Genomic DNA, 56,887 nt, shown 5'->3' with positions numbered 1-56,887 from the left:
GCCGTACGCGACGAGACCGGCCGTACCTACGTCGCCGGAACGGTGGCTCTCGACTCGCTGAAGCTGAGCGCGCTGCAGACCGCCGTGGCCATGGCCGTGGCCAGCGGCGCCAAGTCGCTGGAGGCCGCCGCGGTCGTCTCCGACGCCGACGCCGCCTCCGCCGAGGACCGGGCGGCGGTACGGGACCTGGGCGGCGCGGCGACGCCGGTGCTGCTCGCGGGCCCGGACGGCGAGCTGAAGGCCGCGGTCACCGCGGGCTGAAGTGCCCGCGCCCGCGCCCCGCGGGGCGGCCTTCGCGGCCGGCCGGGCGGGGCCGGGACGGCCGGGGCGCGGGCGTGCGTGACCGAGGGCCCGTGACATCAGGGACAATGGGCGCCATGAGCGCTCGTACCCAGTCTTCCGAAGCCCCCCATCGGGCCGGCTTCGCCTGCTTCGTCGGCCGTCCCAACGCGGGCAAGTCCACCCTCACGAACGCTCTCGTCGGCCAGAAGGTGGCGATCACCTCCATGCGGCCGCAGACGACCCGGCACACGGTGCGCGGCATCGTGCACCGTCCCGAGGCGCAGCTGATCCTGGTGGACACCCCCGGGCTGCACAAGCCGCGGACCCTGCTCGGCGAGCGGCTGAACGACATCGTGCGCACCACCTGGGCCGAGGTCGACGTGATCGGCTTCTGTCTGCCCGCCGACCAGAAGCTCGGCCCCGGCGACCGCTTCATCGCCAAGGAGCTCGCCGGGATCAAGAAGACCCCGAAGGTCGCCATCATCACCAAGACCGACCTCGTCGACTCCAAGACGCTGGCCGAGCAGCTCATCGCCGTCGACAAGCTCGGCAAGGAGCTCGGCATCGAGTGGGCCGAGATCGTGCCGGTCTCCGCGGTGGGCGACACCCAGGTGCAGCTGGTGGCGGACCTGCTGATTCCCCTGCTGCCGGAGAGCCCCCCGCTCTACCCGGAGGGCGACCTCACGGACGAGCCGGAGCAGGTCATGGTCGCGGAGCTGATCCGCGAGGCCGCACTCGAGGGCGTACGGGACGAGCTCCCGCACTCGATCGCGGTGGTCGTCGAGGAGATGCTGCCGCGCGAGGACCGTCCGGCGGACCGCCCGCTGCTGGACATCCACGCCAACGTCTACATCGAGCGTCCCAGCCAGAAGGGCATCATCATCGGCCCGAAGGGCAAGCGCCTGAAGGAGGTCGGCACGAAGTCCCGGAAGCACATCGAGGCGCTGCTCGGTACGCCGGTCTTCCTCGACCTTCACGTGAAGGTGGCGAAGGACTGGCAGCGCGACCCCAAGCAGCTGCGCAAGCTCGGCTTCTGACCGCGGGCCGGCGGTGGCGAGAGGATCCGCCGGACGGCCCCGTCAGGAACCCTCCTTGAGCACCAGCGAGATCAGCTGCCGCTGGGCGTCGGTCAGCCGGGGGTCGGAGCAGTAGACCGTGCGCCCGTCGACCGTGAGCTGGTAGCTGAACCCGTCGGGGACGCCGATGGGCGGAGTGTCACGGGCCTCGGACACCGCCTGTGCGGCGAGGGCATGCACGTCGCCGGCATCGGCCCGGTCCGAGGTGTCGACCTCGGCGAGGCGCTCGATCCCGGCGAAGCCTCCTGTACGCCTTACCTGGATACGCATGGTTCCCGTTGTAGTACGGAACGGGGCCGGGCGACAGTCGGGCCGCCCGGCCTCCGGTGAGCCGGGAGGTCAGTCCGACGTCTTCACGCCGACCTGTGACCAGGCCTTGAGCACGGCCTCGTGCTCCTCGCCCTCGCCGTAGCGGGCCGCTGCCGCGGCCACCGTCAGGCGGGCGAAGCTGCCGAAGTCGGCGTCCACCGTCAGCCTCCCGCCGGTCAGCACGTCGAACCAGATCTGTCCGGCCCGCTCCCAGGCGCGCCCGCCGAGGCGGTTGGCCAGCAGGTAGAAGGCGTGGTTGGGGATGCCGGAGTTGATGTGGACGCCGCCGTTGTCGCGACCGGTGCGGACGTAGCCCTCCATGGTCGCCGGCTGCGGGTCCTTGCCCAGCACGTCGTCGTCGTACGCGGTCCCCGGCGCCTTCATCGACCGAAGCGCGACGCCCTCGACGCGGGGCGCGAGCAGGCCGGCGCCGATCAGCCAGTCGGCCTCCTCCGCGTTCTGCCCGAGCGTGCGCTGCTTGACCAGGGACCCCAGTACGTCGGACACCGACTCGTTGAGGGCGCCGGGCTGGCCGAAGTAGCTGAGGTTGGCCGTGTACTGGGTCAGGCCGTGCGCCAGTTCGTGGGCGATGACGTCGACCGCGACGGTGAAGTCGAGGAAGATCTCGCCGTCACCGTCGCCGAAGACCATCTGTTCGCCGTTCCAGAAGGCGTTCCCGTACTTCTCGTCGTAATGGACGGACGCGTCCAGCGGCAGCCCGGCGCCGTCGATGGAGCTGCGTCCGTAGGCGGTGAGCAGTTCGAAGGTGGCGCCGAGGCCCGCGTACGCGCGGTTGACGGTGGCGTCCCTGACGGCCTCCTCACCCTCGCCGCGGGCCCGGACGCCGGGCAGGTCCCTGCCGCCCCGGGCGTCGTAGACGGTCCTGCGCGGCCCGTCGGAAGGGGCTGCGACCGCGCGCGGCGCGGCGCCCAGGACCGTGGTCAGCCGGCGGCCGGTGCGCTGCGCGGCGTCGGCCTGGAGGGTGCGCCGGGCCGGGCCGGACACGGCGGGGTCGTCGGCCCGGGCGAGCTTGTCGAGGATGTGCGGCGGCACGATGCCGCAGAAGACCGGGGTGGGAATGTCCATGAGCGGCAATGTGGCATTGCGTATGCGGCCTGTCGCGGAAAGTGAGATCGGTTAGCGAAATGGAGTGATAGGTCATATTTGACCGTTACTGGTCGGTCGTCCCGCATACTGGAACGGGCCCCATGCTCCCGCCGAGGCTCGGCTAGTCTGCTGTGCATCATGCGTTTCGGGCTGCTTCTCCTTAGCTGCCGCGGCGAGGGCCTGTAGTCGTAGGCCGACCCCCTCCCCGCGGAGTCTGGTGCTGCTTCGACTCAGTCGGCCCCCCTTCCTGCAGGATCCGAGGAGCCCTACGCCATGTCACAGTCGCAGTGGATCGGCCGTCCTACCCCGATCACCAGCACGACGCACACGCAGCAGCCCTCCGGGATGCCGATCCACAAGTACCGCGGGTACGAGTCCGTCGACATCCCCGACCGCACCTGGCCCGAGCAGCGGATCACCAAGGCGCCGCGCTGGCTGTCCACCGATCTGCGCGACGGCAACCAGGCGCTGATCGACCCCATGAGCCCGGCCCGCAAGCGTGAGATGTTCGACCTGCTGGTACGCATGGGCTACAAGGAGATCGAGGTCGGCTTCCCGTCCTCCGGCGAGACCGACTTCAACTTCGTGCGCTCCATCATCGAGGACGGCGCGATCCCCGACGACGTCACCATCTCGGTGCTGACGCAGGCCCGTGAGGACCTGATCGAGCGGACCGTCGAATCCCTGGTCGGCGCCGAGCGGGCCACGGTGCACCTGTACAACGCGACCGCGCCCACCTTCCGCCGCGTCGTCTTCCGCGGTTCCAAGGACGACATCAAGCAGATCGCCGTCGACGGCACCCGTCTGGTGATGGAGTACGCGGAGAAGCTGCTGGGCGACGAGACCGCCTTCGGCTACCAGTACAGCCCCGAGATCTTCACCGACACCGAACTGGACTTCGCCCTGGAGGTCTGCGAAGCGGTGTGCGACGTGTGGCAGCCCGGCCCCGGCCGCGAGATCATCCTCAACCTGCCCGCCACCGTGGAGCGGTCGACCCCCTCCACGCACGCCGACCGCTTCGAGTGGATGTCGCGCAATCTGACCCGCCGCGAGTACGTCTGCCTGTCGGTCCACCCGCACAACGACCGCGGCACCGCCGTCGCCGCCGCCGAGCTGGCCATCATGGCGGGCGCGGACCGTATCGAGGGCTGCCTGTTCGGCCAGGGCGAGCGGACCGGCAACGTCGACCTGGTCACCCTGGGCATGAACCTGTTCTCGCAGGGCGTCGACCCGCAGATCGACTTCTCGCAGATCGACGAGATCCGCCGCACCAGCGAGTACTGCAACCAGATGGAGATCCACCCGCGCCACCCGTACGCGGGCGACCTGGTCTACACCGCCTTCTCCGGCTCCCACCAGGACGCCATCAAGAAGGGCTTCGACGCGATGGAGGCCGACGCGGCCGCCGCCGGCAAGAGCGTCGACGACATCGAGTGGGCCGTCCCGTACCTGCCGATCGACCCGAAGGACGTCGGCCGCTCGTACGAGGCCGTGATCCGGGTCAACTCGCAGTCCGGCAAGGGCGGTATCGCCTACGTGCTGAAGAACGACCACAAGCTGGACCTGCCGCGCCGTATGCAGATCGAGTTCTCGAAGATCATCCAGGCGAAGACGGACACCGAGGGCGGCGAGGTCACCCCGGCCGCGATCTGGTCCGTCTTCCAGGACGAGTACCTGCCGAACCCCGACAATCCGTGGGGGCGCATCCAGATCCGCTCCGGCCAGACCACCACCGACAAGGACGGCGTGGACACCCTGACCGTCGAGGCGGTCGTGGACGGCGCGGAGACGGTGCTGAGCGGCACCGGTAACGGTCCGATCTCGGCGTTCTTCGCCGCTCTGAACGGCATCGGCGTCGACGTACGGCTGCTGGACTACCAGGAGCACACGATGAGCGAGGGCGCGTCCGCACAGGCCGCCTCCTACATCGAGTGCGCCATCGACGGTCAGGTGCTGTGGGGCATCGGCATCGACGCCAACACCACCCGCGCCTCCCTGAAGGCGGTCGTCTCGGCCGTCAACCGCGCGGCCCGCTAGTACTCCGGTCGAACGGTCCCGGTCGCCGGGCCTGCCCTGATCACGGGCGGGCCCGGCGATTTGCGTTGCTGTGCACGCAGTTGTGCCAGGGGGCGGAATCGGCCATGTCGATTCATGCTTCCTCCCGGGTGCTGACGCGACATCATCCGTGTGGCTAACATCACGTCAACGCGGCAGCGCTGCCGCAGCTTCATGGAGGTGCGACGTGCTGCCAGCCCGGAGAATGCTCGTCCGAAAACTGCGGGTATGCGGCATTCACACGTCCTGGACCACCGTGGGGGACGGCGAGTTCTTCTGCCCCGATTGCGGAGGCGACCGCAACTACCGCCGCCGCACCGGCCGCCGCCGCTTCACCGTCCTCGGAGTGCCCCTGCTGCCCCGCGGCCTCGCCGGCCCCGTCGTCGAATGCGCCGCCTGCCACAGCCACTTCGGCATGGACGTCCTCGACCATCCCACCACCGGGCGCTTCTCCGCGATGCTCAGGGACGCGGTCCACACCGTCGCCCTCGCCGTCCTCGCCTCCGGCGGCACCTCCTCCCGCACCGTCCGCGAGACCGCCGTGCAGGCGGTGCGCGCGGCGGGACTCGACGACTGCACGGAGGACCAGCTCACCTCACTGATCGAGGCCCTCGCCGCCGACACCGGCCGGTACGTCGCGGACGCCGGACCGTACGGCGCGGCGCTCGCCATCGAGCTCCACGAGGCGCTCGAGCCGCTCGCGCCCCACCTCGCCCCCGCCGGACGGGAGTCGATCCTGCTCCAGGGCGCGCGCATCGCCCTCGCGGACGGCCCCTACACCCCCGCCGAGCGCGAGGTCCTCACCACGGTCGGCGCGGCGCTCCAGTTCTGCGACGACGACACCGAGCAGCTCCTGGAGACGGCGGCGCACACCCCGTTCTGACCCTGCCGGAGCGCGCCCGTGCGGTGCGGCTGCCCGGGCCGTCGCGCGCCCGTGCCTCCCGAGCCGTATGCCCCAGGTTCGTGCTCCCGCCCTGCTCCCGCTGCCGTACTCCCCGGGGAGTACGGCACCCCCACGGCCCACCCTGGGCAGTAGCGCCCATCTCGCCCGCGCGTGCGACGAAACCGCCTCTGCCCGGCGGGAGTCTGGTGGTGCATCCAGCTACCGGACGCCCGTGACGAAGGGGAGACAACCATGGGGCCCGCCGCACCGACCGCGACCGCACCACCGCCCACAGGGCCGACCGCCCGCCGCAAGGCCCTGCCGTGGGCGGTCCTCGTCCTGTGGATCGCAGTCGTCGCGCTCGCCGTCCCCTTCGCAGGGAAGCTCGGCGACGCGCAGCGCGACAACATCGTCGACTACCTCCCCGCGAGCGCCGACTCCACCCAGGTCGCCAAGGTCGAACAGGCGCTGCCCGGCGGGGAGTCCACCGAGCTGGTCGTCGTCTACCACCGCGACGGCGGGCTCACCGCCGCGGACCGCGACCACGCGCGGCAGCAGGTGGAGGGGATCACCGGCGCCCACGAGTTCGACGGCGGCCCGCCGCAGGGCATCCCGTCGAAGGACGGCACGACCCTGATGTACCCGCTGTCGACCACCGCACCCGGCACCGACAACGACGCCCGCATCGCGCTCGTCGACGACGTGCGCGAACGGCTCGGCACCGACCCGATCGACGGTCTCGGCGCCGAACTCGGCGGTCCCGGCGCCCTGGCGACCGACATGGAGAAGGTCTTCGAGACCATCGACGGCACGCTCATGGCGGCGACCGTGCTCGTCGTCGCCGTGCTGCTCATCCTCACCTACCGCAGCCCGTTCCTGTGGCTCGTGCCGCTGACCGTCGTCGGCTTCGCGGCCGTCGCGTCCCAGGCCGTCGTCTACGGGCTCATCCGGGGCATCGACCTCACCGTCACCAGCCAGAGCGCCGCCATCATGACCGTCCTCGTCTTCGGCGCGGGCACCGACTACGCGCTGCTGCTCGTCGCCCGCTACCGGGAGGAACTGCGCCGCGTCGAGCAGCCCTACGACGCGATGGTCGCCGCCCTGCGCGGCTGCGGTCCCGCCGTCCTCGCCTCCTCGGGCACCGTCGCAGCCGGGCTGCTGTGCCTGCTCGCCGCCGACCTCAACAGCGCGAGCGGACTCGGTCCGGTCGGCGCGGTCGGTGTCGTGTGCTCCCTCGCCGCGATGCTCACCCTGCTGCCCGCGGTCCTCGTGCTCCTCGGCCGCCGGGTGTTCTGGCCGCTGGTGCCCGCCTACGGTTCGGAGCCGAAGCAACGCCGCTCGCTGTTCGCCGTGATGGGCAGCTCCGCCGGCCGCCGGCCGGGTACGGTCCTCGTGTCCGGGGCGCTGCTGCTCGGCGCGCTGGCGCTCGGCGTGTTCAACCTGCCGGGCAACCTCGCCCAGGAGGACACGTTCACCGAGCAGCCGGAGTCCGTGTCCGCGATGAAGGTCCTCGAGGAGGCGTACCCGGACCGGAGCAGCCAGCCGATCAGCATCGTCGCCCCCACCGACAGGGCGGATCAGGCGCTGGCGCAGGCCCGCCGTACCGAAGGCGTCGCCGCCGCGGAGGCCGGCCGTTCCGGCGGCGGCTGGACGGAGATCACCGTCTTCGCCAAGGACGCACCCGAGAGCGCGGGCGAGACCGCCACCATCGAGGCCCTGCGGGCGGGGCTCGACGGCAGCCACGTCGGCGGGCCGAGCGCCCAGCAGCTGGACCTGGCCGACACCAACGCCCGCGACCAGAAGGTCGTCATCCCGCTCGTCCTCGGTGCTGTCCTGCTGATCCTCGTGGTCCTGCTCCGCAGCCTCGTCGCGCCCCTGATCCTCACCGTGGCGGTCGTCGCCGTATGGGGGGCCGTCATGGGCCTCGGCGGACTGCTCTTCGAGCCGGTCTTCGGCTTCGACGGGCTCGACCCGAGCCTGCCGCTGCTGTCGTTCGTCTTCCTCGTCGCCCTCGGGGTCGACTACGGCATCTTCCTGATGCACCGGATGCGTGAGGAGTCCCTGTCGGGCGCCGAGCCCGAGACGGCGGCGCTCACCGCCCTCCGCACGACCGGCGGGGTGATCGCCTCCGCGGGCATAGTGCTCGCGGCGACGTTCACCGTGCTGATGAACCTCCCGCTGGTGCCGCTCTTCGAGATGGGCTTCCTGGTGGCGGTCGGCGTCCTGCTGGACACCTTCCTCGTCCGCACATATCTGGTGACGTCGGCGAGCCTGCTGCTGGGGCGGCGCGTGTGGTGGCCGGGGCCGCTGAGCCGGCCGAAGCCGGCGCCTGAGCCGGCGAAGCGGGCGGCGCGCGAGCCGCAGCCGGCGGGCGACAACCGGTAGCCCCGCGAGGCATGTTCCCCACCCCGTGACCGGGGCCCCGGCCCCGGTCACGGGGGTGGGGAAAACGCAACTCCTGAACCAGGATGGACCCGTGCCGCACCCACCCCGCCCCCGCCTCGGCGAGCGTGTGCTGAACGCCGTCAGCCGCGACCCCCTCACCGTCCCCGACCGCACTCGCAACGACGCCTTCATCGCCGCGGCCATCGGCGTCCTCGCCCTCGCGCTCGCGCTCCTCGTCGACGACGGCCGCAGGCCGGACGCCCTCGGCTGGGCGCTCCTCGTGGGGAGTGTCGTGCCGCTCGTGTGGCGGCGGTCGCATCCCGGCCTCGTGCTGGCCGCCGTACTGCTGTGCGTCGGGCCGTACCACGCGCTGGACAACACCCATGCCGCGCCGGTGCCCGCCTCCCTGGTCGCCCTCTACACCCTGGCCGTCACCGGGCGGCCGCTGTACACCTTCTTCGTCGGCTGCCTGGTCCTCGGCGTCAGCCTGTCCGTGATGTTCAACGTCGGCACGCACGAGGGTCTGGAGGCCCTGCGCACCTCGGGCTGGATCCTCGTCGTGCTCGTCCTGGGCGTCGACGTACGCACCTACCGCCACTACATCGCCTCCGTCGTGGGCCGGGCCGAACGGGCGGAGCGCACCCGCGAGGAGGAGGCCGCTCGCCGGGTCGCGGAGGAGCGGCTGCGGATCGCCCGCGATCTGCACGACCTGCTCGCGCACTCCATCACCCTCATCGGCGTGCAGACGTCCGTCGCCTCCCACGTCCTCAGCGTCGACCCGGACCGGCTGGACCGGGCCGCGATCGCCAAGGCGCTCGACGACATCGCAGAGACATGCCGGACCGCGCGCGGTGAACTGCGCACCACGCTGGAGGTCCTGCGCACCGACGGCCCCGACTGCGACGGCCCGCTGCCGGACCTGGCGGCGCTCCCGGACCTGGTGCGGACGGCGGGCGCCGAACTCACCCTGCGGACGGGTGAGTCGGCCATGCCGCCCGCCGTGGAGGCGGCCGCGTACCGGATCGTGCAGGAGTCGCTGACGAACGCGGTGCGGCACGGCGGACCGGGGGTACGTATCGCGGTGACCGTCGTCCGGGACCAGGACGCCCTGCGGGTCCACGTCACCGACGACGGGACGGCACAGCCTCCAGTGCCCGGCGCCGGCTTCGGCATCCTGGGGATGCGGGAGCGGGCCCGCAGCGTCGGCGGCACGCTGGCGGCCGGCCCGCGCGGCGAAGCAGCCGGTTTCGAGGTCGCCGCGATCCTGCCCATTCAGCCGACGGAGGCCACCGCATGAGCCCGACGAACCCGATCCGCGTCCTGCTCGCCGACGACCAGACACTGGTGCGAGCGGCCTTCGCGATGCTCATCGAGTCGGCCCGCGACATGGAGGTCGTCGCCCAGGCGGGCACGGGCGCGGAGGCGGTCGAACTGGCCCGCAGCGAACGGGCCGACCTCGTGGTCATGGACATCCGCATGCCCGAACTCGACGGCATCGAGGCCACCCGGCTGATCGCGGCGGACGACGACCTCGCCGGCGTCAAGGTGCTCGTCCTGACCACGTACGACACCGACGAGCACATCATGGAGGCGCTGCGCGCGGGCGCGTCGGGATTCCTGGTGAAGGACACCAGGCCGGCGGATCTGCTGGCGGCGATCCGGACGGTCGCGGCCGGCGAGTCGCTGCTCTCCCCGGGGCCGACGTCCCGCCTGATCGCCCGTGTCCTGAGCGCCCCGAGGGTCCCCGCGCCGAACGGTGCGGGCGGCCCGGACGTACTCACGGACCGCGAGCGCCAGGTCCTGACGCTGGTGGCCCGGGGGCTGAACAACACGGAGATCGCCGAGGCGCTGGGCCTGAGCCCGCTGACGGCCAAGACCCATGTCAGCCGCATCATGAGCAAACTGTCCGCGCGTGACCGGGCCCAACTGGTGATCGTGGCCTACGAGTCGGGGCTGGTGATCCCGGGCGGGGGATGAGTGGGCGGACCCGCTGGTTCAGGGCGCGATGCCGCCGACAGCCGGCACGCACCCGGCCCTGATCCTGCGACATCACGACGCGTGGCCGGAATCAGCGCCTTGTCGGCCCAGGGCCGTCCCCCAACAACGCGCATGACAAGTCGGAGCTCGCTCCGGCATCACCCGTCGCATTGAGGGGCCCCCACATGAACAAGCCTCTCGCCGGCGCGCTGCTCGCGTTCGCTCGTCGACGGATTCGCCTACCTTCTCAAGGAAGGTTCGTGGACCTGGAAGGACTCGGTCCGCTACACCCCGAGTTGCGACACCATCGGCGGCACCTCCGGATCGCCCGTGGTCGACACCGCCACCGGCAAGGTCGTCGCCGTCAACAACACCGGCAACGAGAGCGGCGGCCGCTGCACGGACAACAATCCCTGCGAGGTCGACGAGAACGGCGGCGTCACCGTCCGGGAAGGCATCAACTACGGGCAGCAGACCTACACCCTGGCCGCCTGCATAGGCCCCGGCAGCCGCATCGACCTGAACCGCCCCGGCTGCGCGGTGCCGAAGCCGTAGCGCCGCCCGGCGCCGAGCCGAGCCTGAGCGGCCGACCGGGAGGCGGGCCGGGCGCGCGGGAACGCGCGAGGGCCCGGCGGCGTGATGCCACCGGGCCCTGACATGTCGTGCCGTGTTACGCGCCGCTCGCCCTGAGCATGTCCTCACGCTCGACGATCTTCACGCGATCGCGTCCCTGAGGCTCGCCCAGCGCCTTCTCCGCGGCGTCGAGCCTGTACCAGCCCTCCCACGTCGTCCAGCGGACGTCGCGGGAGGCGAGGAAGGCCTCGACAGCCTCCGGCTCCGGCGACGCCGGGGTCTGGAGGCGGCCGTTCGCGTAGTCGTCCAGCAGGTTCGCGACCGTCTCGTTCGCGTCGCCCTTGGTGTGGCCGATGAGGCCGACCGGGCCGCGCCGGATCCAGCCCGTGACGTACGTCGAGTCCAGGTGCTCGCCGGACTCCTCGATCACCCGGCCGCCCTCGTCCGGGACCGTGCCCGAAGCCACGTCCCAGGGGAGCTTCGGCAGCTCGTCGGAGAGGTAGCCCACGGCCCGGTAGACCGCCGTGACGTCCCAGTCCTTGAACTCGCCCGTGCCCTTCACGTTCCCCGTGCCGTCGAGCGCGGTGCGTTCGGTGCGCAGGCCCACGACCTTGCCGTCCTCGCCGAGGATCTCGGCGGGCGACTCGAAGAAGTGCAGGAACAGCTTGTGCGGCCGGTCGCCGGTGTCGCGGATCGCCCAGTTCTCCAGGGTCTTCGCGACCATGTCGGCCTGCTTGTTGCCGCGGCGGGTCTCGATCGAGCCGGCGTCGTAGTCGATGTCCTCGGGGTCGACGATGACCTCGATGTTGGGGGAGTGGTCCAGCTCACGGAGCTCCATCGGGCTGAACTTGGCCTGTGCCGGGCCGCGCCGTCCGAAGACATGGACCTCGAGCGCCTTGTTGGCCTTGAGGCCCTCGTAGACGTTCGGCGGGATCTCGGTCGGCAGCAGCTCGTCCGCCGTCTTCGCCAGGATGCGCGCCACGTCGAGCGCGACGTTGCCGACACCGAGCACGGCGACCTTCTCGGCCTCCAGCGACCAGGTGCGCGGCCAGTCCGGGTGCCCGTCGTACCAGGACACGAAGTCGGCGGCGCCGTAGGAGCCCTCAAGCTCGACGCCGGGTATGTCGAGCGCCCGGTCGGCGGTCGCGCCGGTGGAGAAGATCACCGCGTCGTAGTAGGTGCGGAGGTCGTCGAGGCTCAGGTCGTTGCCGTAGTCGACGTTGCCGAAGAGGCGGATCTGCGGCTTGTCGAGCACCTGGTGCAGGGCCGTGATGATGCCCTTGATCCGTGGGTGGTCGGGGGCGACGCCGTAACGGATCAGGCCGAAAGGCGCGGGCATACGCTCGAAGAGGTCGATGGACACGCCGGGGTCGGCGGCAGCCACCTCGGACTTCAGCAGCGCATCGGCGGCGTAGATCCCGGCGGGGCCGGCTCCGACGATGGCTACCCGCAGGGGGCGGGGCATGACAGGTTCCCTTCGAGCGGCGACAACTGGCTCGTCGGTAACCCTAAACAAAGGCAAGCCTAAGTCAGTACTCGGCCCGTACCTATGACCTCATAAGGCGAGCTTATGTCTACTCAAAGGTGTCCTTGATGCCGGGGTGGCGGGTGGCGTCGGCGGACCGCCGGCCGTGCTCGTCCGTCGCCACAGCGGGAGGAATACCCTGCAATCGGCGATATCACGTCGTTCCGTCGCGCCGAATCCAACAGGGGGCGGCCCGCCGCCTGTTCGAATGGGCCGGTGTATCCGCCGAATGCGAACATGCGCCCGGCCGGCTCCTCCGGGGTGCGCTTCCCCCGCTTTCCGCCGCACTTCGGGTCACGGCCCGGCGAATTCCCGTGTGCGCTTGCCGTGGGGCTTTGGCCATGGATCAACACCCGTGCCGAGCGGCCCAGTTGTAGCGGACACACTCTTGATCAGAGTACTCGCGGAGCGTCACCTTCGTAATGCGATTCGTGAAGCCCACCATGGAAGGGAAATCATGTCGGGCAGCGACTCGAGACGAAAAGGGCGCGGCGCCACCCGGTGGCGTGCGGGGCAGAGGCGGAGGATGCCGTGAACACATTGCGCGTGGCTCTGAAACGGTCCGGGACCACACTCCCCTCGTCACGCACCTCATGGCGTACGGCGCACGTTCCCGGTGAACGGGACGTTCCTGGGCCGCTCGCGGACCGCAGCGGCACGCTCCGCCCGGTCGGCGCCGCGCTGCCCAGGGGCGGGGGCCATACGCCATGACCCTGCCCATCGGTACGTACCTCGTCGACACCAGGACCGGCCGCGTGGGCCGGTTCATGGGCGAGGCGGGCCCGTGGCTGAGCCTCAGGCCGGTCGGCGGCGGCCGCGAGTGGGAGTGTTCACCGGAGCATGTGCGCCCCGCGACGGCCGCCGAACGGATCAGCGCGACGACGGCGTACGTGAACGCCCGCAGCCGCGGCGAGGTGACCTGAGAGGGCCACTGCCCGGCGGGACCCGAGGGCGCCGCGGCGGGGTGGCCCGGGGCCGGGCGGTCGCCGGCTGTCACGGAGGCGGCGGCCGCCGGCCCGGGATCAGTAGTAGCCCTTCTCGCCGTCCAGCAGCTCGCGGATCGTGTCGAGATGACCGGCGTGGCGTGCCGTCTCCTCCACCATGTGGATCAGCATCCAGCGGAGCGACGCGGCGGCGGAGTGGAAGTCCGGATGCCGGCCTGTCTCGTCGAAGTCGTGGGCCGCGATGATCTCGTCGGAGATCGCGCACTGCTGGGTGTACTCGTCCAGCAGCTGCGCGAGGGGGACGCCCTCGACCCGCATGTCGGCGTCCTCGGGGTCCTTCGAGAACTGGGGGCCATCGGCCGGGCGGCCGAGGAACAGGACCTCGAACCAGGTCTGCTCGGTCCACCGCAGATGGGAGACGATGCCTGCCACGGTCATGAGCGGAGAGGCCGGGAGGACCGCCCGGTGGGCGTCCTCCTCCGAGAGGCCCTCGCACTTGTAGTGGATGATCGCGCGCTGCATCTGGAACCAGCCGGTCAGCTGCGTCCGCTCGTCCGCGCTGAAAGGGGGCCGGGTACGGGAAGTCGCCATGGCCGTGGACGCTAGCGCGGCGGCGCGGCCCGCCGCACCGGCATTTCGGCCGCCACGGCGCGGGAAGCGCGTCCCGGATCGGTGAACCGGTGACCGGGCCACGCCGCCGGTACGGGAGAATGGGGGCATGAGCCTGTTCCGTGATGACGGTGTCGTCCTGCGCACCCAGAAGCTGGGTGAGGCCGACCGCATCATCACCCTGCTCACGCGCGGTCACGGCCGGGTACGCGCGGTCGCCCGCGGGGTGCGGCGTACCAAGTCCAAGTTCGGAGCGAGGCTCGAGCCGTTCTCCCACGTCGACGTGCAGTTCTTCGCCCGCGGCAGCGAGCTGGTGGGGCGCGGGCTGCCGCTGTGCACCCAGTCGGAGACCATCGCCCCCTACGGCGGCGGCATCGTCACCGACTACGCCCGGTACACCGCCGGCACCGCCATGCTGGAGACCGCCGAACGCTTCACCGACCACGAGGGCGAGCCGGCGGTCCAGCAGTATCTGCTGCTGGTCGGCGGACTGCGCAGCCTCTCCCGGGGGGAGCACGCGCCGCACCTGGTACTCGACGCGTTCCTGCTGCGCTCACTCGCCGTCAATGGCTACGCGCCCAGCTTCGACGACTGCGCGCGCTGCGGCCTGCCGGGCCCCAACCGGTTCTTCTCCGTCGCGGCGGGCGGCGTCATATGCGGCGACTGCCGGGTGCCCGGCAGCGTCGTACCCTCTGCGGAGGCCATCGGGCTGCTCAGCGCGCTGCTGACCGGCGACTGGCCGGCCGCGGAGGCGTGCGAGGCGCGCCATGTCAGGGAGGGCAGCGGACTGGTGTCCGCCTATCTGCACTGGCACCTGGAGCGCGGTCTGCGCTCCCTGAGGTACGTAGAGAAATAGGAGATGTGAGCCGCATGGCACGACGCGGAATCCTGGGCCGGTCCCGCCGCGAGTACAAGGTCCCCGAGCCGCACCCGTCCGGCGCCCGCCCGCCCAAGATCCCGGCGGAGCTGGTGCCGAACCATGTGGCGTGCGTCATGGACGGCAACGGCCGCTGGGCCAAGGAGCGCGGCCTGCCCCGCACCGAGGGGCACAAGGTCGGCGAGGGCGTCGTACTCGATGTGCTCAAGGGCTGCCTGGAGATGGGCGTCAAGAACCTCTCCCTGTACGCCTTCTCCACGGAGAACTGGAAGCGTTCGCCCGACGAGGTGCGCTTCCTGATGAACTTCAACCGGGACGTCATCCGCCGCCGCCGCGACGAGATGGACGAGCTCGGCATCCGTATCCGCTGGGTCGGCCGGATGCCGAAGATGTGGAAGTCCGTCGTCCAGGAGCTCCAGGTCGCCCAGGAGCAGACCGTCGGCAACGACGCGATGACGCTGTACTTCTGCGTCAACTACGGCGGCCGGGCCGAGGTGGCCGACGCGGCGCAGGCCATCGCGCGCGACGTCGCGGCGGGCAGGCTCGACCCGGGCAAGGTCAACGAGAAGACCTTCGCGAAGTACCTGTACTACCCGGACATGCCGGACGTCGATCTGTTCCTGCGCCCCAGCGGCGAGCAGCGCATCTCGAACTACCTGATCTGGCAGTCGAGTTACGCCGAGATGGTGTTCCAGGACGTGCTGTGGCCGGACTTCGACCGCCGTGATCTGTGGCGCGCCTGCCTCGAGTACGCCCAGCGCGACCGCCGCTTCGGTGGCGCGATCCCGAACGAGGAGCTCGAGGCGATGCGGGGACGCCCTGACAGCCCCGCTTCCTGATCCGAGGGGCCGTACGGCACGGTGCGGCCGGGCCTTCGTACGCCGGCCGCTACGGGCTTCGGCGTACGTACCCGGCCCCGCGCTGCCGTGTCCGGCCCCGGCCGCTACGATCACAGCTCGTCGTCGGACCGGGGAGGGGCCGTGGCCGAGGTTGAGCGACCGTACGCGGAACAGACGGTGGAACTGGTCTACGAGCCGGTCGTCCGTGACATGGTCTCCGCCCTGAGGGCCCGGACGCGAGCCACGCCCGCCGGCCGCCGCGTCCGGCGTCTGCTGCTCTTCGCCGGCGTGCTGTGCGTCGTCTGCTTCGGGTTCCTCGTGCTGGTGAACGCGATGACCTGGCGGCTTTGGCTCATGCTGGGCGCGGGCATTCTCGCCTTCGCCTGCTTGTACCTGCTGCCGTGGATGCAGGGACGCCAGCTGCACCACATGGTGGCCCGGCAGGGCGAGTTCCGTGCCGTCGTCGACGACAGGGGCATCCGGCTGACCACCCGCGACGCCGACGCCACCACCAACTGGGCGGTGTACTCGCGTTACGCGGAGACCGACGACGTGTTCGTCCTCCTCACCGGCGACAAGCACGGCGTCGGAATCATGGTGCTGCCCAAGCGGGGCGCGACGGAACCGGCCGGCACGGAGCGGCTGAGGGCGCTGCTCGGAAAGAACCTGGAGAAGGCATGACCGTGCGCGGCTGCGGCAGCGCCGCGCTCTTCGCGTTCGCCGCCCTCCTGGCCTGGTTCAGCTTCGGTGTCACGGTCGAGATGGAGAACTTCGCGGGGCTGCGTCCCAACGACGCGGGCATCGCCCTCTTCTTCGCCGGCCTCGCGGCCGGAGCGGCCCTGGGGGGCCTCGGGCTCGCGGGACACCGCTCCGTGCTCGCTCTCGCGGCCACCGTGTGCCTGGCCGCGGCGCTCCTCTGGCGCCTCCACACGATCACGCCGGCACTCCACTGCTGGGACCACAACACCGTCGGCCGCAACGGCGACGGGTCCTACGACTGCTTCGACCTCTGACCCGACGCACGACGGTGGCCCGCACCCCCGGACGAACCGGGCGTGCGGGCCACCGTGACAGGGCTCAGACGGCCTTCGCCGCGCACTCCGCGCAGGTGCCGAAGATCTCCACCGTGTGCGCCACGTTCACAAAGCCGTGCTGGGCGGCGATCGCCTCCGCCCACTGCTCCACCGCCGGACCCTCGACCTCCACGGCCTTGCCGCACATACGGCACACCAGGTGGTGATGGTGGTCGTCGGTCGAGCAGCGCCGGTAGACCGACTCGCCCTCGCTGGTACGCAGCACATCGACCTCGCCGGCGTCGGCGAGCGACTGCAGCGTGCGGTAGACCGTCGTCAGGCCGACCGAGTCGCCGCGGTGCTTGAGCATGTCGTGCAGCTCCTGCGCGCTGCGGAACTCGTCGACCTCATCGAGCGCCGCCGCCACCGCGGCCCGCTGCCGGGTCGACCGGCCTCGCACCGGGGCGGTGTTCCCGCCGGTTGGCGCCGTGGTCACAGGTGCCTCCTCGCTTCGCCCGCACACATGTCGGGCCATTCTGCCAGGCCCGCGGTCAAGCTGGTGCGGACCCGTTCCGTGCTCAGACCTTGACGTCGTCGCCCGGACGCCGGCCGGCCGGCATCGGGGCCGTGCAGGCCTCCTCGTTCGCACTGCCGTTCTCCAGTGCCTTCGCCCGCCGCCGCGCCAGGGGCGCGGCCAGGGCGGTCAGCACCACGAACACGGCGATGGCGAGCATCACAATCGTCGCGCCGGGGGGCACCTCGTGGAAGTAGGAGGTGGTGGTTCCGGCCAGGGCGACCACGACACCGATGGCGACCGCCAGCGCGTACGTCGTCCTGAAGGACCGCGAGATCTGCTGGGCGGCCGCCACCGGCACCACCATCAGCGCGCTGACCAGCAGCAGGCCGACCACGCGCATGGCGACGCTGACGGTGACCGCCGCGGTCACGGCGATCAGCAGGTTCAGTGCCCGCACCGGAAGACCGGTGACCCGGGCGAACTCCTCGTCCTGGCTGACCGCGAACAACTGCCGGCGCAGCCCCAGCGACACCAGCACCACGAAGGCCGCGAGCAGCACGATCGCCATGACGTCCGAGTCGGAGACCGTGGAGAGCGAGCCGAAGAGATACGAGGTCAGATTGGCCGTGGAGCCGCTGTCGGACAGTTCGATCAGCAGGACACCGCCCGCCATGCCGCCGTAGAAGAGCATCGCCAGTGCGATGTCGCCCCGCGTGCGGCCGTAGATGCGGATGAGTTCCATCAGGACGGCGCCGAGGACGGAAACCAGCGTCGCCATCCAGATGGGGTTGGCCGACATCAGGAAGCCCAGGCCGACACCGGTCATCGCGACATGGCCGATTCCGTCGCCCATCAGGGCCTGCCGGCGCTGCACCAGGTAGATGCCGACGGCCGGGGCGGTGATGCCCACCAGCAGCGCCGCGAGCAGCGCCCGCTGCATGAACGGGGATTGCAGCATTTCCAGGATCATGTCAGCAGTCCAGTGCGGAGCGGCTCGTCGGCCGCGTGCGGATGTACGTGGTCGTGGCCGGGCAGGGCGTGCTGCCCGACGGCCTCCGGTGGCGGCCCGTCGTGGACGACGCAGCCGTCGCGCAGCACCACGGCGCGGTCGATCAGCGGCTCGAGCGGACCGAGCTCGTGCAGCACCAGCAGCACCGTCGTCCCGGCGGCGACCTGCTCGCGGAGGGTGGCTGCCAGCACTTCCTGGCTGGACAGGTCGACGCCCGCCATCGGCTCGTCCATGATCAGCAGCTCGGGCTCGGCCGAGAGCGCCCGCGCGATCAGCACCCGCTGGTGCTGGCCGCCGGACAACGCGCTCACGGAGTCCTTGGCCCGGTCGGCCAGTCCGACGAGCTCGATGGCGTGCTGCACGGCTGCCTTGTCGGCGCGCGAGGCCAGGCCGAAGCGGGCGCGCGACAGCCGGCCCGAGGCGACGACCTCGCGGACGGTGGCGGGCACCCCGCTCGCGGCGGTGGTGCGCTGGGGGACGTAGCCCACCCGCGACCACTGCCGGAAGCGGCGCAGCTCGGTGCCGAACAGGTCTATCCGGCCGTCGGTGAGCGGCACCTGACCGATCACGGAACGCACGGCGGTCGACTTCCCGGAGCCGTTGGCGCCGAGCAGGGCGACGACCTCACCGGAGCGCACCGTGAGATCGATGCCGCGCAGCACGGGCCTGGAGCCGAGCGTCGCCCGGGCTCCATGGACGGAAATGACCGGCTCGCTGCTCATGGGGGGCCGCCTCTCCTGGTGGGATCGCGTCACTTGGCGCCGAGGGCCTTCTGCAGCGCGGCGAGGTTGGAGCGCATGACCTCGATGTAGTCATCGCCCTTGGACCTGTCGGTGATTCCCTCGAGCGGATCGAGGACGTCCGTCCTGAGTCCGGTGTCGGAGGCGAGGGTCTTGGCCGTCCTGTCGCTGGCGAGCGTCTCGAAGAAGACGGTGGTGACCTTGTCCTTCTTCGCGATGCCCTGGAGCTCCTTGATCCGGGCCGGGCTGGGCTCGGACTCCGGGTCGACGCCCGCGATGCCCTCCTGCTCCAGGCCGTAGCGCTCGGCGAGGTACCCGAAGGCGGAGTGGGTGGTGATGAACGTCTTGGTGGACGAGTTCTTCAGGCCCTGCTCGAAGTCGGTGTGCAGGGCGGTGAGCTTCGCGACCAGCGCGTCCGTGTTCTTCCGGTAGTCCGCTGCGTGGTCGGGGTCGGCCTTCTCCATCTGGGCGCCGACACCCTTGGCGACCTCGGCGTACTTCACGGGGTCGAGCCAGATGTGCGGATCGGCGCCGGCCTCGTCCTGGTGCTCCTCGTGGCCGCCCTCTGCCGCGTGCTCCTCGTGCTCCGCCTCGGTCTCGCCCTCGTGGCCTTCCTCGTGACCGTGGTCATGGCCGCCGGCGGTGTCGAAGTGCTCGAGCTGCGTGAGCGTCGCGGCGTCCACCTTGTACTTCACGCCGGACTGCTCGATGGCCTTGTCGACGGCGGGCTGGACGCCCTTGAGGTAGAGGATCAGACCCGAGTCGTTCAGTTCGGCGGTCTGGCGGGGCTTGAGCTCGAGGTCGTGCGGCTCGACACCCGGCTTGGTGAGCGGGGTGACAAAGACGTTGGCGCCACCGATCTGCTCGGCGAGATACTGCATGGGATAGAACGACGCGGACACCTTCAGCCGCCCGTCGCCGTCGACGCCCGCCGCGTCGGACGTGGAGCAGGCGGACAGGGCCAAGAGGCCGAGCGTGACTGCTCCGGCGGTGGCGGCGGTGGGTATGAGGCGTCGTACGTTCATGACACTCATTTTCAACAAAATCGGAAACGATTGTCAATAAACCTTGGGGTTGCCTCCGTCACCGCACCGATTTGATCCGGGGGGTGCGGCCGCCGGTAACCTGAGTCATTCTCCGTTCGTCGTCGTCGTAATGAAGAGAGCACCGTGGCCGCCGACAAGATCGATACGATCGTCAACCTGAGCAAGCGCCGTGGCTTTGTCTACCCCTGCAGCGAGATCTACGGCGGTCAGAAGGCCGCCTGGGACTACGGACCGCTGGGTGTCGAGCTCAAGGAGAACATCAAGCGCCAGTGGTGGCGCTACATGGTCACCTCGCGCGAGGACGTCGTCGGCATCGACTCGTCGGTGATCCTGGCCACCGAGGTCTGGGAGGCCTCCGGTCACGTCGCCACCTTCACCGACCCGCTCACCGAGTGCACCTCCTGCCACAAGCGTTACCGCGCGGACCACCTGGAGGAGGCGTACGAGGAGAAGCACGGCCGCCTCCCCGAGAACGGCCTCGCCGACCTCAACTGCCCCAACTGCGGCAACAAGGGCACCTTCACCGAGCCGAAGCAGTTCTCCGGCCTGCTCTCCACGCACCTCGGCCCGACCCAGGACAGCGGCTCCGTCGCGTACCTGCGTCCCGAGACCGCCCAGGGCATCTTCACCAACTTCGGCCAGGTGCTGCAGACCTCGCGCAAGAAGCCGCCGTTCGGCATCGCGCAGATGGGCAAGTCCTTCCGGAACGAGATCACTCCGGGCAACTTCATCTTCCGCACCCGCGAGTTCGAGCAGATGGAGATGGAGTTCTTCGTCAAGCCGGGCGAGGACGAGACGTGGCACGAGTACTGGATGGACCAGCGCTGGAACTGGTACCGCGACCTGGGTCTCCGTGAGGAGAACATGCGCTGGTTCGAGCACCCGCAGGAGAAGCTCTCGCACTACTCCAAGCGCACCGCCGACATCGAGTACCGCTTCCAGTTCGGCGGCAGCGAGTGGGGCGAGCTGGAGGGCGTCGCCAACCGCACCGACTACGACCTCAAGGCGCACTCCAAGGCGTCCGGCAACGACCTGGTCTACTTCGACCAGGAGGCCCAGGAGCGCTGGACCCCGTACGTGATCGAGCCCGCCGCCGGCGTCGGCCGCGCGATGCTGGCCTTCCTGCTCGACGCGTACATCGAGGACGAGGCCCCGAACGCCAAGGGCGTCATGGAGAAGCGCACCGTGATGCGCCTCGACCACCGCCTCGCGCCGGTCAAGGTCGCCGTGCTGCCGCTGTCCCGCAACGCGCAGCTCTCCCCGAAGGCCAAGGGCCTCGCGGCGGACCTGCGGCAGAACTGGAACATCGAGTTCGACGACGCCGGCGCCATCGGCCGCCGCTACCGCCGCCAGGACGAGATCGGCACCCCGTTCTGCGTCACCGTCGACTTCGACACCCTCGACGACAACGCGGTGACCGTGCGCGAGCGCGACACGATGAAGCAGGAGCGTGTCTCCCTCGACCAGATCCAGGGCTACCTGGCCAGCCGCCTGCTGGGCTGCTGACCGCCCGACGCGTTCGAAGCCCCCGGTTCCGGGTAACGGAACCGGGGGCTTCGTGCACACTGGGCCCCACGCGTACCCGGAAGCGGGCCAGGCACAGGAGGCGCACCACATGCCGTCCATGACCACCAGCAAGGTCCAAAGATGGGACCAGCACGGACGCGGACACGTCGTACGGGTCGAAAAGGCGGGCATCCAACGGCAGTTGATCTGTGGCACCTGCGACTGGCGCAAGAACGCGCAGTTCCTGCCGTGGCTCAAGGCCGAGGAGCATCTCGCCGAGGCCCATCAGGCGACCGTCGACCCGTCCGCGACCGGCAGCTGAGACCGGCGACGCTTTTTCGTGTGATGTGCCCGAAAACCGGATGACCTCGCCCCGCGCGGCAGGGTACCGTCATCGGCATGTCTTCGTTCTTCCAGATCTACGAGTGAGAGGGCGGCGGTCGTACCGCCTCCGTCCGACGTTTCCCGAGTCACTTCTCACCATGAATGGGAGAACCCCATGGCCAAGAGCCGAAACAACCTTCTCGGTGTAGGCGGACAGCGCAAGAAGCTGTCCCGCGCCGACCAGCAGGCGGGCGGCCCCGCCCGCAACGCCGACCGCAAGGCCGCCGAGGACCAAAAGCAGGAGCTGGTGCGCAAGATGCGTGAGCGCGCCCAGGCCGCACAGGCGGACGGCGAGCCGCAGCAAGACGCTGCCCCGCGGGGGGAACAGGCCTGACCGACGGAGGGGCCCGGACCGCACCACGCGGTCCGGGCCCTTTCTCGTGTCCGCCCGCGGCCCGCGGCAGGAGCGGTTCACCCTGCGTGGCGGCTCCGGCCGTCCAGGCGGGCGGGGATCCGGTCGATCTCCGGTTCGCCGAGCCGTTCCGCCGTCCGTCGGGCCGACTCCCGCGCCCGCCGACCGCTGGTGAGCGCGCCGACCACGAGCACGCACAGACCGCAGCCGGCGATGATCCACCAGGCTGGCCGGCTCGCGGCGACGAAGCCCTCGGTGTGCGAGGAGGCGGAGACCCCCGCGGCGAGCACCGCGCCGATGACGGCGACACCGAGTGTCTGGCCGACCTGCCGGCTCGTCGAGGCGACCGCCGCCGCCACTCCGGCCTGCGCACGGGGCATCCCGGAGACGGCCGTGTTGGTGATCGGGGCATTGACGAGGCCGAAGCCGAGACCGAAGAGGACGTAACCGGTGAGCAGCAGGGCGGTGGAGGTCTCCGCCTCGAAGGCGGCGAACAGCACACCGCTGGCCGTCATCGCGGTGCCGGCGGCGAGCAGCGGCGGGCGCGGGCCGTACGCGGCCACCAGCCGCCCGGACAGCGGCGCGCCGACGAGAGTGAGGCCGGCCATGGGCAGCATGTAGAGGCCGGCGTGCAGGGCGGAGAAACCGAGGACGTCCTGGAGGTACAGCGTGTTGACGAACAGGAAGCCGCCGAAGGCGGCGAACGCGCACACCGCGATGACGGTGGCCCCGCTGAACGGCAGGCTGTGGAAGAAGCGGAGATCGATGAGGGGTTCGGCGCGACGCGGTTCATAGCGCAGCAGCGCGGCCAGGGCGAGTGCGGCGACGACGGCGAAGGTGAGGATCAGCGGCGAGGTCCAGCCCGCCACCGGAGCTTCGATGATCGCGTACGTCAGCGAGCCGAGGAGCACGACGACCAGAAGCTGGCCCACGGGGTCGAAGCGGCGGGCCCTCGGAGCGCGGGACTCGGGCACGTACTGCCAGGTGAGCAGCAGGGCGGTGAAGCCGACGGGCAGATTGACCCAGAAGATGGACCGCCAGCCGACACCGTCCACGAGCAGGCCGCCGAGGAGGGGGCCCGCGGCCATGGAGATACCGACGACGCCGCCCCAGATGCCGATGGCCCGGGCGCGCTCGCGGGGCTCGGTGAAGGTGTTTGTGATGATCGACATGGCGACCGGGTTGAGCATGCAACCGCCCACCGCCTGCACCATGCGGAACCCGACGAGGGCCTCGAGGCTCTGGGCGAGGGAGCACAGCAGCGAGCCCAGGGTGAAGAGCACCAGCCCGATCATGAAGACCTTGCGCCGGCCGACCCGGTCGGCGAGCGAGCCGGCGAGCATCAGCAGCGAGGCCAGCACGAGGGTGTAGGCGTCGATCACCCACTGCATCCCGGCGACCGAGGCGTCCATCTCACGGCGCAGGGAGGGCAGCGCGACGTTCAGGATCGTGCTGTCGAGGCTGACGATGAGCAGACTCATGCAGCAGATCGCCAGGACCAGGATCCGGTGCCGATGGCTGAGCTCGGGCATGCCATGAATCGTATGGCTGACCGACCGTCCCGGCAGTGCGGGACAATGGGCGAATGACCACGCTCGCCCCCGCTTCCTCGAACATGCTCCGGATCGGCCCGCACGCCGTGCAGCCGCCGGTCGTCCTCGCTCCCATGGCCGGCATCACGAACGCGCCCTTCCGGACACTGTGCCGTGAGTTCAGCGGAGGGAAGGGCCTGTTCGTCAGCGAGATGATCACGACGCGGGCCCTGGTCGAGCGCAACGAGAAGACGATGCAGCTCATCCACTTCGACGCGACAGAGACACCGCGTTCGATTCAGCTGTACGGGGTGGATCCGGTCACCGTCGGCAAGGCCGTCCGGATGATCGTGGACGAGGACCTGGCCGACCACATCGACCTGAACTTCGGCTGCCCCGTCCCCAAGGTCACCCGCAAGGGCGGCGGCTCCGCCCTCCCGTTCAAGCGGCCCCTGTTGCGCGCGATCCTGCACGAGGCGGTCTCCAACGCGGGCGGCCTGCCGGTCACCATGAAGATGCGCAAGGGCATCGACGACGACCACATCACCTACCTCGACGCGGGCCGGATCGCGGTCGAGGAGGGCGTCACGGCCATCGCCCTGCACGGTCGCACGGCGGCGCAGCACTACGGCGGCACGGCGGACTGGGACGCCATCGCCCGCCTCAAGGAGCACGTCCCCGAGATCCCGGTCCTCGGCAACGGCGACATCTGGTCCGCCGACGACGCCCTGCGGATGGTGCGCGAGACCGGCTGTGACGGCGTGGTCGTGGGCCGAGGGTGCCTGGGCCGGCCGTGGCTGTTCGCGGACCTGGTGGCGGCGTTCGAGGGCCGCGACGACTACGCGCGGCCCACGCTGCGCCAGGTCGCCGACGTGATGCTGCGGCACGCGACGCTGCTGGGGGAGTGGATCGGGGACGAGTCGCGCGGAGTGGTCGACTTCCGTAAGCACGTGGCCTGGTACCTGAAGGGTTTCGCCGTCGGCTCCGAGATGCGCAAGAAGCTCGCGATCACCTCGTCGCTGGACGAGCTGGGTGCTCAATTGAGCGAGCTGGATCTGGATCAGCCGTGGCCGGCGGGCGCGGACGGCCCCCGCGGGCGCACGTCGGGCAACAACCGGGTGGTGCTGCCGGACGGCTGGTTGAAGGATCCGTACGACTGTGCGGGCGTCGGTGCGGACGCCGAACTGGACACTTCCGGTGGCTGACCGGCGGCGGAGGCGGTCCGGATGATGGAATTCCGGCGCCTCGGAGGGCGTGATTCTCGCCACCCCTGATAGGGGGTGCGCTCAGATGAGCGAAATCAGAGCGGCTGCATCTCTCAAAGGGTGGCACTGAGTGCCACCCTTTTGGCTTTTGAGGCATGGAGTGACTTGTTACTCCGTGTATCGATTGAGCGGTGGAGTGAACGCGAGAAGTGATCATTCCTTCAGGAGTTGAACTGAAGGGTCTACACCTGCGTCGCCGTGGAGCACTTTCGATCTGCTGGCGGACGAGTGGTTAAGGCCGTATGACGGGCAAGTGGACGTACCCAGACGCCTTCGATCTGGGTATGTTCCTCGCCGTCAGGGCAGCCACCGAGTCCTCGAGGAGTCGAGACCCGTGTCGGAAAACAAAGATCAGAAGTTCGTCTACGACTTCACCGAGGGCAACAAAGAGCTCAAGGACCTCCTCGGCGGAAAGGGTGCGAACCTCGCCGAGATGACCAACCTCGGTCTGCCGGTCCCTCCGGGCTTCACCATCACCACCGAGGCCTGCAAGGTGTACCTCGAGAGCGGCGACGAGCCGGCCGAGCTGCGCGACGAGGTGAGTGCGCACCTCGACGCCCTCGAGCAGAAGATGGGCAAGAAGCTCGGTCAGGCCGACAACCCCCTTCTGGTCTCCGTACGTTCGGGCGCCAAGTTCTCCATGCCGGGCATGATGGACACCGTCCTCAACATCGGCCTCTCCGACGAGTCGGTCGCGGGCCTCGCCCAGCAGGCCGGCGACGAGCGCTTCGCGTGGGACTCCTACCGCCGCCTCATCCAGATGTTCGGCAAGACCGTGCTGGGCGTCGACGGCGAACTCTTCGAGGACGCCCTCGAAGAGGCCAAGGCAGCCAAGAAGGTCACCGTCGACACCGACCTCGACGCCGCCGACCTGAAGAAGCTCGTCAAGCAGTTCAAGAAGATCGTCAAGACCGAGGCCGGCCGCGACTTCCCGCAGGACCCGCGCGAGCAGATGGACCTCGCGATCTGCTCGGTCTTCGAGTCCTGGAACACCGACCGGGCCAAGCTCTACCGCCGTCAGGAGCGCATCCCGGGCGACCTCGGCACGGCCGTCAACATCTGCTCCATGGTCTTCGGCAACCTCGGCCCCGACTCCGGCACCGGCGTCGCCTTCACCCGCGACCCCGCCTCCGGCCACCAGGGCGTCTACGGCGACTACCTGCAGAACGCCCAGGGCGAGGACGTCGTCGCCGGTATCCGCAACACCGTGCCGCTGGCCGACCTCGAGTCGATCGACAAGAAGTCGTACGACCAGCTGATGCAGATCATGGAGACGCTGGAGAACCACTACAAGGATCTCTGCGACATCGAGTTCACCATCGAGCGCGGCCAGCTGTGGATGCTCCAGACCCGGGTCGGCAAGCGGACCGCCGGTGCCGCCTTCCGGATCGCCACCCAGCTCGTCGACCAGGGCCTCATCGACGAGGCCGAGGCGCTCCAGCGCGTCAACGGCGCGCAGCTCGCCCAGCTGATGTTCCCGCGCTTCGACGACCAGGCGAAGACCGAGCTGCTCGGGCGCGGCATCGCCGCCTCCCCGGGCGCGGCCGTCGGCAAGGCCGTCTTCGACTCCTACACCGCGGTCAAGTGGTCGCGCTCCGGCGAGAAGGTCATCCTGATCCGCCGCGAGACCAACCCGGACGACCTGGACGGCATGATCGCCGCCCAGGGCATCCTGACCTCCCGCGGCGGCAAGACCTCGCACGCCGCCGTCGTCGCCCGCGGCATGGGCAAGACCTGTGTCTGCGGCGCCGAGGAGCTCGAGGTCGACACCAAGCGCCGCCGGATGACGGTGAACGGCACCGTCATCGAGGAGGGCGACGTCGTCTCCATCGACGGCTCGACCGGCAAGGTCTACAAGGGTGAGGTGCCCGTCGTTCCCTCCCCGGTCGTCGAGTACTTCGAGGGTCGCATGCACGCCGGCGCCGACGACGCCGACGAACTGGTCCAGGCCGTCCACCGGATCATGGCCTACGCGGACCGGGTACGCCGGCTGCGCGTAAGGGCCAACGCCGACAACGCCGAGGACGCGCTGCGTGCCCGCCGCTTCGGCGCCCAGGGCATCGGCCTGTGCCGCACCGAGCACATGTTCCTCGGCGAGCGCCGCGAGATGGTCGAGAAGCTGATCCTCGCGGACACCGACGACGAGCGCGAGGAGGCCCTGCGGGCCCTGCTGCCGCAGCAGAAGCAGGACTTCGTCGAGCTGTTCGAGGCGATGGACGGGCTGCCGGTGACGGTGCGTCTGCTCGACCCTCCGCTGCACGAGTTCCTGCCGGACATCACCGAGCTGTCGGTGCGCGTCGCCCTCGCCGAGGCCCGCAAGGACCACAACGAGAACGACCTGCGCCTGCTCCAGGCCGTGCACCGGCTGCACGAGCAGAACCCGATGCTGGGTCTGCGCGGCGTACGCCTCGGGCTCGTCATCCCCGGGCTGTTCACCATGCAGGTGCGGGCGATCGCCGAGGCCGCGGCGCAGCGCATCGAGGCCAAGGGCGACCCGCGCGCCGAGATCATGATCCCGCTCGTCGGTACCGTCCAGGAGCTGGAGATCGTCCGCGAGGAGGCCGAGCAGGTCATCGCCGAGGTGCGGCAGCAGACCGGTATCGACCTGAAGCTGGCGCTCGGCACGATGATCGAGCTGCCGCGCGCCGCGCTGACGGCCGGGCAGATCGCGGAGGCCGCCGAGTTCTTCTCCTTCGGCACCAACGACCTCACCCAGACCGTGTGGGGCTTCTCCCGCGACGACGTGGAGGCCAGCTTCTTCACCGCGTACCTGGAGAAGGGCATCTTCGGGGTCTCCCCGTTCGAGACCATCGACAAGGACGGCGTCGGCTCCCTTGTCCGCAACGCGGTGGAGGCCGGCCGGGCCACCCGTCCCGACCTCAAGCTCGGCGTCTGCGGCGAGCACGGCGGCGACCCCGAGTCGGTGCACTTCTTCCACGAGGTGGGCCTGGACTACGTGTCCTGCTCGCCGTTCCGCATCCCGGTGGCGCGTCTGGAGGCGGGCCGCGCCGCGGCGGTCCGTACGACGGGCAGCGACTCCCGCTAGGGACCACGCTCCCGCCAGGGAGCAACAGACTCCGGGGTCGTCACCGGGGCCGGGGCACGAACCCCGGAGCCCGGTACCCCGACCCTCACCGGCTACCCGGTGACGGCTCCGGATCCACAGAGAAGGGGCGGGCGCCTGTGCGGGGCGCCCGCCCCTTCTGCATGCCCGAGGGGCACGTGCCGAACGAAAGCGCTCTGCCCTTGTTGAACCGGAAGTCAGTTGAATCGCGGACAGTCAACCTTCGCTGATTGACATCCAAACAAATTTCTTCTGTTTCGCGCCGGATACAACGGACGGAGCGCGGCCGGCGGATCCCCACCCACCGACCGCGCTCCATTACCCGTGCCGGACACGGAGCCGCAACCTCCATCACCGCCGCCGGACGCGCAAAGCCCCCCACGGTCCTCGCTGCGTCACATCGGTGAAGTAGGTTTCATGCCCGACGTCGTACAGCTTTTCGGTTAGCCCCCAGGACCCGCGAGGCGTTTCAACTGTGGCTGAAACACCGTGGTAACAACCTGTGATTGCATGCATACTCAGTGATGGGGGCGATTGCGGTGGCAACAGTGGGGGTTCGGTGCTTCGTATTCATTTCAATGCGGACGATCTGGCGCGCGTGCGGATGGCCGCCAGGCCCGACGCGTTGTGGGAATCGATTCTCAGTTTTCACCGATTGCGGGACCGAAGGGGCGCTCTGGTCTTCGGGGAATGGCGTTCCCAAGCGCGAACGCGGTTGAAAGGTGAAACACGACTGCTCTCCGCACTCGTTCCGCAGCGGGGCTATTTCCCGGATTTCCTCACCCCCGCGGAGGGCAGTGAAGGGCTCGACACGGGCCTGGAGGCCCTGCGGGCCACGCCCTTGGCGCGGCTGCGCACCGAGGTGGCCCTCGCCGCCGCCCACCGCTCGCCGCTGCGCTCCCTGCCCGGCCGGCTTGCGTCCCTCGCGGAAGGCAGGGCCGAGTCCGTCGCCCGGCTCGTCGCCGCCCTGCGGGCGTACTACCGCGCGGCCGTGGAGCCCTACTGGACCCATATCCAGGGCCGGGTGGAGGCCGACCGCGCAGTGCGCGGCCGCGCGCTCCTCGACGGCGGCGCGGGCGAGCTCCTCGCCTCCCTGCCGCCGGTGCTGCGCTGGCGCTCACCGGTCCTCGAGGCCGACTACCCCGTCGACCGCGAACTGCGCCTGGACGGGCGCGGACTGCTGCTCCAGCCGTCGTTCTTCTGCCGCGGGACACCGGTGGTCCTGCGGGACACGTCCCTGCCGCCGGTGCTCGTCTACCCGGTCTCGCACAGCTGCGAGCAGGCCGCGGGAGACGTGACGGGAGCCTCGCTCGGGCGGCTCGTGGGGCATACGCGCTCCGCGATCCTCCAAGCCGTCCGCGGCGGCTGCACGACCAGCGAACTGGCCCGCAGGGCCGGCGTGTCGCTGGCCTCCGCGAGCCAGCACGCCGCCGTACTGCGGGAGGCCGGCCTGGTTGTGACCCTGCGCCACGGAAACGCGGTACTGCACACGCTCACCCCGCTGGGCGCCGCCCTGCTGCGCGGCGGCGCCACACCGGAGCCCGAGCTCGCTATGCGGGGAACGGCCCCCGCACCTCGTAGGTGACGCCGCCCGACGAACTGCCGCTGGTGCCGCGGGCTGGATGAGTAGAGCCTCCCGTGCAGTTCTGCCGGGTGTTCGACAGGATCCGGTAGGCGCCGGTGATCGCGCCCGGTGAGGAGAGGCGCACCGAACTCGCCCCGCCGGCGGGGTTGATCTCCCGGTACGACACGTGGATCCACCCCGTGCCGTCGCTGTAGCAGGCACCGCCGTCAGGGGCGTTGTGCCAGGTGTACGCGGTGCAACCGACCCGCCGGCCGGATCGGGCGATCACCCGGCTGGTGAAGCCGGCATGCAGATGGATGCCGTTCGCGTCCGCCGGGCCGAGCGCCCCGTAGGGGGCCGGGCTGGGCGGGGGCCGCGGAGGCGGCACCCTGCCACAGCGTGAAGCCGAAGGCCGCCGCCGATGTACCGACGGCGGCTCCGCGCAGTAAGTTGCGACGTTCCGCTTGTCACTCCAGGGTGGGATGACTGCCCCGTGGCACCGGCCGGCGCCGCTGGGGCGCAGGGAAGGAACCCAGGAGGGGCGGGTGACGCCCGGTGCAACGCGGGACGGCCGCGGTGGGCGTGCTCCAGGAAAGATTCCCTGCCCCGACCGATGAATCACGGCCCGCCCGTCCGTCTACCCCTTCGAACACACCGGACAGCACCTCGAACGCACCGGACAGCACCGCACCGCGCAGCGCCGCGGGGCACCGAATGGGAAAGAGACAGTCATGGCTCAGATGATCTTCGTGAACCTGCCTGTGAAGGACCTCGAGGCCAGCAAGGCATTCTGGGGCAAGCTGGGCTACTCCTTCGACCCGCAGTTCACCGACGAGAGCGCGGCCTGCCTCGTCTTCAGCGACACCGTCTTCGCGATGCTGCTGACCGAGGCGCGCTTCAAGGACTTCACCAAGAAGGACATCGCCGACGCGGCCACCAGCACGGAGGTCATCCTCGCGCTGAGCGCCGACAGCCGTGAGAAGGTCGACGAGCTGGTGGACGCCGCCCTCGCCGCCGGCGGCTCGCCGTCCAACGACCCCCAGGACTACGGCTTCATGTACGGGCGTTCCTTCCAGGACCCCGACCACCACCTGTGGGAGGTCGTCTGGATGGACGTCGAGGCGATGCAGAAGGCGACGGCGGAGGGCGAGTGACGCCGCGTCCGCCGTCGCCGGGGAGTCCGGCCGCTCACGCGTCGCGAAGGTCAGGGCAGTGACAGACGACGCGTGAGCGGAGTCGGGGTAGCGGTACGGGAGGCTCAGGCCACTCGTACCTCGTAGGCCGCCACCGCCACCGACTCGTCGTCCAGGCAGCGCCCGGTCGACAGGTCGAAGCGCTGCTTGAGCAGTGGCGAGGCGACGAACGGCCGCCCGGCCGCGGAGCCGACCAGACCGCGCGCGAGGACCTGCGCGCCGGTGAACGGGTCACGGTTGTCGATCGCGTACGGGACGCCGTCGCGGTCCAGGAACAGCGCCACCTGGCGGCCGTCCGGCAGCAGGGCGGTCACGCCGCGTCCCGGGGTGAGCCGGGACAGGAGGCACACAGCGAGCCACTCGTCGGCGGGCCGGAGCTGGATCAGGACCTCCGTCGTGGCGGGGGCGAGGGTCGTCGCGGTCATCGGGCGGCACCTTCCAGGGTCTCTTCGAGCGAACGGATGGACAGCAGCGGCAGATCGGGCTTGACCTGGTCCCGCTCGGGCACGAACTTCACCGTCGGGTCCGGGGTGTCGGGCGCATTGACGAACGACACGAAACGCAGCAGACGCTCGGGGTCGTTCAGCGTCTCGGCCCACTCGTCGCGGTAGCCGGCCACATGGTCGGCCATCAGCGACTCCAGCTCGGCGCAGATCCCGAGGGAGTCGTTCACCACCACGTCCCGTACGTGGTCCAGGCCGCCTTCGATGCGCTCCAGCCAGGTCGAGGTGCGCTCCAGCCGGTCGGCGGTGCGAATGTAGAACATCAGGAACCGGTCGATCAGACGCACCAGTTCGGCGTCGGACAGGTCCTGGGCCAGCAGGTCCGCGTGGCGCGGGGTGGCGCCGCCGTTGCCGCCCACGTACAGGTTCCAGCCGTTGGCCGTGGCGATCACGCCGAAGTCCTTGGACTGGGCCTCCGCGCACTCGCGCTGGCAACCGGAGACCGCCGACTTCAGCTTGTGCGGCGAGCGCAGTCCCCGGTAGCGCAGCTCCAGGTCGATCGCCATCCGCACCGAGTCCTGGACGCCGTAGCGGCACCACGTCTGCCCCACGCAGGACTTCACGGTCCGCAGCGCCTTGCCGTACGCGTGGCCGGACTCGAAGCCCGCGTCCACCAGCCGGGCCCAGATCTGGGGCAGCTGGTCCACCCGCGCGCCGAACAGGTCGATCCGCTGACCACCGGTGATCTTCGTGTAGAGGCCGAAGTCGCGGGCCACCTCGCCGATGACGATCAGCTTCTCCGGGGTGATCTCTCCGCCGGGGATGCGCGGCACGATCGAGTACGAGCCGTTTTTCTGTAGATTGGCGAGGAAGTGGTCGTTGGTGTCCTGAAGCGCCGCCTGCTCGCCCTCCAGCACATAGCCGCTCGCTCCGATGGTGGGCGCCAGCGAGGCGATGATCGAACCGACGGTCGGCTTGCAGATCTCGCAGCCGTTGCCGCCGCGGGCCGCCTCCCGGCCGTGCGAGTCCAGCAGCTGCTGGTACGAGGTGATGCGCAGGGCGCGGACGATCTCGTACAGCTCCTGGCGGGTCTGGCCGAAGCAGCCGCACAGGCCCTTGTCGACCTCGACGCCGGACGCCTCCAGCTCGGCGTTGACGAGCTGGCCGAGCACCTTGACACAACTGCCGCAGCCGGTACCGGCCTTGGTGCACTTCTTGACCTCCGGCACGGTGGTGCAGGAGTGCTCGGTGACCGCTCCGCGGATCGTGCCCTTGGTGACGTTGTGGCAGGAGCAGATCACGGCCTCGTCGGGCAGCGACGCCGGCCCCAGCGCGGCCGGCGCGCCGGCCCCGGCGGGCAGCACCAGCTGCTCCGGGGAGACGGGCGGCACACTGCCGGTCAGCGCCCGCAGGGTGCCGTACGACTCGGCGTCACCGACGAGGATGCCGCCGAGCAGCGTGCCCTCCCCGTCGACGACCAGCTTCTTGTAGACGCCGGCGCGCGAGTCCGAGTACACGACGTCGAGGCATCCGTCGGCCGCGCCGTGCGCGTCACCGAACGAGGCCACATCCACGCCGAGCAGCTTCAGCTTCGTCGAGGTGTCGGCGCCGGTGAAGGACCGCGTGCCGCCGTCGATCACGTCCGCCACCGCCTCGGCCATCTCGTAGCCGGGGGCCACCAGGCCGTACACCCGGCCGTCCGAGGCCAGCGCGCACTCGCCGATCGCGAAGACCGCCGGGTCCGAGGTGCGGCACTGCTCGTCCACGATGATGCCGCCGCGCTCGCCGACCGCGAGTCCGGCCTCACGGGCGAGCTGGTCCCTGGGCCGTACGCCCGCCGAGAAGACCACCAGGTCCGTGGCGAGCGTCGAACCGTCGGACAGCGCCATGCCGTTGACGGCGCCGTTCTCGCCGGCCAGGACCTCCTGGGTGCCGACGCCGGTGTGCACCGAAAGGCCCATGTTCTCGATCGTGCGCAGCAGCGCCGCGCCGCCGCCCTCGTCGACCTGCACCGGCATCAGCCGCGGCGCGAACTCGACGACGTGCGTCTCCAGACCGAGGCCCTTGAGCGCGCCCGCCGCCTCCAGACCGAGCAGACCGCCGCCGACGACCGCGCCGACGCGTGCCGTCTTCGCGTACTCCTCGATCGCGAGGAGGTCCTCGATGGTGCGGTAGACGAAGCACCCCTCCGCGTCCTTGCCCGGCACCGGCGGCACGAACGGGTACGAGCCGGTGGCCATCACCAGCGTGTCGTACGTCAGACGGAGCCCGGAGCGCGAGGTGACGGTGCGCGTGGTCGTGTCGATGGTCTCCGCGGGGTCGTCCAGGTGGAGCTCGATGCCGTGCTCCGCCATGAAACCGTCCTCGACCATCGACAGGTCGTCCGGCGTGTTTCCGGAGAAGTACGAGGTCAGACGCACCCGGTCATAGGCGGGACGGGGCTCCTCGCACAGCACCACGACGCGTGCCCGCTCGGTGACGCCGCGCTCGGCGAGGGCCTCCAGGAACCGCTGGCCGACCATTCCGTGGCCGACGACCACGATCGTGTCAGTGGTCGCGGGAGTGGACTTCGCAGCCATGTCAGAGGCCTCCATCATCGGTGAGCAGGTGGAGCAGGGGGAGGGAGTCCGGCAGGGCCTCGTCGCCCTCCCAGGCCCGGGCGAGCGCGCCGACGGAGGCGAGATCCCCGAGCAGTACGCCGCCGACGAGCCGGTCCCCGCGGACGACGACCTTGCGGTACGCGCCCCGGGTGGCGTCGGCGAGCTGGACGACGTCGTCCCCCGGGCGGGGGGTCGGGTCGCCGAAAGCGGCCAGGTCGAACGGGCTCGTCGTGGAGGCGAGCGTGAGCCGGGTCAGCGCCCGGGTGCCGGTGTAGCGGGCGCCCTCGGCGCGGAGCACCCCGGCCAGCACATCGGCCTGTTCCAGCGCCGGGCCCGCGAGCCCGTGCACGACGCCGTCGTGCTCGGCGCAGTCGCCGATGGCGTGGATGTACGGGTCGGAGGTGCGCAGTTCGTCGTCGACGACGATGCCGCGGCGCACCTCGAGCCCGGCGTCGACCGCCAGACCGACACGGGGACGCACCCCGCAGGCCAGCACGACGATCTCGGCGTCCAGCGTGAAGCCGTCGGCCAGGACCACGGCGCCGACGGCTCCGTCGGCTGTGGTCCGCAGACCGCGCACCCGGCACTCGGTGTGCACCTCCACGCCGAGGAGCTCCAGGTGCGCCCGCAGCAGCGCGGAGGCGGAGGTGTCCAGCTGACGCTCCATGAGGTGCTCGCCCTGTTGGGCCAGCACCACCTTCGCGCCCCGGGTGGCCAGCGCGCGGGCCGCGGAGACCCCCAGGAGTCCGCCGCCGACGACCACCGCCCGCGTCCCCGGTCCGACCGCGGCGGACAGTGCCGCGCAGTCGTCGAGGGTGCGGAAGGGGTGGACTCCGTCGGGGAGTCCGGGACCGAGTCCGCGCAGTGGCGGCAGCACCGGGTTGGAACCGGTCGCCAGCACCAGGCGGTCGTATGCCACGGACGTGCCGTCCGCGCAGTGCACGATCCGCCGGTCCCGGTCGACGGCGGTCGCCCGCACACCGCGGCGCACCGGTACCTCGGGCAGCGCGATCACCTCGGGGCCGTAGCGCCCCGCCAGCACCTCCGCGAGCAGCACCCGGTTGTAGGGCGCGTGCGTCTCCTCGCCGAGGACCGTGACGCGGGCGCCCGCGCCGAGCTGACGCGCTAGCCGCGCGCCTGCCGTCCCGCCGCCGATCACCACGATCTCCGAAGTCATGCAAGCAGCGTGCGTCGGCGGTGTTACCCGGCAGGTTCCCTTCTGTTTCCCGTGGGGAACGCTGCGCTCAGCGCCGCCGCGGGGTGCCTGTGAGGCGACGGGTCGGGGCGGGTTGCGCCCGCGGCGTGCTGTTCGCCCTGCCCCTTCCCGCTGTACCGATGTGCGGCTTTGCCGCGTGGCGGGGCAGGCCCCGGACGCGTGCGGTCTTCGGCCTGCCCTCAAAACGCCGGGCGGGCTTCACTTCGCTCCGCGAAATCAGCCTCGCTGGGCACCTCCCACGGCTGCCAGGCCGTAGGGGGAGTTCGCGACGCGGGGGTCCGGGGGGCAGAGCCATCGGCTTCGGGAAGGGGCGGGGAGGGGAACAGGCCCCGCGTGGCCAGCGCGCCCAACCTCACGTCACGCTCAAGACTTCGTTGATCGTTGGACTGAACCGCAGCCCCTCCATAGGCTCACGCCGTGCCCGACATATCCCTGACCACCCTCGTCCTCCTTTGTCTCGCCGCCGCCGCAGCCGGCTGGATCGATGCCGTCGTGGGCGGCGGCGGTCTGCTGTTGCTGCCGGCGTTGCTGCTCGGGCTGCCGCAGGTGCCCGCCGCCCATGTCCTCGGAACGAACAAGGCGGTCGCCATCGTCGGCACGTCGGGTGCCGCGATCACCTATGTGCGCAAGGCGCCGGTACAGGTGAAGACCGCGGTGCGGATCGGGCTCGCCGCGCTCGCGGGATCGATGGGCGGCGCCTTCTTCGCGGCGGGCATCAGCAGCGACGTGCTCCGCCCGGTGATCATGGTCGTGCTGCTCGGCGTGGCCGCGTTCGTGATGCTGCGCCCGTCGTTCGGCGCGGCGGCCGACGCGGACGAGCGCCGCGTCACCCGTACCCGTACCGTCGTGGCGATCCTGCTCGTCGGCGGCGGTATCGGCTTCTACGACGGTCTATTCGGGCCCGGCACCGGCACTTTCCTGGTGCTGGCGCTCACCGCGGTGCTTCATCTGGACCTGGTGACCGCGTCCGCCACGGCGAAGATCGTGAACGTGTGCACCAACGGCGGCGCGCTCGCGATGTTCGCCTACCAGGGCACCGTGCTGTGGCAGCTGGCCGCGCTGATGGCCGTCTTCAATCTGGCGGGCGGCATGTTCGGGGCCCGGATGGCGCTCCGCAAGGGCAGTGAGTTCGTCCGCGGGGTGCTGCTCGTCGTCGTCTTCTCGCTGGTCGCGAAGCTCGGCTTCGACCAGTGGACGGCGTGACGCAGGTCAGTACCGGTCGGCGGTCCGCTCGTACGCGGCGTTCGCCCGTGCGATGACATCGGTCAGCACCCGGCCCGCGACGGCGAGGTCCGCTTCCGGGATCCCGTCGTACACCAGCGGTCCGAACTCCGTGGCGACCGCGGCCAGCCGGCTCTGCTCGGCGCGGCCGGCCTCGGTCAGCGCGACCCGCGGGCCCTGGCCCGGCAGCGGCTCGAGCAGCTCGGTGGCCAGCAGCTCGGCCACGGTGTCGCCGGCCGTGGTCCCGTCGATCTTCAGGTTGGCCGTCAACAGCTCCACGATCCGGCTCGTCTCGGCGGAGCCGCCCTCGGCGGCGGTCGCGTTCAGCGCCATCGACTGGTGGAAGGTGGTGCCGGTGCGGTTCAGCTCGCGGTCGAGCAGGGCGCGGGCCGCGTAGTGGGCGCGGCCGATGAGCTGACTGTTGAGCAGGATCGGCGTGGTGGACGACATGGTTACTCCTCGGGTGTCGTGGTGGTGTCCTCGATCGCGTCGGGGGGTGCGTCGAGCGGTGTGTCGAGCAGCAGCCGCAGCTCACGCGTCAGCGCCTGGGCGCGGGGTGCGTCGAGCCCGCCGAGCGGGGCCAGCAGCCGGTCGAGCAGGGTATGGACCTCCGCGACGGCGCGGCGGGCCTTCTCCTCCCCCGCGGGGGTGAGCGAGAGCCGTACGGCCCTTGTGTCGGCGGGGTCGGGTGTGCGTTGTACGAGTCCCGACGACTCGAGGGCGCGGGCCAGCTTGGAGACGTAGAGCGGTTCCAGGCCCGTGTGGTCGGCGAGTTGCCGCTGGCTGGGTCGGTCACCGGACCGCCGCATGCCGTGCAGCGAGGCGATCAGGGTGTACTGCGCGTGAGTCAGTCCCAGGGGAGCGAGCGCGCGATCGACCGCGACGCGCCACTTCGTGGAAAGACGCCAGACCAGGTAGCCGGGCGTGGGGCCCTTGGGTGCTGTGCTCATGGAGAGATACAGTACATGGCTACTATGTCCATGGCTACTGTTCTCGGGCGTTGCCGTCCCGGACGCCGATGAGGTGCCCGTAGGCGACCACGTTGCCCCGGTAGCCGCTCTTCTCGGAGAAGCCGCCGCCGCAGGTGATCACTCGGAGCTCCGCCCGGTCGGCGGATGCGTAGACCTTCCTGTCGGGAAAGGCGTCGGCCTCGTACACCTCGATCGCGTCGATCGTGAAGACCGCGGTACGGCCGTCCGCGCGGAGCACCTCGATCCGGTGGCCCTTCTTCAGGGCGCCGAGGCTGTAGAAGACGGCGGGCCCCTGTGCGTTGTCGACATGGCCGGCCACGATCGCCGTGCCCTTGGCGCCCGGGGCGGTCCCGTCCTCGTACCACCCGGCCAGGTTCCGGTCGGTGGCCGGCGGGACGTCGAGGCTGCCGTCGCGGGCGAGGCCGAGGCCCATGACCGGGGCGTCGACGTCGATCTGCGGAATGCGCAGCCGGATCGGCTCCGAGGGCGGCAGCGGGTCGGCGGCGGCGTCCGTGTGCTGGTTCGGGCCGGCGGCGAAGGCCTGCGCGGCCGAGGGGACGGGCGGGGTGATGTCGCTCATGCCGTTGTGGACCAGCCACAGCCCGGCGCAGACGGCGGCGGCCACGGCCCAGCCCTTGGCCCTGAGCCCGGTGCTGTCCTGAGCGCTCATCGGTCCTCCGGCTTCGCTCGCCACGGGTGCGGCCGGACCGGGCCGGGCGGCACCCGGGCCGGCCGTCCGTACGGGACATGGGGGTTCGGTCGTGGGGTGGCCGGATGCGGCCGGCGCGCCGGGGCGTCGCCCCGCTCCCGTCGGCTCGAGGCCTGACGGGAGCGGGGGATCCGGCGGGACGAGGAGCGGTTGGGGTACCGGTCCGTCAGCCTCTCTGCGCGCCGCTCGCCCGGCGGCGCAGAAGGAGCGTTCCGCCCACGGCGGCCGCGGTGAGTACCGCCGCACCCGCCGCGATCTGGGTGGTGTCGGGGCCCACGCTGCCGCCGACGCCTGTTCTGACATGCCCGCTCGGCTCGCGGTGGCGCACCTCGAGGTCGCCGGTGGCCTTCTTGCCGTTCCTGCAGCGCACCTCGATGCCGTACGTGCCCGGTCTGGTGTCCTCGGGGACCGTGAACCGGCCCACCGTGACCTCCTTGTGCGTGCCGGGCCACAGCTTGAACTCGCCGGCGCCCAGCGACCTGGCGTCGCCGACGCCGTGGCCGTCCTTGCCGCAGGCCGTGGTGTTCACGGTGATCTTCGTGCCGGGGGTGGCGGGCGACGGGTGCGCCTCGAGCTCTCCGAAGTCTCCGGCGTACGCCCCGTGGGCGGCGAGCCCGGTCGTGGCGAGCCCCATCGCTATGCCGGTCAGCAGGCGGGCGGTGGTGCGCATGGGTCCTCCGAAGGCGCGCGGTGGTGCGGTGTCTCGTCTTTCTCCGAGGTAAGAGGCACCCGGCGCGCCACGCCTGCTGATGGTTGATCAGTTTCCCTCGACCGAAACCGCGTGTCGCTCTGGACAGGCCGCATCACCGCAGGTTGCGGCCGTATGGCGGGGCCTGGGGGAGTGGTCGGGCGCGTCGTGCCGAACGGGTGACAAGGTCGCAGTCCTCCTTCGGCCCGGTGTCCCGCGGGCCGTCCGCACGATTGATCGCCGGAGCTGCTTGACCTCAACCAAAGTTGAGGTACCAGGCTGCTCCGCATGGACATCAACACGCCTGACACCTCGTCCGAACGTCCCTCCCCGCTGAAGCTCGCCGTCATCATCGGCAGCAACCGCGACGGCCGCTTCGGACCCACCGTCGCCAACTGGTTCGTCTCCCGTGCTGCTCGGCGGGAGGACTTCACCGTCGACGTCGTCGACCTCGCCGACGCCGACCTCCCCACCGCCCTCTCCTACTCGCCCTCGCCCGAAGTGCGGGCCGAGCTGGCCAAACTCACCCCGAAGCTGGCCGCGGCCGACGCCTTCGTCGTCATCACCCCCGAGTACAACCACTCCTTCCCCGCCGGCCTCAAGAACGTCATCGACCGGCACTTCGGCGAGTGGCAGGCCAAGCCCGTCGGCTTCGTCTCCTACGGCGGCATCTCCGGCGGCCTGCGCGCGGTCGAGCAGTTGCGCCAGGTCTTCGCCGAGCTGCACGCCGTCACAGTCCGCGACACGGTGTCCTTCCACAACGCGGGCGCCCACTTCGACGACGAGGGCAACCACCGCGACCCCGCCGCCCCCGACGCCGCCGCCAAGACCATGCTCGACCAGCTCTCCTGGTGGGCCGAGGCGCTGCGGTCCGCCAAGTCCGTCCGCCCCTACGCGAGCTGAGGGCCGGCCGTGCTGCTGAGCCTGCTGACCGCCCGCCTGGGCCCCTACCGCCGGCTGATCGCGCTGGTCGTCCTCCTCCAGCTGATCCAGTCCGTGGCCGCCCTCTGCCTGCCCACCCTCAACGCCGAGATCATCAACAACGGTGTGCTGCGCGGCGACACCGGGCACGTCATCGGCACCGGCGCCGTGATGCTGGCCGTCACCGTCCTCCAGGTGGCCGCATCCGGCGCCGCCGTCTACTGCGCCGCCCGGATCGCGATGGGCATCGGCCGCGACCTGCGCTCCACCGTCTTCGGCCATGTCCAGGACCTGTCGGTGCGCGACATCGGGCGCTTCGGCGCCTCGTCCCTGATCACCCGCACCACCAACGACGTGCAGCAGGTGCAGACGTTCTCGCTGCTGATCCTGACCATGCTGGTCGCCTCGCCCCTGATGTGCGTGGGCGCTGTCGCCATGGCCCTGTCCCAGGACGTGCCGCTCGCGATGCTCCTGCTGCTGTTCGTCCCGGTGCTCGCGCTGTCCGTCGGACTGATCGTGCGCCGCCTGCCGCCCGTCTTCCGCTCCATGCAGGAACGGATCGACGTGGTCAACCGGGTGATGCGGGAACAAATCACCGGCATCCGTGTCATCCGCGCCTTCGTACGGGACCGGCACGAGCAGCGGCGGTTCGCCGAGGCCAACGACGCCCTCCTGGCGACCGGGCTGCGGGCCGGCAGGCTGCAGACCCTGATGTTCCCGACCGTTCTGATCGTCTGGGAGTTCGCCACCGTCGCCGTCATCTGGACCGGGGGCCACCGGCTCGACTCGGGCTCCCTGCAGGCCGGTTCGATCGTCGCCTTCCTCGGCTATCTGACGCAGATCCTGATGTCCGTGATGATGGGCCTGTTCCTCATGATGCATCTGCCGCGCGCCGAGGTCAGCGCGGAACGCATCAAGGAGATCCTCGGCACACGGCCGAGCGTCCTGCCGCCCGTCGCCCCCGTGCACCGGCTGCGTGGACGAGGCGAACTTCGGCTGCACGGCGTCGACTTCAGCTACCCCGGCGCCGAGGAGCCCGTCCTCAGATCCGTGGACCTCACCGCCCGCCCCGGCCGGGTCACCGCCGTCATCGGCTCCACCGGCAGCGGCAAGACGACCCTGCTCGGCCTCGCCGCGCGGCTGTTCGACGCGACCGGCGGCGACGTCCGGGTCGGGGGGGTGGACGTACGGGACCTCGACCCGGCGCTGCTGTCCCGCACCGTCGGACTCGTCGCCCAGAAGCCGTACCTCTTCTCCGGGACCGTCGCCTCCAACCTGCGGTACGGGAAGCCGGACGCGACACAGGAGGAGCTCTGGCACGCCCTCGAGGTCGCCCAGGCCGCCGACTTCGTACGACGGCTCGGCGACGGCCTCGACGCCCCCGTCTCACAGGGCGGAGCCAACCTGTCGGGAGGACAGCGCCAGCGCCTCGCCATAGCCCGGGTCCTGGTGGCCAGGCCCGACGTCTACCTCTTCGACGACTCCTTCTCCGCCCTCGACAACGCCACCGACGCGGCACTGCGCCGGGCCCTGGCCGAGGAGACCGCCGACGCCGCCGTCGTCATGGTCGCCCAGCGCGTGTCCACCGTCCGCGGCGCCGACCGGATCGTCGTCCTGGAGAAGGGCCGCGTCGCCGGCACCGGCACCCACGACGACCTCATGCGGGACAACCCCGCCTACCGGGAGATCGTGCTCTCCCAGCTCACCGAGGAGGAAGCCGCATGAGCGGCACCACACCGGAGCGCCGCGGCCCGGCCGGGCAGCAGCGCGGCCCCGGGGGCATCGGCTCCCCGTCGCTGGAACGCTCCCTCCACTTCCGGGCCTCCGGACTGCGGCTGCTGCGCATGACCGCACCGGAACGCCCCCTGGTCGTCGGCGTCCTCGCCGCCGGCGCGGCCGCCGTCGCCCTCTCCGTACTCGCCCCCAAACTCCTCGGCCACGCCACCGACCTCGTCGTCGACGGCGCGGCCGGCCCGGACGGGGTCGACTTCGGGGCCGTCGCGGAGGTGCTGACCCTCGTGCTCGCCCTGGTCGCCGTCTCCTCCGCCACGACGCTGATCCAGATGCGGCTCGCGATGACCGTGGTGCAGCGCGTCGGCCACCGGCTGCGCGAGGAGGCGGGCACGAAGCTGTCGCGGCTGCCCCTGTCGTACTTCGACAAGCAGCCCCGCGGGGAGGTGCTCAGCCGCACCACCAACGACATCGACAACATCACGCAGACCATGCAGCAGGCCTTCAGCCAGATGGTGCGGGCGGTGCTCACCATCGCCGGCGTCCTGGCGATGATGTTCTGGATCTCGCCGCTGCTGGCCCTGGTCGCCCTCGCGACGGTGCCGCTGTCCGTGTACGTGGCGACCCTCATCGGCAGGCGGGCCCAGCCGCAGTTCGTCCGGCAGTGGTCGGTGACGGGCCGGCTGAACGCCCACGTCGAGGAGATGTTCACCGGCCACGCGGAGGTCCGCTCCTTCGGCCGCGGAAAGCAGGCCATGGAGACCTTCGACGAGCTGGGCGAGCAGCTGTACGCGTCGAGCCTGCGCGCGCAGGTGATGTCCGGCCTCATCCAGCCCGCGCTCGGATTCGTCGGCAACCTCAACTATGTGCTGATCGCCGTCGCCGGCGGGCTGCGGGTGGCCTCCGGGTCGCTGTCGATCGGCGACGTACAGGCATTCGTGCAGTACTCCTACGAGTTCAACGGCCCCATCAACCAGGTCGCCGCGATGGCCAACCTCCTCCAGTCGGGCGTCGCCTCCGCCGAGCGGGTCTTCGACCTGCTGGACGCGGAAGAGGAGTCTTCGGCGCCGGCCGGACCGCCTCCGGCCCGGCCGGAGGCGGGACGGCCCGCCGGCCATGTGTCCTTCGAGAAGGCGGCCTTCCGCTACCACCCCGCGGAGCCGCTGATCGAGGACCTGTCGCTCGACGTCGAACCGGGCCGGACCGTCGCCATCGTCGGCCCGACCGGCGCGGGCAAGACCACACTGGTCAACCTGCTCATGCGGTTCTACGAGGTCACCGGCGGCCGCATCCTGCTCGACGGGGTCGACATCAGGGACATGTCCCGCGACGAACTGCGTTCCGGTATCGGAATGGTGCTCCAGGACACCTGGCTGTTCGGGGGCACGATCGCCGACAACATCGCCTACGGCGTGCCCGGGAAGGTGTCCCGAGAGCAGATCGTCGCCGCGGCGACGGCCACCCACGCCGACCGGTTCATCCGCACCCTGCCCGACGGCTATGACACCGTCGTCGACGAGGAGGGCGCGGGCCTGAGCGCGGGCGAGAAGCAACTCCTCACCATCGCCCGCGCCTTCCTCACCGAACCGTCGATCCTCGTGCTCGACGAGGCCACCAGTTCCGTCGACACCCGCACCGAGGTGCTCATCCAGCGCGCCATGTCCTCGCTGCGCCGGGGCCGTACCAGCTTCGTGATCGCGCACCGGCTCTCCACCGTCCGGGACGCCGACGTGATCCTGGTGATGGACGCCGGCAGGATCGTCGAGCAGGGCACGCACGAGGAACTGCTGGGCCGCGGCGGCGCGTACGCCCGGCTCCACGCGGCGCAGTTCGCCGCGGCCGGGTCCCCCGTGTGAGGCCGCGGTGCGTAACGTGAAGGGCGGGGCCATGACGGTCCCGGCCCTCCGTCCGCCCCGCGGACACGTGGCCGCACACCAAGAAGGAGCTCCTGCTGTGGAACCGACCCCCGCCGCGCCGTCGCTGCTCACCGTGACGACCACGACCGACAGCGCGGAGAAGGCCCGGCGGCTCGCCGAAGGAGCCGTAAAGGCCCGGCTCGCGGCCTGCGCGCAGATCTCCGCGCCGGTGACGTCGGTCTACCGCTGGCAGAACCGGATCGAAACCGCCGAGGAGTGGCAGGTCCTCCTCAAGACCACCCCGGCCTGCTACGACGCCCTCGAAGCCCATCTGATCGCCGCCCACGACTACGACACCCCGGAGATCATCGCCACCCCGGTGGTACGCGCGGGCGCGGCCTACGCGGCCTGGGTGCGGGCGGAGACCGTGGCGCCGTGACCGGGTCGCAGCGGCTTCCGTTCTTCGTCTACGGCACCCTCCGGCCGGGCGAACGCAACCACGACCTTCTCCTGCGGGGCCGCACCACCGAGGAGCGTCCCGCCCTGCTTTCCGGCGCGGTGCTCTACGAGGGCCCCGGCTACCCGTACGCCGTCGACACCGACGACCCGGCGGCGAAAGTCACCGGTGAGGCGGTGACCGCGAAGCCGGAGGAGTACGAGCGGCTGCTCGCCGTCCTCGATCGGCTGGAGGAGTACGGCGGACCGGGCCACGCGGCCAACCTGTACGAGCGGGTGGCCCGGGAGGTCCTCCTCGAGGACGGCACGCCGGTACAGGCGTGGGTCTACGTCGCCGCCGAGCCGGTGGCCCGCGGACTGCGGGCCGGCGGCAGACCGGTGGACGGCGGCGACTGGCACGAGGCGGTCAGCCGCCGGTGACCCGCTGCGGCTCCAGCCGGACGGCGCACACCTTGAACTCGGGCATACGGGACGTCGGGTCGAGCGCCGGGTTCGTCACCGAGTTCACCCGGCCCTCGCCCGGCCAGTGGAACGGCATGAAGACGGTGTCCGGCCTGATCCCCGTGGTGATCCGGGCGGGCCCGACCGCCCGCCCCCGCCGCGAGACCACGGCCAGGGGCTCGCCCTCCGCGACGCCGAGACGCTCCGCCAACTGCGGATGCAGCTCGACGAACGGCCCCGGGGCAGCGGCGTTCAGCTCGTCGACCCGCCTGGTCTGCGCGCCCGACTGGTACTGGGCGACGACCCGCCCGGTCGTCAGCAGCACCGGGTAGTCGGCGTCGGGCACCTCCGCGGCGGGTCGGTGCCCCACCGCGACGAACCTGGCCAGCCCGTCCGGCGTGGCGAACCGGTCCAGGAACAGCCGGGGTGTGCCGGGGTGCGCGATCGGCTCGTCCTGCTCGTCCGGCTCCGGGCACGGCCAGAACACACCGTCCTCCTGGGCGATCCTGCGGTACGTGATGCCCGAGTAGTCCGCCGGTCCGCCCGCCGACGCCCGCCGCAGCTCCTCGAAGACCTCCTCCGGGTCGGCGGGGAAGCCCTTCTCGTGCCCGAGCAGAGCCGCCAGCGCGCTCAGCACCTCGAGATCGCTGCGCACCCCGGCCGGCGCGTCGACCGCCTTGCGGCGCAGCAGCACCCGGCCCTCCAGGTTGGTCGTCGTGCCGGTCTCCTCCGCCCACTGCGTCACGGGAAGGACCACGTCCGCGAGCGCGGCCGTCTCCGAGAGCACCACGTCCGCCACGGCGAGGAAGTCCAGGGACTTCAGCCGCCCCTCGATGTGCGCGGCACGCGGCGCGGACACCACCGGGTTCGACCCCATCAGCAGCAGCGACTTCACGTCCCCGCCCAGCGCGTCCAGCAGTTCGTAGGCACTGCGCCCCGGCCCCGGCAGGGACTCGGGGGGCACGCCCCACACCCCCGCGACATGGGCGCGCGCCGCCGGGTCGTCCAGCTTGCGGTAGCCGGGCAGCTGGTCGGCCTTCTGGCCGTGCTCACGGCCGCCCTGCCCGTTGCCCTGTCCGGTCAGGCATCCATAGCCGGACAGGGGCCGCCCGGCCCGGCCGGTCGCCAGGCAGAGGTTGATCCAGGCGCTCACCGTGTCCGTGCCCTTGGACTGCTGCTCGGGCCCGCGGGCGGTGAGCACCATCGCGGACGGCGCGTCGCAGAACAGCCGCACCGCCTCACGCAGCTGCGGCACTCCCACGCCGGTGATCCGCTCGACGAGCTCGGGCCAGTGCGCCATGGCGGCGGCCCTGGCATCCGCCCAGCCGCTCGTGCGGGCGGCGATGAACTCCTCGTCGGTACGCCCCTCGGCCACCACCTCGTGCAGCAGGCCCAGGGCGAGCGCCAGGTCGGTGCCGGGACGGGGCGCGAGATGCAGATCGGCCTGCTCCGCCGTCCTCGTCCGCCGCGGGTCGACGACGATCAGCTTGCCGCCGTTCTCCTTCAGTTCCGTCAGGTAGCGCAGCGCCGGCGGCATGGTCTCCGCGATGTTGGAGCCCACGAGGATGACACAGCCGGTCCTCGGGATGTCCTCCAGCGGGAACGGCAGCCCGCGGTCGAGTCCGAAGGCCTTGTTGTGCGCGGCCGCGGCCGACGACATGCAAAAGCGGCCGTTGTAGTCGATCTGCGAGGTGCCGAGCACGACCCGGGCGAACTTCCCGAGGGTGTACGCCTTCTCGTTGGTCAGCCCGCCGCCGCCGAAGACGCCCACGGCGTCGGCGCCGTGCACGTCCTTCGTACGCCGCAGCCCGTCGGCGATCGTACGCAGTGCCTCCTCCCAGGTGGCCGGTTCGAGCCGGCCTGTGGCGTGGCTTCTGATGAGCGGCCCGGTCAGGCGCACCCGGGAGGAGAGAAGGGAGGTCGACGTGCGGCCCTTGCCGCACAGGGCGCCCCGGTTGACGGGGAAGTCGGGACGCTCCACCACCTCGACGGCCGTCCCGTCGGCGGTGTCCGGCCGGGGGACACCGCGCAGATTCATGCCGCACTGCAGGGCGCAGTAGGGACAGTGGGTCGGGATGGTCTCGTCGCGCATGACGCCCAGCGTGGAACATCCGTGTTACGCGGGCGGACGCGCCGCATTACGGACGGGGTACGCCTGGCTCAGCCGCGAGCTCACGGCGGCGTGAGGACCGACCGTGAGCCGCGGGCCCGTCCCGGGAGCCCGGCCGCCGTGTACGGACGCGTCGGGACGGGCTGTCCCGCGGGCTCCCGGCTGTCCTGACCAGGGGCGTGTTCGGGGCGGGCCGTCCCGCGGGTCCCGGTCGTCCTGTCCGGGCGTGTTCAGGGGCCTCAGGCCCGCCGGCCGAGCATCGCCAGCAACCGGGTCTGCGGGTCGTCGCCCGGGGGCGGCTCGATCGGCGCGGCGAAGAGGCCCGACTTCGACAGCTCCGACGCGTACGGCGAGACCTCCTCCGTAGTGAAGGCCACCAGCGCCTCCGGCAGCCGCTCCTCCGCGCCGATCGCCCGTGACAGGTCCCAGGAGTGGACCACCGCGTCGCTGATCATCTGCGAGCAGTAGGCGGTCGCCGGGGTCTCCCCGTACGACAGATGGACCGTCCGCTCCAGCGCCCCCTCGTCGGAGAACGCCTTGCGCGCGGCCCGGGCTGCCGCGTCCCAGGCCTGGCGGGGCCGGTCGCCGAGGACGTCCCCGTCGTACGCGTCGCCGATGTCCTCGATCGTCGCCCCGTCCGTCACCAGGTCCGGCACCCACAGCTGCTCGGCGGTGAGGTGGTTGACGAGATCGCGCACCGACCACTCCGTGCACGGCGTCGGATCGTCCCACTGGTCGTCCCGTACGGCGTGCACCCGGTCGGTGAACAGGGCCAGCGCCTCGGTGTGCCGGGTCAGCAGCGTTGCCACTTCATTTGTCATGCGGCTCACTTTTCCCTGCCGGGGACCTCGATGCGAGCGTGCGCGGCCGTGTGCCTCCCTGCGTGTCAGCCCGCCGCCGCCAGCGCGTCCCGCACACCGGGCTCGCGCTCGCCCAGGAACCGGGGGTCCGGCCGGAACACGACGTCCAGCGAGGCCTTGCCCGCCGCGAACATCTCCCGCACGCCGCCGTAGTACCAGGTCGCGTCGTGCGGTTCCGCCACACCGACGCCGTACGCCTCGACCCCGGCGGACCGGCACAGCGCGACCGCCCGTCGGATGTGGAAGCCCTGGGTGACCAGCAGCGCCCGCTCCACCCCGAAGATCTCCTTCGCCCGCACGCACGAGTCCCAGGTGTCGAACCCGGCGTAGTCGCTGACGATCCGGTCGTCGGGCACACCGCGCCCCGTCAGATACGTGCGCATGGCGTCCGGCTCGTCGTACTCGACCCGGCTGTTGTCACCGGTGACCAGCACGACCTTGACCTTGCCGGTCCGGTACAGCTCGGCGGCGGTGTCCAGCCGGTGCGCCAGATAGGGGGTGGGCCGGCCCTGCCAGAGACCGGCGCCGAAGACGACGGCGACGTCCCGCGCGGGGGCCTCGGCGACCGTACGGACGCGGCTGTCGGCGACGGCGTGCATCCAGGTCGCGGGCGCCAGGCCGAGTACGCACCCCAGCATGACGGCCTGCGCGACGAGGCGTCGCCTTCTCGTTCCTCTCACGAACAGTCAGACGCGCTCCGGACGGCAATGGTTGGTCCGTCGGAGCGGAAATGGCTGGCCGGACCGTGTATCTGTTGACACGATCATCCGATGATCGACAAGAGAGTCGCCTCCGCCGCCCGCAACAACGCCGAGTGGTGCGAGGCCATGTGCCATGCACACGGCCTCTCCGGCGTCTTCGGAGCCCGCGCCTGGACCAGCGCGAGCCGCACACCCGTGCTGTATCCCGACGCGGTGACACTCACCGAGGACGCCATGGCGGACGACGTCCTGGACACCGTCTCCACCGGCCCCGGCTGCTCCGTCAAGGACAGTTTCGCGAACCTCGACCTGTCCGGCGCCGGATTCGACGTCCTCTTCGAGGCCCACTGGATCCACCGGGAGCCCGGCCTGCCTGCGCCGGCGGCTCCCGACGGCGTCGCGTGGTCCCGGCTGGAGACCCCCGGTGAGCTGGCGGAATGGGCGGCGGCCTGGGACGGCGGCGACGGTCTGGCGCACCTCTTCCGCCCCGAACTGCTGTCCGACCCGTCGGTCACGTTCCTCGCGGGGCGCGCCGAGGGCCGGCTGACCGCCGGCGCGGTGGTGAGCCGGGGCGGGGACGCGGCAGGCCTCTCCAACCTGTTCGCCGTGGACGACGACCTCGACGCGGCGTGGGCGGGTTGCTTGTCGGCGGTGTCCGACGCGTGGCCCGGCGTGCCGGTGGTCGGCTACGAACAGGGCGACGACCTGGCGGCTGCGGTGCGGCAGGGGTGCGTGCCGGTGGGGCCCCTGCGGGTCTGGCTGGCGCGGTAGCCGCGAAGCGCTTCCCTTCCCCCGCGGCCTGGGCGGCCGCGGGGGAAGGCCCACCTACGGACCGGGCCTGCCCGGACCCCTGGGACCGGACCCCCGGGACCGGGCCGGGGACCTGGGACTGATCTGAGCCCCGCGGGATGCTGCCCGGCGCCTGCCCGGGGAACCGGGACCACCCGGACCGGGACCCGTGTCCGGGAGCGCTCGGAGTTTCGGAACCGCTTTGGCCCGGACCTCGAACCCGGCCGCCTGTGTACCAGGGCCCGCCCCGCCGGGACGCCCCCGCCCGCGCCCAGGCTGCGACCGGACCCGGGCCTGGGTTCCGCCCGGAGACCCGAAACCGGCCCCGCCGGGACGCCCGGACCCGGCCGTGCCCGGAACCGGGCCTGGGCCCCGCCCGGACCTCCCGGGGCCGCAGGGCCGCCGGGGCCCTACCCGTGCGCCCGCCGCAGGGGAGACCACCGGCCCCGCGCATCGGAGGCCGGCGAGGTCGGCGCCGGGCCGCGCCGCCTCGCCCGGCCGTGCCCGTGAGGCCCGCGAAAACACCCGTCACCCTCACGCAACACCCCCGCAACCTGCGCCCGCCACCATCGGTGCATGACGGAGCCGGAACACCTTCGTGAGTCCCCGCCCCCGCCCTTCCCGAGCGCAGCCGACAGCGCAGTCGACACCGCCGCGCAGCTCGACACCACCGTCGGTCTGCTCACGCGTATCACCGCTCAGCTCGGCACCCAGCTGAGTCACGTCCGACTGAACGGAACCCGCACCGCATGCCCCCGACCGATCGGCCCACCCTCGTCGCCGTCGCCCACGGCAGCCGCGACCCCCGCGCGCTGAGCACCGTCACCGCTCTCCTCGACCGGGTGCGTGAGCTGCGCCCCGGCCTGGATGTACGGCTCGGCCATGTCGAGCTGAACGAGCCGCTCCTCGACGACACCCTCCGGTCGCTCGGCAGCGCGCCCACCGTGATCGTGCCGCTGCTGCTCAGCCGCGGCTATCACGTCAAGCACGACCTGCCGCGGGCCGCGGCCGCGATACCCGGCGGCGACATCCGTATCGCCCGCCCGCTCGGGCCGCACCCGCTCCTCGCGGAGGCACTCGCCGCCCGGCTCGCGGAGGCGGGCTGGCGGCCGGAGGACGGCTCGAGCCGTAGCGCCGGGGTCGTCCTTGCGTCCGCCGGTTCCCGCGATCCCGAGTCCGCGGCGGACACCCGGCGCATGGCGGCCATGCTGGGGGAGCGCCTCGGCGGCGTGCCGGTCGTGCCCGCGTACGCCTCCGCGCTCGCGCCCACCGTGCCCACGGCCGTCAAGGCCCTGACGGCCCGCGGCCGTCACCGGATCGCCGTGGCGTCCTACTTCGCCGCGCCAGGTCTGTTCGCCACCCGCAGTGCCGCTGCCGCACCCTGGATCGCGGCGGAGCCGCTCGGTACGCATCCCGCTCTGGCCCGGCTGCTGCTGCACCGTTACGACCAGGCACGAGCGCTTCCCCGCCCCGTGCGGCGGCTGGAACTGACCGCCGCGTAGTGCGTGGTGGGGCCGGACGGGGTCCGACTGTCGGCCGCTCCGGTTACCTTCGGTGCATGGACGGCACCACCAGCACCACAGGCACAGGCACGCCCCCGGGCCACGGCACGGGCAACGGCACCGCCCCCGACGGCTACGACGCCGCGGCCGTCGAACGCTGGGCCGCCGAGCCCGACAAGCGCCCCGGCCGTACCGCCTTCCAGCGCGACCGCGCCCGGGTGCTGCACTCCTCCGCGCTGCGCCGCCTCGCCGGGAAGACGCAGGTCGTCACACCCGGCACCCGCAGCCTGGCCTGGGACGCCAGCCCCCGCACCCGGCTGACGCACTCGCTGGAGTGCGCGCAGGTCGGGCGGGAGCTGGGCGCCGCGCTCGGCTGCGACCCCGATCTCGTCGAAGCGGCGTGCCTGGCCCACGACATGGGCCATCCGCCGTTCGGCCACAACGGCGAACAGGCGCTCAACGAGTTCGCCGAGGACTGCGGAGGCTTCGAGGGCAACGCCCAGTCCCTCCGCCTGCTGACTCGGATCGAGCCCAAGCGTTTCGTGCACGCGCCGGAGACCGGCGAGCCGGTCAGCGTCGGCCTGAACCTCACCCGGGCCACCCTCGACGCGGCCACCAAGTACCCCTGGCCGCGAGGCGGCTATCCGACCGATCCCGGCTCGGGCAAGTTCGGGGTGTACGAGGACGACCTGCCGGTCTTCGAGTGGGCCCGCCTCGGCGCGCCCGCGTTCCGCAAGTGCCTCGAGGCGCAGGTGATGGACTGGTGCGACGACGTCGCGTACTCGGTGCACGACTTCGAGGACGGCCTGCACGCCGGCCATATCGACCCCGATTGCCTCATGTCGGAGACCGAGCGCGCGGGTATCTGGGCGGTGGCGATCGGGCGGTACGTACCGCACGACACCGAACCGCAGGAACTGTCGGAAGCACTCGACCGACTGGTCGCCCAGGTGTGGTGGCCGCACCACTACGACGGTTCCGCGGTCGCCCAGGCGCGGCTGAAGGACGCCACCAGCCAGCTCATCGGCCGGTTCGCGCTCGCCGCCGAAGGCGCCACCCGGCAGGCGCACGGCGGTGGCATGCTCACGCGGTACGGGGCCGAGCTCGTCGTCCCGCGCGCCACGCGCAACGAGTGCGCCGTGCTGAAGGCGGTGGCCGACCGCTATGTGATGCAGCGTGCCGAACAGGAGGCGCTCCGTGCCGACCAGCGCGTGGTGCTCGCCGAGCTGGCGCAGGCGCTCACCGCCCGCGCGCCGGAAGGGCTGGAACCGCAGTTCCGTGCCATGTTCGAGGCGGCCGCGGACGACCGGGCGCGCAAGCGGGTGATCGTCGACCAGATCGCGAACCTCACGGACGCCTCCGCCCGCACTCTCCATGCCCGCCTCACGGCCCGTCGCTGAGCGAGGGCGCAACGCCCCTGGAGCACCCCTGCCACGCACCGAGTGATTCGTCCGTTCCTGACACGCCGGAGGGCACTCCCCCTTCCGCCATATCGCTCCGTGCGGGACGCTCGCTGAAGGCTGCGCTGCGGAGAAGTAACGAGGAGGCATCACGTGGTCGACGCACATCGGACATTCGTCATCGTCGGCGGTGGGCTGGCTGGGGCCAAGGCCGCCGAGACCCTCCGTGCCGAAGGATTCACCGGGCGAGTGATCCTCATCGGCGACGAACGTGACCACCCCTACGAACGTCCGCCGCTCTCCAAGGCGTATCTGACCGGCAAGGACGAGCGCGACAGCGTCTTCGTCCACGAGCCCGCCTGGTACGCCCGGGCCGACATCGAACTGCATCTGGGCCAGACCGTCGTGTCCATCGACCGTGAGTCCCGCTCCGCACGCCTCGGCGACGGAACCGTCGTCCACTACGACAAGCTGCTGCTCGCCACCGGCGCGGAGCCCCGCCGTCTGGAGATCCCGGGCACCGGCCTGGCCGGCGTCCACCATCTGCGCCGCCTCGCCCACGCCGACCGGCTGCGCCATGTGCTCGCCGCACTCGGCCGCGACAACGGCCACCTGATCATCGCCGGCGCCGGCTGGATCGGCCTCGAGGTCGCCGCCGCGGCACGCGGCTACGGTGCGGAGGTGACCGTCGTGGAGCCCGCGGCGACCCCGCTGTACCAGGTCGTCGGCCCCGAGCTCGGCCAGGTCTTCGCCGAACTTCACCGCGAGCGCGGCGTCCGTTTCCACTTCGGTGTCCGTCTCACCGAAATCATCGGGCAGGACGGCATGGTCCTCGCGGCCCGCACGGACGACGGCGAGGAGCACCCGGCGCACGAGATCCTCGCCGCCATCGGCGCCGCCCCGCGCACCGCGCTCGCCGACGCGGCGGGCCTCGACCTCGCCGACCGGGCGGAGGGCGGTGGCATCGCCGTCGACGAGAGCCTGCGCACCTCCGATCCCGACATCTACGCCGCGGGCGACGTCGCCGCCGCCCGGCACCCGCTGCTCGGGACCCGGCTGCGCGTCGAGCACTGGGCGAACGCCCTGAACGGCGGCCCGGCCGCCGCCCGCGCCATGCTCGGCCAGGACGTGAGCTACGACCGGGTCCCCTATTTCTTCTCGGACCAGTACGACCTCGGCATGGAGTACTCGGGCTGGGCCCCGCCCGGCTCGTACGACCAGGTCGTCCTCCGTGGCGACGTCGGACGGCGGGAGTTCATCGCCTTCTGGCTCAAGGACCGCAGGGTGCTCGCCGGGATGAACGTCAATGTGTGGGACGTCACCGCACCCGTCCAGCAACTGATCCGGACCCGGGCGGAGGTGGACCCGCAGACGCTCGGCGATCCGGGGGTGGCACTCACCGACCTCGTGGACCTCTCCGGCTGACGGGAGTGTCGCCGCGTCACCGTAGAATTCACGCGTGGCAGGCAGGATCAACGATGACGACGTGAAGGCGGTCCGGGACGCGGTCCCGATCGACGCCGTCGTTTCCGAGTACCTCCAGCTGCGCAACGCCGGCGGGGGGAACCTGAAGGGCCTGTGCCCCTTCCACGACGAGAAGTCTCCTTCCTTCCAGGTCAGCCCGAGCAAGGGTCTCTTCCACTGCTTCGGCTGCCAGGAAGGCGGCGACACGATCGCCTTCGTGATGAAGATCGACCATCTCTCGTTCTCCGAGACGGTCGAGCGTCTCGCCGCCCAGGCGGGCATCACCCTGCGCTACGAGGAGGGCGGGTACAACCCCACCCATCAGCGGGGCGAGCGGATCCGGCTGGTCGAGGCCCACAAGATCGCCGCGCAGTTCTACGTGGAGCAGTTGGACGGGCCGGAGGCCGAGATCGGCCGGAAGTTCCTCGCGGAGCGCGGCTTCGACCAGGCCGCCGCCCAGCACTTCGGCGTCGGTTACAGCCCGGCCGGCTGGGACCACCTCACCCGCTATCTGCGCGGCAAGGGGTTCAGCGACAAGGAGCTCACCCTCTCCGGCCTTTCGCAGGAGGGCAGGCGCGGCCCCATCGACCGGTTCCGCGGCCGGCTGATGTGGCCGATCCGGGACATCACGGGGGAGGTCGTCGGCTTCGGCGCCCGTAAGCTCCGCGACGACGACAACGGCCCGAAGTACCTCAACACACCCGAGACCGCGATCTACAAGAAGTCGCAGGTGCTGTACGGCATCGACCTCGCGAAGAAGGAGATCGCCCGCACCAGCACGGCCGTCGTCGTCGAGGGCTACACCGACGTCATGGCCTGCCACCTCGCCGGCGTCACCACCGCCATCGCCACCTGCGGCACGTCGTTCGGCGGCGACCACATCAAGATCCTCCGGCGGCTGCTGATGGACAACGCCACCGCCGAGGTGATCTTCACCTTCGACGGCGACGCGGCCGGCCAGAAGGCGGCGCTGCGCGCCTTCGAGGACGACCAGAAGTTCGCGGCCGAGACGTCGATCGCCATTACCCCCGGCGGCATGGACCCCTGCGAACTGCGGCTCGCGGAAGGCGACGAGTCGGTGCAGAAGCTCGTCGAGACGCGTACGCCGCTCTTCGAGTTCGCGATCCGCCAGATGGTGACCCGCCACAACCTGGAGACGCCCGCCGGCCGCGCGGCGGCCCTCGACGAGGCCGCGCCGATCGTGGCCGGCATCAAGAACGTCGCCATCCAGCACGAGTCGGCCGTGCAACTGGCCGGCATCCTCGGCATCCTCGACACCCAGTTCGTCGTCAAGCGGGTCGCCCAGCTCGCCCGCTGGGCCCGCGACCGCGGTGGAGACCGTGGCGACCGCAGGGGCGGCCCTTCCAGGGCACCGCACCCGGCGCCCGGCGCGCCGGCCCAGGCCGCGCCGTCGGGCCCGGCACTCAATCTGCGCAGCCCCGCCCACCGCACCGAGCGGGAACTGCTCAAGCTGGCCCTCCAGCACCCCGAACTGGTCTCACCGGCCTTCGACGCGTACGGCGTCGACGAGTTCACCGCCCCGCCCTACGCCGCGGTCCGCCGGACCATCGAGGAGGCCGGCGGCGCCGAGCAGGGCACCCAGGACGCCTCCGGCTATCTGGCCCGCGTCCGCGACGCCGCCCCCGACGACACCGTGCGCGCCCTGGTCACCGAACTCGCCGTGGAAGCGGTGCACGCCCGCGCGGTCGACGAGGTGTACGCGGGCATGCAGCTCGTGCAGGTCCGTCTGCGCGCCGTCGACCGCCGCATCCGCGAGGTCCAGGGCACGATGGCCCGCCTGGGCGCAGGAGGTGACCCGGAGCGGTACGCGGCAGTGGCGAACGAACTGTGGGTGCTCCAGCAGTACGCGCAGTCGCTGCGCAACCAGGGCGCGGCCGCGCTCTAGCGGTCGGCACGTCCGGTGCCCGCGGCCCGGCCGCCGCCGGCGCGCCGCTCCCGGCCGCCTACGCGGCGAACGTGGGGGCCAGCGCGGTGAGCAGCCGCCGGACGTACGCGTCCCTGCCGCCGGCGAACTGCGGATAGTCCAGCACGAAGTGGTTCCAGTCCAGGTACCGCAAGGAGTCCCGGAGGTCCTCCAGGCGGAGCTCCTCCTGCCCACCGGTGGGCCACTCGTTCCCCGACAGCCGGAACACCTCCTGAAGGAGCGCGTTCCCGAGCGGGCCCCGTTCCGCCAGCAGCACCGCGTCGTACAGGTCCTTGCCCTGCGGATACAGGTCGTCGATCAGCCACACCACCTTCCAGGCGAGCGACAGTTCGAGGGTCGCCGTCAGCAGCGGCACACCGCACACCTTCTCGGAGCTGGGCTCCATGGGCAGCTTCTCGTTGAACACGAAGTCGAGCTGGACCTGCCCGGCGGGCAGCCCGGGCGCCTGCCACGGCAGCACCATGCGGCGGCCCGGCACCCGCTCGTACGTCCAGATGTACTCGGACTCGGCGCCGGACGCATCGATGACCGGGCCGCCCGCCTGCTCCTCGGTGGCGCGCTGCGCGGCCGACGCGATGTCGTCGAGCATCGTCGTGGTGCGCTCTTCCTCGATGCGCCAGTCCGAGGGGACGACGACGAAGTCGAGGTCCTTCGGCTCCCGCGCGGCGTCGCCGAACCGGTCGGCGAGCAGCATGCTGCCGCGCAGCACCAGTGAACCGGCCCATCCCGAACGGGAGACCGCGGTGACGACGCTCTCCAGCGCGCGTCGTCGCGCCGCCCCCCAGGCGGGGCGCAGTTCTTCGGGCACCACGGAGTCGGCGGGCCGGTACGCGCTGTCGAAGTGCTTCAGGGCAGGGTCGAACAGCCGGTGCCTGGACGCGCCCGGCCCCACGCCCGCGTGCAACGTGCGCGGCAGCTCCGTCCGGCGCCGCCGGCGCTCCTCACTCGGCTCCGCCGGGTCGTCAGGGCCGCCCGGAATCGTCGGCTTCCAGTTCGCGTTCATCGTCGCGCCCCCTCGTCGATCCAACCGTCGTCCACCGACAGGTCGCTGTCGTACAGCACGAACTCCCGCTCCTCGCCGCAGATTTCGAACCCCTCGGCTACCAACTCGCCGATCAGCGCGTCACATGCCGCGCCCGCCTCCTCGGCGGCGACGCCGCGGCGGCGCTGCGTCACGAACCGTTCGTGCCGGCCCCTTGACGCCACCCTGCGCGCGTTCCACGACAGATGCGCACCGTGACGCACCGCCACGGCCGTCAGCGCCTCGCGGTCGAAGTCCTCCTTGAGCAGCAGCTTCAGATGGTGCTCGAAGTAGCCGCCGTCCGTGGTGCGGACCTCCGGTGACCATGGAGTGGTCTCGATCTTCACCCGCACCGGGTCGAAACCGCCGGCACTCAACCGGGCCACCAGCCGGTCGGCCGCCGCCCGTTGAGAGGGCAGGTCCGCGGTGCCCCGCAGGGTCAGCATCGGCTGGGACACCATCCGGCCCCGGGCGAGCACGATGTGCGTCACCTTCAGCCCCGCCGCGTCCGCCCACGAGTCCAGCCCGGCGCGCGCCGCGTCGTCCGCACAGCGCACCGTCACATGGGTCTCGTATTCGCACAGCCTGTTCACCGGCGCAGTCTCCCAAAGGGACGGACGTCCGGCATCCGAGTAACCGACCGGTCACGTACGGGTCTCAAAAAGTCGCCGCACGCCCCTCGTGGCGGTGATGTGTCGTACCCCACACTGGATGGCGGTGCCTGAGCCCTCGGAGCTGCCCCCGCCCCCGACCGGCAGCGATCACCCTGGAGGTCGCCCGTGCAGACCCAGACCCTGACCGAGACCCATACCGACGCCGTCGCGGCAGTCCTCGCGACCGCCGTCGAGCAGGTGCCCGCGCAGGGCCTGCCCGCCGGGCACCCCGACGCCCTGCCGGGCAGTCTCGTCGAAGAGGCCGTCGAGCCCCCGGAGCCCCCTCGGCGCACCGGGCGCGGCGCTGACACCGGCGGCCCGTCCTCCGACCTGTTCCGCCAGTACCTGCGGGAGATAGGCCGCATCCCGCTGCTGACCGCCGCGGAGGAGGTCGAGCTCGCCCGCCGGGTGGAGGCCGGTCTCTTCGCGGAGGAGAAGCTGGCGAACACCCCGGACCCGGACTCGCAGCTGGCCGTCGACCTCGACCGGCTCGTCGTCATGGGCCGGATGGCCAAACGGCGTCTCATCGAGGCGAACCTCCGCCTCGTCGTCTCCGTCGCCAA

Annotated in this window: 52 protein-coding genes and 2 pseudogenes (2 of these 54 running past the window's edge); 32 read left to right on the top strand and 22 right to left on the bottom strand. The window is 71.2% G+C overall.

The genetic code is table 11. The features are described from left to right. Nucleotides 1-261: the 3' portion of a cytidine deaminase gene (locus tag MDN94_RS01625; RefSeq protein WP_441262926.1), read on the top strand. The gene continues 93 nt to the left of window position 1, outside the view; only the last 261 of its 354 coding nucleotides appear in the window; its start codon lies beyond the left edge, outside the window; the stop codon is at nt 259-261. Nucleotides 262-377: 116 nt separating this feature from the next. Beyond that, complete coding sequence (gene era / locus MDN94_RS01620; RefSeq protein ID WP_482724215.1) at nt 378-1,319, top strand: GTPase Era; 942 nt, start codon at nt 378-380, stop codon at nt 1,317-1,319. 42 nt (nt 1,320-1,361) lie between these two features. Here era and MDN94_RS01615 read toward each other — a convergent pair whose 3' ends face one another. Together MDN94_RS01615 and MDN94_RS01610 are read right to left on the bottom strand one after the other, a co-directional pair. Continuing rightward, nucleotides 1,362-1,628 (bottom strand): protealysin inhibitor emfourin, encoded by a 267-nt coding sequence (locus MDN94_RS01615; RefSeq protein ID WP_005317886.1) that lies wholly within the window; start codon nt 1,626-1,628, stop codon nt 1,362-1,364. Between the two features lie 69 nt (nt 1,629-1,697). Next, on the bottom strand, nt 1,698-2,753 hold the full coding sequence (locus MDN94_RS01610; protein WP_482724214.1) for a M4 family metallopeptidase: 1,056 nt from the start codon (nt 2,751-2,753) through the stop codon (nt 1,698-1,700). Nucleotides 2,754-3,047: 294 nt separating this feature from the next. On the opposite strand from MDN94_RS01610, the gene leuA reads away from it, so the two are divergent. From leuA to MDN94_RS01580, 6 genes and pseudogenes are all read left to right on the top strand, one after another. Then, nucleotides 3,048-4,811 carry a 2-isopropylmalate synthase gene (leuA, locus tag MDN94_RS01605; RefSeq protein ID WP_482724213.1) on the top strand — a complete coding sequence of 588 codons (1,764 nt, stop codon included), beginning with the start codon at nt 3,048-3,050 and terminating at the stop codon, nt 4,809-4,811. A 223-nt stretch (nt 4,812-5,034) separates the two neighbouring features. Further along, entirely contained in the window at nt 5,035-5,712 is a 678-nt protein-coding gene (locus MDN94_RS01600) for a TerB family tellurite resistance protein (RefSeq protein ID WP_482726970.1), read from the top strand. A 252-nt stretch (nt 5,713-5,964) separates the two neighbouring features. Continuing rightward, nucleotides 5,965-8,097, top strand: coding sequence for an MMPL family transporter (locus MDN94_RS01595; protein ID WP_482724212.1), 2,133 nt, complete (start codon nt 5,965-5,967; stop codon nt 8,095-8,097). A 55-nt stretch (nt 8,098-8,152) separates the two neighbouring features. Beyond that, entirely contained in the window at nt 8,153-9,394 is a 1,242-nt protein-coding gene (locus MDN94_RS01590) for a sensor histidine kinase (protein WP_482724211.1), read from the top strand. Beyond that, on the top strand, nt 9,391-10,074 hold the full coding sequence (locus MDN94_RS01585) for a response regulator (RefSeq protein ID WP_482724210.1): 684 nt from the start codon (nt 9,391-9,393) through the stop codon (nt 10,072-10,074). Before MDN94_RS01590 ends, MDN94_RS01585 begins: the two co-directional genes overlap by 4 nt. A gap of 225 nt (nt 10,075-10,299) precedes the next feature. After that, a pseudogene (locus tag MDN94_RS01580) lies at nt 10,300-10,629 on the top strand (serine protease); the annotation flags it as partial. A gap of 115 nt (nt 10,630-10,744) precedes the next feature. Here the strand turns inward: MDN94_RS01580 and MDN94_RS01575 are convergent. Further along, complete coding sequence (locus MDN94_RS01575; protein ID WP_482724209.1) at nt 10,745-12,112, bottom strand: FAD-dependent oxidoreductase; 1,368 nt, start codon at nt 12,110-12,112, stop codon at nt 10,745-10,747. 767 nt (nt 12,113-12,879) lie between these two features. Between MDN94_RS01575 and MDN94_RS01570 the strand changes: the two genes are divergently transcribed. Further along, nucleotides 12,880-13,095: a hypothetical protein gene (locus tag MDN94_RS01570; RefSeq protein ID WP_482724208.1), complete on the top strand. Its 216-nt coding sequence runs from the start codon at nt 12,880-12,882 to the stop codon at nt 13,093-13,095. Between the two features lie 99 nt (nt 13,096-13,194). Here MDN94_RS01570 and MDN94_RS01565 read toward each other — a convergent pair whose 3' ends face one another. Then, a complete protein-coding gene (locus MDN94_RS01565; protein ID WP_482724207.1) occupies nt 13,195-13,707 on the bottom strand; it encodes a DinB family protein in 513 nt (170 codons plus the stop codon). Between the two features lie 127 nt (nt 13,708-13,834). Between MDN94_RS01565 and recO the strand changes: the two genes are divergently transcribed. From recO to MDN94_RS01545, 4 genes are all read left to right on the top strand, one after another. Beyond that, nucleotides 13,835-14,581, top strand: a complete 747-nt coding sequence (gene recO / locus MDN94_RS01560; RefSeq protein WP_159692193.1) for a DNA repair protein RecO — start codon at nt 13,835-13,837, stop codon at nt 14,579-14,581. A 14-nt stretch (nt 14,582-14,595) separates the two neighbouring features. Then, nucleotides 14,596-15,441, top strand: coding sequence for an isoprenyl transferase (locus tag MDN94_RS01555; protein ID WP_441262915.1), 846 nt, complete (start codon nt 14,596-14,598; stop codon nt 15,439-15,441). A 141-nt stretch (nt 15,442-15,582) separates the two neighbouring features. Next, nucleotides 15,583-16,122, top strand: coding sequence for a YcxB family protein (locus MDN94_RS01550; protein WP_482724206.1), 540 nt, complete (start codon nt 15,583-15,585; stop codon nt 16,120-16,122). Then, entirely contained in the window at nt 16,119-16,454 is a 336-nt protein-coding gene (locus MDN94_RS01545; protein ID WP_482724205.1) for a hypothetical protein, read from the top strand. Before MDN94_RS01550 ends, MDN94_RS01545 begins: the two co-directional genes overlap by 4 nt. A gap of 64 nt (nt 16,455-16,518) precedes the next feature. On the opposite strand, the gene MDN94_RS01540 is transcribed toward MDN94_RS01545, so the two are convergent. The 4 genes from MDN94_RS01540 to MDN94_RS01525 all read right to left on the bottom strand — a co-directional run bounded on the left by MDN94_RS01540 (nt 16,519) and on the right by MDN94_RS01525 (nt 19,745). Continuing rightward, nucleotides 16,519-16,950, bottom strand: a complete 432-nt coding sequence (locus MDN94_RS01540; protein ID WP_159692197.1) for a Fur family transcriptional regulator — start codon at nt 16,948-16,950, stop codon at nt 16,519-16,521. An 82-nt stretch (nt 16,951-17,032) separates the two neighbouring features. Then, nucleotides 17,033-17,941, bottom strand: coding sequence for a metal ABC transporter permease (locus MDN94_RS01535; protein ID WP_482724204.1), 909 nt, complete (start codon nt 17,939-17,941; stop codon nt 17,033-17,035). Next, the gene (locus MDN94_RS01530) at nt 17,938-18,702 is read right to left on the bottom strand and encodes a metal ABC transporter ATP-binding protein (protein ID WP_482724203.1); all 765 of its coding nucleotides are present in this window, start codon (nt 18,700-18,702) and stop codon (nt 17,938-17,940) included. The genes MDN94_RS01535 and MDN94_RS01530 overlap by 4 nt, the downstream gene beginning before the upstream one ends. A gap of 29 nt (nt 18,703-18,731) precedes the next feature. Beyond that, nucleotides 18,732-19,745: a metal ABC transporter substrate-binding protein gene (locus MDN94_RS01525; protein WP_482724202.1), complete on the bottom strand. Its 1,014-nt coding sequence runs from the start codon at nt 19,743-19,745 to the stop codon at nt 18,732-18,734. A 144-nt stretch (nt 19,746-19,889) separates the two neighbouring features. Here MDN94_RS01525 and MDN94_RS01520 point away from each other — a divergent pair, with 144 nt between their 5' ends. From MDN94_RS01520 to MDN94_RS01510, 3 genes are all read left to right on the top strand, one after another. Further along, entirely contained in the window at nt 19,890-21,272 is a 1,383-nt protein-coding gene (locus MDN94_RS01520) for a glycine--tRNA ligase (protein WP_482724201.1), read from the top strand. 109 nt (nt 21,273-21,381) lie between these two features. Next, nucleotides 21,382-21,594 carry a hypothetical protein gene (locus MDN94_RS01515; protein WP_482724200.1) on the top strand — a complete coding sequence of 71 codons (213 nt, stop codon included), beginning with the start codon at nt 21,382-21,384 and terminating at the stop codon, nt 21,592-21,594. Nucleotides 21,595-21,771: 177 nt separating this feature from the next. After that, nucleotides 21,772-21,990: a DUF6243 family protein gene (locus tag MDN94_RS01510; protein ID WP_482724199.1), complete on the top strand. Its 219-nt coding sequence runs from the start codon at nt 21,772-21,774 to the stop codon at nt 21,988-21,990. Between the two features lie 77 nt (nt 21,991-22,067). Here the strand turns inward: MDN94_RS01510 and MDN94_RS01505 are convergent, their stop codons facing one another. Further along, nucleotides 22,068-23,540, bottom strand: a complete 1,473-nt coding sequence (locus MDN94_RS01505) for an MFS transporter (RefSeq protein ID WP_482724198.1) — start codon at nt 23,538-23,540, stop codon at nt 22,068-22,070. A 53-nt stretch (nt 23,541-23,593) separates the two neighbouring features. Between MDN94_RS01505 and dusB the strand changes: the two genes are divergently transcribed. The 3 genes from dusB to MDN94_RS01490 all read left to right on the top strand — a co-directional run bounded on the left by dusB (nt 23,594) and on the right by MDN94_RS01490 (nt 29,454). Further along, nucleotides 23,594-24,745, top strand: coding sequence for a tRNA dihydrouridine synthase DusB (dusB, locus tag MDN94_RS01500; RefSeq protein WP_441262905.1), 1,152 nt, complete (start codon nt 23,594-23,596; stop codon nt 24,743-24,745). 394 nt (nt 24,746-25,139) lie between these two features. Further along, nucleotides 25,140-27,851, top strand: a complete 2,712-nt coding sequence (gene ppdK / locus MDN94_RS01495; RefSeq protein WP_441262904.1) for a pyruvate, phosphate dikinase — start codon at nt 25,140-25,142, stop codon at nt 27,849-27,851. 577 nt (nt 27,852-28,428) lie between these two features. Then, nucleotides 28,429-29,454, top strand: coding sequence for an ArsR/SmtB family transcription factor (locus tag MDN94_RS01490; RefSeq protein WP_482724197.1), 1,026 nt, complete (start codon nt 28,429-28,431; stop codon nt 29,452-29,454). A 40-nt stretch (nt 29,455-29,494) separates the two neighbouring features. Here the strand turns inward: MDN94_RS01490 and MDN94_RS01485 are convergent. Then, nucleotides 29,495-29,879 (bottom strand): annotated as a pseudogene (locus MDN94_RS01485) (translocation protein TolB); the annotation flags it as partial. A 285-nt stretch (nt 29,880-30,164) separates the two neighbouring features. Here MDN94_RS01485 and MDN94_RS01480 point away from each other — a divergent pair. After that, entirely contained in the window at nt 30,165-30,587 is a 423-nt protein-coding gene (locus tag MDN94_RS01480) for a VOC family protein (protein ID WP_482724196.1), read from the top strand. Nucleotides 30,588-30,691: 104 nt separating this feature from the next. On the opposite strand, the gene nirD is transcribed toward MDN94_RS01480, so the two are convergent. From nirD to MDN94_RS01465, 3 genes are read right to left on the bottom strand one after another with little or no spacing between them, the layout of a single operon-like run. After that, the gene (gene nirD, locus MDN94_RS01475) at nt 30,692-31,051 is read right to left on the bottom strand and encodes a nitrite reductase small subunit NirD (protein ID WP_482724195.1); all 360 of its coding nucleotides are present in this window, start codon (nt 31,049-31,051) and stop codon (nt 30,692-30,694) included. Beyond that, complete coding sequence (gene nirB / locus MDN94_RS01470; protein ID WP_482726969.1) at nt 31,048-33,663, bottom strand: nitrite reductase large subunit NirB; 2,616 nt, start codon at nt 33,661-33,663, stop codon at nt 31,048-31,050. The genes nirD and nirB overlap by 4 nt, the downstream gene beginning before the upstream one ends. Beyond that, nucleotides 33,650-34,846: an NAD(P)/FAD-dependent oxidoreductase gene (locus tag MDN94_RS01465; RefSeq protein ID WP_482724194.1), complete on the bottom strand. Its 1,197-nt coding sequence runs from the start codon at nt 34,844-34,846 to the stop codon at nt 33,650-33,652. Before MDN94_RS01465 ends, nirB begins: the two co-directional genes overlap by 14 nt. A 456-nt stretch (nt 34,847-35,302) precedes the next feature. Here MDN94_RS01465 and MDN94_RS01460 point away from each other — a divergent pair, with 456 nt between their 5' ends. After that, nucleotides 35,303-36,088, top strand: coding sequence for a sulfite exporter TauE/SafE family protein (locus MDN94_RS01460; RefSeq protein ID WP_482724193.1), 786 nt, complete (start codon nt 35,303-35,305; stop codon nt 36,086-36,088). Nucleotides 36,089-36,094: 6 nt separating this feature from the next. On the opposite strand, the gene MDN94_RS01455 is transcribed toward MDN94_RS01460, so the two are convergent. The 4 genes from MDN94_RS01455 to MDN94_RS01440 form a co-directional block, all read right to left on the bottom strand. Further along, on the bottom strand, nt 36,095-36,556 hold the full coding sequence (locus MDN94_RS01455) for a hypothetical protein (protein ID WP_482724192.1): 462 nt from the start codon (nt 36,554-36,556) through the stop codon (nt 36,095-36,097). A gap of 2 nt (nt 36,557-36,558) precedes the next feature. Continuing rightward, nucleotides 36,559-37,056, bottom strand: coding sequence for a MarR family winged helix-turn-helix transcriptional regulator (locus tag MDN94_RS01450; protein WP_482724191.1), 498 nt, complete (start codon nt 37,054-37,056; stop codon nt 36,559-36,561). A gap of 34 nt (nt 37,057-37,090) precedes the next feature. Then, on the bottom strand, nt 37,091-37,747 hold the full coding sequence (locus tag MDN94_RS01445) for a class F sortase (RefSeq protein ID WP_482724190.1): 657 nt from the start codon (nt 37,745-37,747) through the stop codon (nt 37,091-37,093). Between the two features lie 205 nt (nt 37,748-37,952). Then, nucleotides 37,953-38,456, bottom strand: coding sequence for a hypothetical protein (locus MDN94_RS01440; protein WP_482724189.1), 504 nt, complete (start codon nt 38,454-38,456; stop codon nt 37,953-37,955). A gap of 306 nt (nt 38,457-38,762) precedes the next feature. On the opposite strand from MDN94_RS01440, the gene MDN94_RS01435 reads away from it, so the two are divergent. From MDN94_RS01435 to MDN94_RS01415, 5 genes are all read left to right on the top strand, one after another. Continuing rightward, nucleotides 38,763-39,377, top strand: a complete 615-nt coding sequence (locus MDN94_RS01435; protein WP_482724188.1) for an NADPH-dependent FMN reductase — start codon at nt 38,763-38,765, stop codon at nt 39,375-39,377. A 9-nt stretch (nt 39,378-39,386) separates the two neighbouring features. Continuing rightward, nucleotides 39,387-41,120, top strand: coding sequence for an ABC transporter ATP-binding protein (locus MDN94_RS01430; RefSeq protein ID WP_482724187.1), 1,734 nt, complete (start codon nt 39,387-39,389; stop codon nt 41,118-41,120). Then, nucleotides 41,117-42,982 (top strand): ABC transporter ATP-binding protein, encoded by a 1,866-nt coding sequence (locus tag MDN94_RS01425; RefSeq protein ID WP_482724186.1) that lies wholly within the window; start codon nt 41,117-41,119, stop codon nt 42,980-42,982. The genes MDN94_RS01430 and MDN94_RS01425 overlap by 4 nt, the downstream gene beginning before the upstream one ends. A 97-nt stretch (nt 42,983-43,079) precedes the next feature. Continuing rightward, complete coding sequence (cutA, locus tag MDN94_RS01420) at nt 43,080-43,421, top strand: divalent-cation tolerance protein CutA (RefSeq protein WP_482724185.1); 342 nt, start codon at nt 43,080-43,082, stop codon at nt 43,419-43,421. After that, entirely contained in the window at nt 43,418-43,858 is a 441-nt protein-coding gene (locus MDN94_RS01415) for a gamma-glutamylcyclotransferase family protein (protein ID WP_482724184.1), read from the top strand. Before cutA ends, MDN94_RS01415 begins: the two co-directional genes overlap by 4 nt. Here MDN94_RS01415 and MDN94_RS01410 read toward each other — a convergent pair. From MDN94_RS01410 to MDN94_RS01400, 3 genes are all read right to left on the bottom strand, one after another. Then, the gene (locus MDN94_RS01410; protein ID WP_482724183.1) at nt 43,845-45,971 is read right to left on the bottom strand and encodes a molybdopterin oxidoreductase family protein; all 2,127 of its coding nucleotides are present in this window, start codon (nt 45,969-45,971) and stop codon (nt 43,845-43,847) included. The two genes, MDN94_RS01415 and MDN94_RS01410, sit on opposite strands and share 14 nt — an antisense overlap. Nucleotides 45,972-46,228: 257 nt before the next feature. Next, nucleotides 46,229-46,810, bottom strand: coding sequence for a TIGR03086 family metal-binding protein (locus MDN94_RS01405; protein ID WP_482724182.1), 582 nt, complete (start codon nt 46,808-46,810; stop codon nt 46,229-46,231). Between the two features lie 65 nt (nt 46,811-46,875). Next, on the bottom strand, nt 46,876-47,487 hold the full coding sequence (locus tag MDN94_RS01400) for a SanA/YdcF family protein (RefSeq protein WP_482726968.1): 612 nt from the start codon (nt 47,485-47,487) through the stop codon (nt 46,876-46,878). A 132-nt stretch (nt 47,488-47,619) separates the two neighbouring features. Between MDN94_RS01400 and MDN94_RS01395 the strand changes: the two genes are divergently transcribed. From MDN94_RS01395 to dnaG, 5 genes are all read left to right on the top strand, one after another. Beyond that, nucleotides 47,620-48,321: a hypothetical protein gene (locus MDN94_RS01395; protein WP_482724181.1), complete on the top strand. Its 702-nt coding sequence runs from the start codon at nt 47,620-47,622 to the stop codon at nt 48,319-48,321. 767 nt (nt 48,322-49,088) lie between these two features. Next, nucleotides 49,089-49,841, top strand: a complete 753-nt coding sequence (locus tag MDN94_RS01390; RefSeq protein WP_482724180.1) for a sirohydrochlorin chelatase — start codon at nt 49,089-49,091, stop codon at nt 49,839-49,841. A 56-nt stretch (nt 49,842-49,897) separates the two neighbouring features. Further along, a complete protein-coding gene (locus MDN94_RS01385) occupies nt 49,898-51,241 on the top strand; it encodes a deoxyguanosinetriphosphate triphosphohydrolase (RefSeq protein ID WP_482724179.1) in 1,344 nt (447 codons plus the stop codon). Nucleotides 51,242-51,394: 153 nt separating this feature from the next. Further along, a complete protein-coding gene (locus tag MDN94_RS01380) occupies nt 51,395-52,666 on the top strand; it encodes an NAD(P)/FAD-dependent oxidoreductase (RefSeq protein WP_482724178.1) in 1,272 nt (423 codons plus the stop codon). A gap of 34 nt (nt 52,667-52,700) precedes the next feature. Beyond that, nucleotides 52,701-54,611, top strand: a complete 1,911-nt coding sequence (dnaG, locus tag MDN94_RS01375; protein ID WP_441262884.1) for a DNA primase — start codon at nt 52,701-52,703, stop codon at nt 54,609-54,611. A gap of 58 nt (nt 54,612-54,669) precedes the next feature. Here the strand turns inward: dnaG and MDN94_RS01370 are convergent, their stop codons facing one another. After that, complete coding sequence (locus MDN94_RS01370) at nt 54,670-55,653, bottom strand: nucleotidyl transferase AbiEii/AbiGii toxin family protein (protein ID WP_482724177.1); 984 nt, start codon at nt 55,651-55,653, stop codon at nt 54,670-54,672. Then, entirely contained in the window at nt 55,650-56,264 is a 615-nt protein-coding gene (locus MDN94_RS01365; protein WP_482724176.1) for a hypothetical protein, read from the bottom strand. The genes MDN94_RS01370 and MDN94_RS01365 overlap by 4 nt, the downstream gene beginning before the upstream one ends. Nucleotides 56,265-56,450: 186 nt before the next feature. Between MDN94_RS01365 and MDN94_RS01360 the strand changes: the two genes are divergently transcribed. After that, nucleotides 56,451-56,887, top strand: partial view of an RNA polymerase sigma factor gene (locus MDN94_RS01360; protein WP_482724175.1) — the start only. It continues 664 nt past the right edge of the window; only the first 437 of its 1,101 coding nucleotides appear in the window; the start codon lies at nt 56,451-56,453; its stop codon lies off the right edge, out of view.

It is taken from the genome of Streptomyces sp. WAC00040, assembly GCF_056835925.1.
This window is presented reverse-complemented; position numbering and strand designations above follow the sequence as displayed.

Coding starts and splice junctions, on each gene's coding strand:
- era (WP_482724215.1), top strand. CDS start 378: ATGAGCGCTCGTACCCAGTCTTCCGAAGCCCCCCATCGGGCCGGCTTC.
- MDN94_RS01615 (WP_005317886.1), bottom strand. CDS start 1,628: ATGCGTATCCAGGTAAGGCGTACAGGAGGCTTCGCCGGGATCGAGCGC.
- MDN94_RS01610 (WP_482724214.1), bottom strand. CDS start 2,753: ATGGACATTCCCACCCCGGTCTTCTGCGGCATCGTGCCGCCGCACATC.
- leuA (WP_482724213.1), top strand. CDS start 3,048: ATGTCACAGTCGCAGTGGATCGGCCGTCCTACCCCGATCACCAGCACG.
- MDN94_RS01600 (WP_482726970.1), top strand. CDS start 5,035: ATGCTCGTCCGAAAACTGCGGGTATGCGGCATTCACACGTCCTGGACC.
- MDN94_RS01595 (WP_482724212.1), top strand. CDS start 5,965: ATGGGGCCCGCCGCACCGACCGCGACCGCACCACCGCCCACAGGGCCG.
- MDN94_RS01585 (WP_482724210.1), top strand. CDS start 9,391: ATGAGCCCGACGAACCCGATCCGCGTCCTGCTCGCCGACGACCAGACA.
- MDN94_RS01575 (WP_482724209.1), bottom strand. CDS start 12,112: ATGCCCCGCCCCCTGCGGGTAGCCATCGTCGGAGCCGGCCCCGCCGGG.
- MDN94_RS01570 (WP_482724208.1), top strand. CDS start 12,880: ATGACCCTGCCCATCGGTACGTACCTCGTCGACACCAGGACCGGCCGC.
- MDN94_RS01565 (WP_482724207.1), bottom strand. CDS start 13,707: ATGGCGACTTCCCGTACCCGGCCCCCTTTCAGCGCGGACGAGCGGACG.
- recO (WP_159692193.1), top strand. CDS start 13,835: ATGAGCCTGTTCCGTGATGACGGTGTCGTCCTGCGCACCCAGAAGCTG.
- MDN94_RS01555 (WP_441262915.1), top strand. CDS start 14,596: ATGGCACGACGCGGAATCCTGGGCCGGTCCCGCCGCGAGTACAAGGTC.
- MDN94_RS01545 (WP_482724205.1), top strand. CDS start 16,119: ATGACCGTGCGCGGCTGCGGCAGCGCCGCGCTCTTCGCGTTCGCCGCC.
- MDN94_RS01535 (WP_482724204.1), bottom strand. CDS start 17,941: ATGATCCTGGAAATGCTGCAATCCCCGTTCATGCAGCGGGCGCTGCTC.
- MDN94_RS01530 (WP_482724203.1), bottom strand. CDS start 18,702: ATGAGCAGCGAGCCGGTCATTTCCGTCCATGGAGCCCGGGCGACGCTC.
- MDN94_RS01525 (WP_482724202.1), bottom strand. CDS start 19,745: ATGAACGTACGACGCCTCATACCCACCGCCGCCACCGCCGGAGCAGTC.
- MDN94_RS01515 (WP_482724200.1), top strand. CDS start 21,382: ATGCCGTCCATGACCACCAGCAAGGTCCAAAGATGGGACCAGCACGGA.
- MDN94_RS01510 (WP_482724199.1), top strand. CDS start 21,772: ATGGCCAAGAGCCGAAACAACCTTCTCGGTGTAGGCGGACAGCGCAAG.
- MDN94_RS01505 (WP_482724198.1), bottom strand. CDS start 23,540: ATGCCCGAGCTCAGCCATCGGCACCGGATCCTGGTCCTGGCGATCTGC.
- dusB (WP_441262905.1), top strand. CDS start 23,594: ATGACCACGCTCGCCCCCGCTTCCTCGAACATGCTCCGGATCGGCCCG.
- MDN94_RS01480 (WP_482724196.1), top strand. CDS start 30,165: ATGGCTCAGATGATCTTCGTGAACCTGCCTGTGAAGGACCTCGAGGCC.
- nirD (WP_482724195.1), bottom strand. CDS start 31,051: ATGACCGCGACGACCCTCGCCCCCGCCACGACGGAGGTCCTGATCCAG.
- nirB (WP_482726969.1), bottom strand. CDS start 33,663: ATGGAGGCCTCTGACATGGCTGCGAAGTCCACTCCCGCGACCACTGAC.
- MDN94_RS01465 (WP_482724194.1), bottom strand. CDS start 34,846: ATGACTTCGGAGATCGTGGTGATCGGCGGCGGGACGGCAGGCGCGCGG.
- MDN94_RS01455 (WP_482724192.1), bottom strand. CDS start 36,556: ATGTCGTCCACCACGCCGATCCTGCTCAACAGTCAGCTCATCGGCCGC.
- MDN94_RS01450 (WP_482724191.1), bottom strand. CDS start 37,056: ATGAGCACAGCACCCAAGGGCCCCACGCCCGGCTACCTGGTCTGGCGT.
- MDN94_RS01445 (WP_482724190.1), bottom strand. CDS start 37,747: ATGAGCGCTCAGGACAGCACCGGGCTCAGGGCCAAGGGCTGGGCCGTG.
- MDN94_RS01440 (WP_482724189.1), bottom strand. CDS start 38,456: ATGCGCACCACCGCCCGCCTGCTGACCGGCATAGCGATGGGGCTCGCC.
- MDN94_RS01435 (WP_482724188.1), top strand. CDS start 38,763: ATGGACATCAACACGCCTGACACCTCGTCCGAACGTCCCTCCCCGCTG.
- MDN94_RS01425 (WP_482724186.1), top strand. CDS start 41,117: ATGAGCGGCACCACACCGGAGCGCCGCGGCCCGGCCGGGCAGCAGCGC.
- MDN94_RS01410 (WP_482724183.1), bottom strand. CDS start 45,971: ATGCGCGACGAGACCATCCCGACCCACTGTCCCTACTGCGCCCTGCAG.
- MDN94_RS01405 (WP_482724182.1), bottom strand. CDS start 46,810: ATGACAAATGAAGTGGCAACGCTGCTGACCCGGCACACCGAGGCGCTG.
- MDN94_RS01400 (WP_482726968.1), bottom strand. CDS start 47,487: ATGCTGGGGTGCGTACTCGGCCTGGCGCCCGCGACCTGGATGCACGCC.
- MDN94_RS01395 (WP_482724181.1), top strand. CDS start 47,620: ATGATCGACAAGAGAGTCGCCTCCGCCGCCCGCAACAACGCCGAGTGG.
- MDN94_RS01390 (WP_482724180.1), top strand. CDS start 49,089: ATGCCCCCGACCGATCGGCCCACCCTCGTCGCCGTCGCCCACGGCAGC.
- MDN94_RS01385 (WP_482724179.1), top strand. CDS start 49,898: ATGGACGGCACCACCAGCACCACAGGCACAGGCACGCCCCCGGGCCAC.
- MDN94_RS01370 (WP_482724177.1), bottom strand. CDS start 55,653: ATGAACGCGAACTGGAAGCCGACGATTCCGGGCGGCCCTGACGACCCG.